Genomic DNA, 54,732 nt, shown 5'->3' with positions numbered 1-54,732 from the left:
ATTGGACATGCCCGGAATGTGGTGTTCATCACGATCGGGACATCAATGCCGCCAAAAACATTCTGCAAGAAGGTTTAAGATTCATCGCCGTGGGGCCCACGGTTTGAGCTTGGTCTATTTCTCCCGGTTGCGGGAGATTACCCAAGAATCCCCTGCCTTTAGGCATGGGGAGTGGTCAAGGTGCCTGGTATTCTTCTCATGTGTATCGCCAGTGGCGCAGTCTACACCGCTGTTCGTGTAAACAACGATATGACAAGTGGTATGATCGACCGGTTTCACTCGATGCCCATCGCGAGATCATCGATATTGACGGGACACGTCATCGCATCCGTCGTGTTCAATGCTTTATCAAGCGGGCTGGTCGTCATTGTTGCATTATTCATGGGATTCCGTCCGGATGCGGGCATCATCGATTGGATCATTGTGATCGGGATTCTGTTGCTGTTTACGCTCGCGATCACATGGATATCGGTATTCTTCGGCCTGTTGGCCAATAGTGTTGAAACTGCGGGAGCTTTTGCCTATCCATTGTTGTTTCTGCTCTTTGTGAGTTCAGCATTCGTGCCAACCGAATCCATGCCCGGGAATCGTCCGTTCATTTGCTGAACACCAGCCTATGACCCCCATGATTGAAACCGTCCGTTCCTTGCTGATGAACGCGTCTGCCGAAAACGGTGCTCTCGTTGCCGTTTTATGGTGGTCAGGTATTCTCATGGCTTTTACCATTGCATCCATTCAAGTTTACAAACGTAAAACAGGATAAATCGGACCCTGTAGATGGCCAGTCGTTTCGGTAATATTACGATTGACGGGTTGGCTTTTTCCGCTAGGCAAAGGTGCCCGGCATGGAGGTGAAATTGATGAAGTTTTTCAAGCGCCTCAAATTTGTGTTTAAGTTTTGGAAGCTTCTGCCCTTCCTGAAGGCTTACTTCTTCTCAAACGAGGTTACGATCGGAAAAAAGCTGTTGCCGGTTGTAGTTGGACTGGTCTATATCCTGCTCCCGATGGATTTTGTACCCGACTTCTTAGCGATTTTCGGATTTACAGATGATATAGTCGTCACTTCGCTCATCCTCCAGCTGATGGTAAAATTTGCACCAAAGTCACTAAAGGATCAGTATAAGGAGTTAAAGGACTAAATTTATACACCTGCAAGAGGGTGGTTCTTGCAGGTTTTTTTCATTTCTTTATCAACCGAATGATCCCACCTTTTCCATAGCGAAACTTCCCGGCAAATTCAAAAGGACTCGAATACCTCGTTTAATAACGGCATTCGAGCGCCGGGACCCGGTTTCTGCCCCGGATACTGCGGCAAAGGGTGTGACCCGCATCCAGGCATGCTGAGCCGGGAGAGGTTAGGTTCTTGACGGTGTCGCCAATGGACGGGTACCCGGGGTCACCGGGGAACGCCGGACCTGTCTCCCGGCACTCGGCTTCCAAAGATCTTAAGTTGGCTTTTATTTTTTCTGAGATCGAGCTTTTGGGATGTGATTCATTGATTCTGTCTTTTCAAAGAGGATGCAATGATTTATGATCAAAAATGACTTTTAATTTCATAAAATCGATGGCTATCTTTATGCTATAGCGTCAAGGGAACTGGCAAAGCTTTTGACTGGGGAGGGATCCAGAGTGAGCGGATCAGAAAAAGAAACAACGGTTGGAGATGTCATTCTTTTGCAGGAAGTTCAGGCGGAAAAGGAGCGGCAGAAAATTGAAGAGGGCATCAACTGGTTAAGGAGGGCGGCCGAAGCCGGAGATACTTGGGCGATGGCAGAATTGGCCCACCAGTTGCTGACGGGGGAAAAGGTGCCGCAAAATCCGGAAGAAGGAGAAAAGTGGTTGAGAAAAGGGGCGGAGGCAGGTGAGTCCTGGTCCATGACAGAGTTGGGCTATCGTTTGCTCACCGGACTTGGCTTGCAAAAAGATCCGGCGGAAGGGGAAAAATGGCTAAGGAAAGCGGCGGAATCACAATACCCTGCAGCCATGAGGATTTTAGGTTATCGTTTGCTGGAAGGAGACGGATTGGCGCAAGATTTGGAGGAAGGGGAAAAATGGATCAGAAAGGCAGCCCAGGTTGGCGAACGAATTGCCATGCGAATCCTGGGTTACCGTTTGTTAGTGGGGCAAGGGCTGAAACAAAACATTGAAGAAGGAGAAAAATGGCTCAAAAAAGCGGCCGAAGAGGGGGAAGTAATTGCTATGAGAGAGTGGGGCAATTACTTGGTCAACGGCCTGAAAAAATCAGTAAAGAAATGAGAAAAATGCAAAGGGATTATCGGCTTTTTACCCTGCGAGAGAGTAATTCTTGCAGGATTTTTTCATTTTTTGATCCACCTGATTGTCCAGACGAAACTTCCCGGTAAAATTCAGAAAGACTCTGACATTAGGCGGAAAATGTCAGAGTCTAAAAAAGCGGAGGTATTTAAGAAGTAACCCGAATATTCCTCAAAGGTGTTTCCGGGATGGAGAAAGCCATGTTTTCTGCGGCAGTTTGGCCATCCGGCTTTTTGGGAGCAGGGTAACGCTTGGGCAGTTTGAAACCACGCTCCTTCATCACCTCACGCAGCCGGTCGGGGTAGTCCGTGATGATTCCGTCAACCCCGTCGTCGATGAGTTTGTGCATGGTGGGCGCGTCATTCACTGTCCACGGAATGATCTTCATCCCGTACTTGTGGGCGTCTTGGACCATGCGCTTGGTCACGTAGGGCGTATAGTTCCCGTCGGTGACTTTGCCGTTTTGCGGGAAACCGTGAACGGGGGAGATGGCATCTGCGCCGAATGAATGGGCCGCCGCTACAGGGTCTCCATGAAAGTCGTCGATGTCGATGCCGCCCAGCCACGGAGAGGCTCCCGGCTGACCCGGCTGGAGAAACTGCGGTCCGTTCGTGAGGGCCACGATCGGCAGGCGCGGCTCAATCTCGCGCATGCGCATCAAGGCGCCCCAGTCGAAACTTTGAATCGACACCCGGTCGAGCATTCCGGCCTTGCGAATCTCCCGGGCAACAATTTGGACGAACTCTTCACGGGGAGCGGTCTCTTCAGGTGCTCCCGCTTCCACTTTGGTCTCGATGTTCAGCCACACCTTGTCTGCGCGATGGCGCTTGACCAGGTCGAACACCTCGCTTAATAACGGCATTCGGGCACCCGGACTCGGTCTCTGCCCCGGATATTGCGGCAATGTCTGTGACCCGCAGTCGAGCATGCGGATCTGGGCGAGGGTGAGGTTCTTGACGTAATCACCGACGTACGGGTACTCGGGATCACCGGGGAACGCCGGACCTGTGTCCCGGCACTTGGCATCTGAAACCTTCCGGTCGTGCGTGACTACAGCCTGATGGTCTTCAGTGATCTGGATATCCAGCTCGAGTGTGCTTACCCCGATCTCGAGTGCGTGAGAGAACGCATCTATCGTTGACTCTACTGTCAGCCCAAGCCCGCCCCGGTGCGCCTGCAGATCAAACCCTTTGGGACCGTAACCTTCTTCAACCGCTTTGGCGTAGGATGCAACGGGCATGCCGGCCACAACCAGCAAAGCCAGCAACACGCTTAACCATCGGGACATCCGAACATCTCCTTTGTTGAAAAAATAATCATACATGGTTAGTGTAATTCAGTACTATTAAGGAGCATTTAACTTCACGTTTTCATTTAGTAATTGGCTTGGTTATTCCACTTAGCACGGAAGCTGTAAATCTACCTTGATCAAGAACTCCAACGCGGAGGGAGCGGTTGCTCTCCATTGGACAAAGTTAAGTAAGCATAGGCAACGATTTTTGCTATTGTGAGACATTTACCGAGAAGATCTATGTTTGAGTATTAAAATTGCTCAATAGAATTGAAATAAAAAGGCAGGGGATATCTTTGAATTGGTATCGACTTATATTCTTTTTCATTGCCGGTTCTTTTGTCCTCTTAGGAGTCATAGATCAGCATACAAGCATAGATATTTCCGGTGCTTATGGGTTTATAGTGTTTATTGTTGTCGTTGCTTTTGTTGTTTTAGAGCTTACAGAGAATGGTGGAACAGAATTTGTGTCTGGCGATGGCGGAAGTTCATATGGCGGAGACAGTGGAGACAGTGGTTGTAGTGATGGAGGAGGCGGTAATGGTGGCGGAGAATAAAATCTCTGAAAGATAGGTCGTAACCATATTCGTTGTGATAAATCTCATAATGTGAATGGATGATGTAATAGATATCCTTCCATTTAAATGGGCGAATCATTCTCCCACCCCTTGATCGGATGCTCCTTTTACCGCCATTAAGATTCTCCCAATCTTTCGTTCCATTTTTCCTTCTGCTTGGCCTGATCTGATTCCTCCGTTTCTCCAAAGTAACAAAACACGTATGGATAACCCAGTAAAGTGTAGAGACGATAATACCTGGCAGAAAGTGGTTCCTGATTCTATTAAATCATTCCATACACATTCCATACAAGTAATTTAAAAAATCGATGAACGCACCACAATGATAGCAGAGAGTTTACTTTCATTCGGTGTACTTAGTCAGCATTAAAAAAATGACGGAAACAATCTGTTATCATAGACTAAAACTTCACGGTTAAATTCAAAAAAGACTCTGACATTATGTAGAGAAAAGTGTCAGAGTCTTTACAGCGGAGGTCTAGTCATCCGGCGGGTCGCCTTGTAAGTTGATGAACGGGTGTGCCATCATACGCCTCCTTTTTCACTTTCAGTTTTCTTAGGGGTCTGGCGGATCGCCTTGTATAATGGGTGTGTTTCGTGCCGATGATACAGCGAATCCGGACAGGGTCGAACAAGTCCTGAATAACAAGGACCTCCTGCGAAAAGGTCGAATTCACCCCATTCATCCATGTTTGCAGAATTGCACATGGATTTTTTTTTGTTTGGCTGCAGGATCATAGACATTCAGCTTTTATATATTAATATATGAATGAAAAATGGAGTGTGAAAAGCATGTATCGCATCTTGATCATCGAAGATGACCTTAACCTTTCGGCGCTGCTCAAATCGTATATAGAAAAATATGAATTTCACCCCGTTGTTGCCGAAGATTTCGTCCATATCATGGATATTTTTCACAACATTCAACCTCATCTGGTACTTCTGGATATCAATTTGCCTAAATTCGACGGGTACTATTGGTGCAGGCAAATTCGTCTCGTTTCCAAATGTCCGATATTGTTCATTTCCGCCCGCTCGGAGAAAATGGATCAGGTGATGGCGCTCGACAACGGGGCGGACGATTTCATCACAAAGCCATTCCACCAAGAGGTAGTGATGGCCAAAATCCGCAGTCACCTGCGAAGAGCGTATGGCGAATTTGCGATGAATGAAAGGATCATCGAGCTGTCAGGACTGAAATTGTATCCGGAAAGATTTGAAATGAAATGGGGAAACAAAAGAGTTCCATTGACGAGGAAAGAAGCGGCGGCGCTTGAAATTTTGCTCAAGCGATTTCCCCGGGTTGTCAGTCGGAACATGTTGCTTGAGAAGCTTTGGGACGACAACACCTTTGTGGATGAGAACACGCTCAACGTTAATATCACCCGTCTGCGCAAGAAGCTGCAGGAACTGGGAATTGAACATGCAATCGAAAGCGTAAGAGGGGAAGGCTATCGCTTTTTGATCACATGGGAGACCGGGGAAACGTGGGAGCGACCATGAAACTGTTTATACGTGACCATCTTTTGATGATTGTTTTGTCGCTCGTTCAACTTATTATAGTTCTGCTCGTCAATTGGCTGGACGGATCCCGAAATTTGCCTACCGTGCTATATTCCGTTTTTCTGGGCGTTTTGCTTCTCACCACTTTTTTGATCTATCGTTTTTGCCTCCTTCGCGACTTTTACCGGAGACTTACTAAACCCCTAGCTTCCCTGGACGATAGCCTTGGGAAAGTGGGGGACGCTCCTCTCGCAGCGGCGTTGGAGCAGCTGCTTCTGGCCCAATACCGTCATTATCAGCAACAATTGAAAACCTACGAAAGGAAAAGGAATGATCATCTGGCTTTTATCAACCAGTGGGTTCATCAGATGAAAACGCCAGTATCCGTGATTGAGCTCATCGTCCAAGAGGAAGACGATTCGCGGTTTGCCATGATTCGTGAAGAATCCGATCGAATCAGCGCCGGGCTTGAGCTGATCTTGCATGCGGCGAGGCTTGAATCATTCGAGCAAGACTTTGCAGTTGAAGCCGTCAAATTAAGGACAGTCGTGGATAAAGTGATTCATGAAAATAAGCGTCTGTTTATAAACAATCATGTCTATCCAGAAGTCTTGGTGGATCCGGAGGTCATCGTTCGGTCGGATGCCAAATGGCTGGCGTTTGTGCTCAACCAATTGGTAACGAATGCAGTCAAGTACTCGGCAGGCAGCAATCAATACGTAACAGTATTATCCGAGCCGCGGGGAAGGGAAATGGTTCTGGAAATTCGCGACAAGGGGATCGGGATCCCGAAATCGGATCTTAAACGGGTATTTCGTCCGTTCTTTACTGGTGAGAATGGGCGCATCCATCGTGAATCGACAGGAATAGGGTTGTATTTGGTGCAGGAAGTATGCAAGCGCCTCGGACATTCCATCGAATTGGAATCGGAAACGGGAGTCGGGACAACCGTTCGCCTGATCTTCTGACCTGCCGCAATGAACCTTACACGAATGTAAGGAAACCGAAAGAAAGATCGATAGAACAATACGCATAAATCCTCTATTCTATTATCAAGATTCAAAATCATCATAAATCAGGGGTGGGGAAGGAGGGAATGGTGCAATGCTTCAATTGAATCGGCTTGGCAAAGTATACGGCGGTAGCATTCTCTGTACGGCACTGAAGGATATCGATCTGACGGTAGATCGTGGGGAATTCCTGGGGATCATGGGGCCGTCCGGGAGCGGAAAGACGACATTGCTCCGTTTGATTGCCGCTTTGGATGTTCCTACTAGCGGAGAGGTGCTCATTGATGGCAGAAACCCGCATTTGTTGCCAAGGAATGAATTAGCCCGTTTCCGGAGGCGAGAGTTGGGACTGGTTCTTCAGGATTTCAACCTGCTGGACACTATGACCGTTGAGGAAAATATCGTGATGCCGCTTGCGCTGGAAGGTGTTCAGTACGGTGAGATGGCGGAAAAAGCGGCAATGGTAGCCGATCAGTTGGGAATCGGAAACATTCTGCACAAGCGGGTGCACGAGATATCCGGCGGGCAGGCACAGCGGGCAGCGATCGCGAGGGCCATTATCCACGGACCGGGAATGCTGTTGTGCGACGAAATTACAGGGAATCTCGACTCCAAGTCGTCGCAGGGCGTGATGGAGGTACTGGAAGCCGTTCATCAGACGGATGGCGCGACCATTTTGCTCGTTACACATGACCCGATGGTTGCCAGTTACTGCCGGCGGGTTGTTTTTATCAAAGACGGTCAATTGTACAACGAAATTATCTGCGGCGAGAATAGGCAGCATTTCTTTCAAAGAATCATGGACACATTGTCGTTGATGGGTGGGAATATCCATGACCGTATGGCATTTCGCCTATCGTAATGTGACGCGCAACCTGCGTATGTATGCCGCTTTTTTGGGGAGCTGCGCTTTTGCGGTCATGGTTTTTTTGTTTATGCCGTGTTCGCTTTCCATCCCATGCTGACAGCCCCCGTGATGGATACCAAAGTGGCTGCTGGGTTCCACTTGGCTGAAACCGTCATCTATCTGTTCTCGGTTCTGTTCATTTGGTTCTCCATGCGCGCTTTTCTGAAATCGCGGGAGCATCAGTTCAAGCTGTTCCTCACGTTCGGAATGACGCCAGGTCAGTTAAAATTGATGATATTTTTGGAACATATGCTGATCGGCTTGATCGGCACGATGACCGGCCTCACCCTTAGTCTGTCCTTTGTCAAGATGGTGCTTCTCATTGCGGAAAATGTGGTGGGGCTTGATTTTCGCCTATACTTTTACTTTCCGATGAAGGCATTGGCTCTCACTTTCGGGGCATTTATTGCGCTTTTCGCCGTGTTGTCGGTATGCGCCGGTTTATTCCTCGACAGAGAACGGTGGATTCTATTTCCGCAACAATGGAATAAACAATCGTCCAAAGAGCCGAACGCGTCAAGACCGCTTGCGGTATCGGCCCCCATTTTCCTTGCAGGCGGATACGGAATGGCGCTGTCGTTACCGGAATCACCCTCAACCTTCATGATCGTTTGTGTGGTTGTAAGCGAGGCGATCGGCACCTATTTCCTGTTCGATCAACTGGGTGTCTGCATCATTCATACTTACAAACGCAACCGGCATTTCTTTTGGCGAAGGACCAATTTATTGCTCCTGTCCGACCTGGCCAATCGCATGAAGGACTGCGCACGTACCTTGTTTATGATTTCTATTTTGTTCATGATCGCCATGACCGCGATCGGTATGATGGCCGGTTATCAGGGGATGATCAAAAATCGTATCTCGCAGGAAAATCCTTTCGCCCTTGTCTATGCTTCGAGTTCAGGGAATATGCGTGAAACGAAAGATGTCGCGGAAATTGAGAGGGCGCTTGAGGAGCATGGGATTCCGTTTCAGAGGCTGCAAGCGACAATCAAGGAGTTGCCGATAGCGAAAAGCAACAATTCGCTCAGAATCATTCCGGCATCCGAGTTTAATGCGATTGCTAGGGCTGCAGGGAATGTTGCGGTGGCACCGACAGGCACCCAAGCGATCCTGGTACCGAATGACGATTCCCAGGGGCCGGTCCAAGGAACAGGCGGCAGTACCTTACGGGTAGGATTATTGGCGCTTCAGGTCACGGGTGTGATGGAAGCGTATTCCTTCCCGGATTTCGATAGTTATTTGGTCGTGTCTGATGATGTATACGCGCTGCTGAACGATTACACAAGGAAAGTGAGCTTTCACTTGTTTGATGTGGATGATTGGAGGCAGACAGAAGGCGTTGCCAGGCAGTTGAAACAGCGATTCGGTCCTACTGGCGAGGGGAAAGTGGATTTTACATTTTTTTCATTAACCTACACGCTCGGGAAGATCCGGCAGGTTTATGGAGGCAGCTTATTTGCTCTGTTTTTTATCGGCGCTGTTTTTTTTGCCGCCTCATGGAGTTTCCTCTATTTTCGGTTGTACACGAACCTTCAGGAGGATCAGCGGAAGTTTGCGGTCATGAATACGATTGGTCTAACCGATCAAGAATTGTCAAAAGTGATTACGTTGCAGCTGATCCTGCTTATTTTCACGCCTTTCTTCGTTGCCCTCGTTCACAGCTCCTTTGCGATGATGATCTTGCAGCATGCGATCCAATACAACCTGATGAAAGAGACGATGGCGGTATTGGGCGCCTTCTTGACGGCTCACGTTTTCTACTTTGCGGCTGTTCGTTCAGCGTATGTGAAGCGGGTGAAACAGTCTATCACTTATCCATAACAGAAGAAAGAGGAGGCAGACAATCTATGAAATCGAATTCGACGATTGAAATGAAATTTTGGGGGATTTGCATGATCATTGCTCCGTTAATCGGATCTATTTCCGTTTTTTTCTGGGAAAACGGGGAATACGGAGTCAACGGGGGGTTACTGACGATCATTTCAAGCGTGTTCTGGATCCCTGCTTTTATGGGGCTGTTCGGTATGCTGAAAAATAAAATGCCTTACTACGCCAACATGGGTCTCTTCATTGCCATCTACGGATGTGTCAGCGGTGCGCTGTTTGGATTTACGGATATATACGACGCCATATTTCACATTTCTCACGATGAGTCCCTGCAAGCTTTTACACAATATCCTCTCCATTTGAGTATGTCCCTTTATTGGGCGGGGCCTCTCTTCCCGCTTAGCCTTGCCATCGTTGCCGTCGTATTGATATGGAAGCGGGAAGTGCCCGTGTGGGCGGGAATCCTTCTGGCAGCGGGTGCACTTTTGTTTCCCGTAAGCCGAATTCCGCGATTGGAGCTCGTTGCGCATGCCACTAATTTGCTGCTTCTTATACCGCTCGTGTGCATAGGATGGACGTTATGGAACAAAAAGCGGTTACCGGGGACCGAATAGGAACTCCATGATTAACAGGAAAATATGCTCATAGATGTATAGGGGAAAAAGTGACTCGAAATGGAGAGCCCAGTTCGTTCTGTACTTTTTCAGCCAGTATCAATCCCCATTCATTATGCTGTGTAACCCATTTCGCATCCATCTTTTTGATGTCCTCGTAATCAATTTCGACTAGCCAATGATGGTATTGCAAGTTCCATTGCCATAGTTCATCAGTTAACTCTTTAGATAAAGGAAACTCATCTAAATCTAAATTAGATCCGCAAACAGCACACCATACCGGATCAGCACAAGATTCAGCCTCGATTTTTATGATTACCACAACAAAACATTTAATCACCCTTGTTGAAGATATTACGAAAGTATTTAGATCATTTATATCTGTTATAAATGAAGTGTATCAATATCTTAGGGAAATGAGTTAAGAAATATGTTTTGCTTTGTTTTCCTGTCCCTTTTCATCCTTATTTTTATTTAGGTATACCTTTTCGTTTACCTTTTCTTTTTGGTACACCTTTAGGTTTACCTTTTCCGAATCATATTTCGAAAGGTGTTGGTTCCTGTTCGTCTTTACTGTCTGAAGAAAAAAGAATACAGACTTTGTCGACAAGCTGAAACCCGCTCCCATCCCCAGGAGCGGGTTCCTTGTTAAAACAGCATCAACTGGTTACTCTCCGGCAATCCGTCTAAACAGCCCATGTTTTTCAATACCTCTACCACCGTGGAGGAGACGCGTGTCCGGGCTTGGAAGTCCTCGATGGACAGGAACTCCCCGTCTTTACGCGCTTCCATCATGTTGATGGCGGCGTTTTCCCCCACTCCGGCGATGGAGGCGAAGGGGAGAATGAGGCTTTTGTCGTCGATCACGAATTGGGTAGCGTGAGAACGGTAGAGATCCACGTTTTTGAAGGTGAAGCCTCTGGCAAAGAACTCCAGCACGGACTCGAGAGCGGTGTAGAGTCCTTTTTCTTTGGCTGAGGCGGCATTGCCTTTTTCCTGGATTTCTTTCATTTTGCGTTTGACGGCTTCCGGGCCTTTGATCACCAGTTCGCAATCAAAGTCGTCCAACAGCCGGTAGAAATGGGCGGCGTAGTATTCCAGCGGACGATGAACCTTAAACCAGGCGATCCGCACCGCCATCATCACATAGGCGGCGGCGTGGGCTTTGGGGAACATATACTTGATCTTGCGGCACGATTCGATGTACCAGTCCGGAACTCCGTGCTGTCTCATCAGTTCCGCTTCTTCTTCGGTGACCCCTTTTCCTTTCCGCACTTTTTCCATGATCTTGAAGGAATCTTTGGGCGGGCAGCCTTTCAGGATCAAATACAGCATGATGTCGTCCCGGCAACAAATACATTCCGACAGGGTGGCCGTCCCGCTGCGGATCAATTCCTGCGCATTGCCCAGCCATACGTCCGTTCCGTGGGAGAGTCCCGAAATCCGCACCAGTTCGGAGAAGGTCTTGGGTTTGGTGTCTTCCAGCATCTGGCGGACAAACTGGGTGCCAAATTCCGGAATGCCCAGCGTGCCCATTTTGACTCCGCCGATTTGTTCGGGCGTGATGCCGAGTGACTCGAGGCCGCTGAAGATTTTAAGCACCTCGGGGTCGTCGAGCGGGATCTCCTGCGGATTGATTCCGGTCAGGTCCTGGAGCATGCGGATCGTGGTCGGGTCCTGGTGTCCCAGAATATCCAGCTTTAACAGTTTTCCGCTGATCGAGCGGTAATCGAAGTGAGTGGTCCGGGTTCCGGATTTCACGTCGTCAGCGGGATGCTGGACAGGGGTAAAATCATAGACATCTTTGTATTGCGGAATGACCATCAGTCCGCCCGGATGCTGCCCGGTGGTCCGCTTCACTCCGGTACAGCCGGCCACCAGCCGTTCGATTTCGGCTTGTCTCAGTTGCAGGTTGTTTTGCTCCGCGTATTTTTTCACAAGGCCGTAGGCGGTTTTTTCCTGCACTTTGGAGATCGTGCCCGCGCGGTAAATGTAGTCCTTTCCGAACAGTTCTTCGGTATAGGCGTGCGCCCGGGGCTGGTATTCCCCGGAGAAGTTCAAGTCGATATCCGGCGTTTTGTCCGCTTCGAAGCCGAGGAAGGTTTCAAACGGAATATCCTGCCCGTCTTTTTTCATGCGCGTTCCGCATTGGGGGCAGTCTTTGTCCGGTAAGTCGAAGCCGGATTCATAGGAGCCGTCCAGGATAAATTCACTGTGTTTGCACTGGGTGCAACGCCAGTGAGGGGGAAGGGGGTTCACTTCCGTAATATCGCTCATGGTCGCCACAAACGAGGAACCGACCGAACCCCGCGAACCGACCAGGTAGCCGTCACGGAGCGACTTGGTCACCAGCCGTTGCGAGATCAGGTAAATCACGGCGAATCCATGCTTGATGATGCTGGTCAATTCCCGGTCGAGCCGTTTCTGCACCACTTCCGGGAGCGGGTCCCCATACCAGTCGTGCGCTTTTTTGTAACAGATCTCCTGCAGCTCTTCTTCGGCTCCTTCAATGATGGGGGTGGCCGTCCCGTCGGGGAACAGTTTGATCTCTTCAATCTGATCGGCGATCATCCTCGGATTGGTGATCACCACTTCCTTCGCTTTCTCTTCTCCCAGATATTGAAATTCGGCCAGCATTTCATCAGTGGTGCGGAAGTGGGCTTTGGGCAACGGGCCGCTGTTTCTGAATCCGCCTCCGGAGTTGGCCACAATGATGTCGCGGTAAATGGCGTCCGTTTCGTCCAGGTAATGGACATTGGCGGTCGCCACCACCGGTTTGCCCAGCTCTTCGCCGATCCGGACGAGCAGGCGGTTGGCTTCTCTCAGGCGGTCCGGACTTTCCACCAATCCTTTTTCCACCAGGTGCATGTTGATGTCGACGGGCTGAATCTCTATGTAGTCATAAAACTCGGCCACCTTTTTGGTTTCTTCCGGTGACTTATTGAGCGCGGTTTCATAGAGTTCGCCTTTTTCGCACCCGGAGCCGATGATGAGCCCCTCCCGATGCTTGATCAGCTCGCTGCGCGGAATCCGCGGCACGCGATGAAAATAGTTGAGATGAGACATTGAGATGAGTTTGTACAGGTTCTTGAGCCCTGTCTGGTTTTTGACCAGTAGGATGACATGAAACGGGCGGAGCCGGCTTAAGTCTCTGTCTTCTCCCATGCGGTCATTCAGTTCGGACAGATTTTTGATGCCTTTTTTGATGGTTTCCTCCAGCATCTTCCACAAGATATGCCCGGTCGCTTCGGCATCGTAGATCGCCCGGTGGTGTTGTTCCAGTTTGACGCCCAGTTTATCCGACAGGGTGTTCAGGCGATGGTTTTTCAAGGTGGGGAACAGAAAACGGGCCAGTTCCAGCGTATCCACCACGGGATTTTGGACCGGATCCCTGCCCAGCCGTTTGACGGCCGCTTGCAGGAAGCCCATATCAAAGCGGGCATTATGCGCGACCAGCGTACATCCTTCGATGAAATCGAGAAAGCGGGTAATGACGTCATCGATTTCCGGGGCGTCTTTTAACATGTCATCGGTGATATGGGTCAGTTCAATGATTTGCTGGGTCAGGGGACGGTGCGGATTGGCAAACTCTGAAAACTTGTCGATGATTTCACCGTTTCTGATCTTCACCGCAGCCAGTTCGATAATCACGTCATGATGGGCGGAAAGCCCTGTCGTTTCCACGTCGAACACCACATAGGTATCATCCGCCAGCACCCGGTCTTCCGGGTTCATCACGATGGGAACGCCGTCGTCGATGATGTTGGCTTCCATTCCGAAGAGAACTTTGATTCCGTGCTTTTTGCCGGCGTCAAACGCTTCCGGGTAGGCCTGGGCCACTCCGTGATCGGTGATGGCCACGGCGGGATGTCCCCATTTGGCTGCCCGTTTGATCAGGTCGCTCACATCAGAGACTCCGTCCATGGCGGACATCGTGGTGTGAAGGTGAAGCTCCACCCGCTTTTCGGGAGCGGTGTCCATGCGCTCGACCGGTTCAATCTCGACCAGGTCGTTGCACATCAAGACCAGGTCCCGGCTGAACGTATCGAATTGCACAGAGCCCCGTACCTTGAGCCAGTCACCGTCTTTGATCAGGGAAAAGACTGCCGCCTGTTCTTTGTCCCGGGCAAACATTTTGCAGGCAATGGAGCTGGTAAAGTCCGTCAGATTGAAAGTGAGCAGTTTGCGGCCGCTTTTCAGTTCGCGCACTTCGCTTTTAAAAACTTTTCCCTGTACGACAATCCTGCGCTCCTCTTCGGTGATCTGCACGATCGGAACGGGCTCTTCCTGAATCGTGTAGCCGATCTTCTTTTCCAGCGGTGTCTCTTCTTCCGGCTCTTCCACTCTCTTGGCCGCTGATTGCGCTTGTTCGGCCAATGCTTGTTCAATCAGGGCTTTTTCTTGTTCCGTCCGCTTTTTCTGAAACTCTTCCACTTGATCCGCGGTTTCCGTGTTTTCTTTACACGTCAAATGAACATTTACGGATACGCCGGTGATTTCCTGGTAGTATTTGCGCACATACCGGTCGATGGAGCGCTGGCGTGCCATGTTCATGACAGCCGGGTTGGGAAACATGATTTCAATCCGCTCACCCTGAACCTTCCATTCCGCCTGGCCAAACCAGGCTGCGGAAGCGGGGGCGACATTTTCCTGGATTTGCTTTTGAATCCAGTATTTTGTTTTCATCAAAACGACTTCATGGTCGATCCTGTCAAAATGGTACCGGACCATGACGTGGATGGGCGCAAAATGCTTTTGCAACCGGGTTAAAAATTCCTGGCTGATTTCCGGAGGGAGAGGTTCCGGAAGTTGTAAATGTATCAGCCAGCTGTTGGTTTTCCGGCTTACCTGGACTTTCAAGATGCGTGCCTGTCGAAAATGCTGTTGCAGCCAATCCTGCGGCAGAGAGGCTGTCTGAAACAGCTTGAGAATCAGCTCGGCAGACATCATCACACCCCCAATCAACAACCTGTGTTGCGCCCCCGATCTGTTGGGCGGTTGAAAACCTGTCACTGAAATGATTCGATGATTGGACTTGCATCCCTGTTTTCTTCTTTTATCGCGGTTGATTTGATCCGGCGAGACGTGCCGGCAAAGAAAATAGACTCGTTTTCCGAGTCGTCGTTCTCGTTGGTCTTCACGAGCATTGGTCCTGTCGCATTCAGAATCATAGCCCCAAGCTTTGCACATGGTTTTCCATCTGGTTTCTCTTATCCATAATACTATAACACTCTTAATCTATGTCTAGTAAATAAATTGGAGCAAACAGATTGTGGCAGCCGACAGACGGAACGGGACTGTTTTTTGGCATGTTTTTTGCTTATTTTTAAAAGAGAAGAGTTTTGTAAGCCCTTTCATCACTCTATGAAAAATGGAGAGAAGGAGAGGAAAGATGAAAGACAAGGTGGTCATCGTAACCGGAGGAAGCAGTGGAATCGGGAAGGCGATCGCGAAAAAGTTTGCCTCTGAGGGGTCGTTGGTCGTGATCACCGGCCGCACACCGGAGCGTCTGGAGCAGGCCAAACAGGAAATGGAACGGTTTGACGGCCAGGTTTTTGCTTTTCAGATGGATGTCCGCGATCCGGCCAAGGCCCAGGCGATGGTAGAAGCGGTCAAAAACCGGTTCGGAAAAATGGACTTTCTCGTCAATAACGCAGCGGGCAACTTTATCTGCCCTGCGGAAGATCTTTCGGTCAACGGCTGGAATGCGGTGATCAACATCGTGCTGAACGGAACCTGGTATTGTTCACAGGCGGTGGGCAAGGAGTGGATTGCCAACGGGCAACCGGGGGGCATTGTCAATATTGTCGCCACTTATGCCTGGACAGCCGGGGCCGGAGTGATTCATTCGGCCTGTGCCAAGGCGGGGGTATTGGCGATGACGCGGACACTGGCGGTGGAGTGGGGATCGAAATACGGAATACGAGTCAATGCCATTGCTCCGGGACCGATCGAGGATACGGGAGGAGCCGAGCGCCTGTGGCCTTCCGAAGAAGCATACCGGAGAACGATCGACAGCATCCCTGCCAGGCGGTTGGGCCGGCCGGAAGAAGTGGCCCATGTGGCGTATTTTCTCTTATCGCCCGGGTCTGAATTTATCAACGGGGATTGCGTGACGATCGACGGCGGACAGTGGCTGAATCGAAGGTCGTTTCGCTAGAGCCGGAGCGGGACGCATGGAAGGAATGTCATAGACAAACAGGAGAGATGGATGTGGATCGGTGATGGTATTCGTTTGATCAATCTTGAATCCACAATCAAAGGGAGCCCAACAAATGTGAATACCTTGTGCGGATTGGATCCATAAGATCCGGAACCCCCGTTCTTCCGGGTTGCCGACTGGGACGTTTCGTTGAGGTTGTGCCGTTGTGGACGGAAGAATGCAAAAGGGTGCTGGACACTGTTTAATGAGAGCCCAAGCGGGGAGAGGGGAGCGAACTGTGATGAATTTTGCCCTCAGTGAAGAACAGGAAGCGGTACGCAAGCTGGTACGAGCCTTCGTTGACCGCGAAATCAATCCGTATATCCAGGAATGGGATGCCAACGGCTATTTTGAGCCCAATATTTTAAAGAGGCTGGCCGAATTGCAATTGATGGGCGTATGCGTCCCCGAAAAGTACGGCGGAGCGGGGATGGACTATAATACGCTGGCCATTGTCTGCGAAGAATTGGAGCGGGGGGATACCGCATTCCGTACGGCCGTATCGGTTCATACGGGACTGAACAGTATGACGCTTCTGCAGTGGGGAAATGAGTTTCAGAAAGAAAAATATCTGACTCCCCAGGCGCGCGGGCAGAAGATCGGAGCTTTCGGGTTGACGGAGCCGAATGCCGGTTCGGATGTGGCCGCCATGGTCACCACGGCGAGGAAAGATGGAGACCATTATATTTTAAACGGCCAGAAGACATGGATTTCGCTTTGTGACCTCGCCGACCATTTCTTGATCTTTGCCAAGACAGACCCGGACAAAAGACATGCCGGAATCAGTTGTTTTATTGTGGAGCGGACATTTCCGGGGGTGTCCACCCGGGCGATCAAAGGAAAGTTGGGAATCCGTGCCGGCAATACAGGTGAAGTTTTCCTGGAGGACGTTCACGTGCCGGCTGAAAACCGATTGGGGGAGGAAGGGGAAGGATTTAAAATCGCCATGTCGGCTTTGGATAACGGGCGTTTTACCGTGGCAGCGGGAGCATGCGGTTTGATCAACGCCTGTTTGGAAGCCAGCGTAAAGTATTGCCATGAGCGCAAAACATTCGGCAAAGAAATCGGCAGACACCAGCTGGTGCAGCAGATGATTGCCAAGATGGCGGTCAATCTGGATATTTCCCGTCTGCTCGTCTTCCGTTCCGGATGGTTAAAAAACCAGGGCAAACGAAATACGCGGGAGACATCCATGGCCAAATGGTTTGCTTGCGATGCTGCCTTTGACGCGGCCAATGATGCGGTTCAGATCCACGGGGCATACGGCTATTCCAATGAATATCCGGTCGAACGGTACTTGCGCAACTCAAAAGCTCCCGTCATTTATGAAGGAACCCGCGAAATTCATACGATCATGCAGGGAGAATATGCGCTTGGATATCGCACCGACAAAAAGCTGAACAAGATGCTCCCATCCTGGCCGTTTGAAGACTAATTCCGGTTTCGACCTGTTCACAGCGTTCCATTCAACTCCGTTCGCTTGATTGGACGGAGTTTTTCTCTTGAATGACAGCATCCATGAACAAACGGATCATTATTTTTTTGAACGACCGCCTCTCCTGGCAGGGGGATGGCAGTTTCAGTCACTTGATAAGTCATCATTGAATGATAAGTCTAAATTGGATGATGTCATGCAGTTGTGACTTAACAGAGTGGATTCAGGCGAGTCGGGCCGGTCCGTTTGTTATGGATGTAGGCGGTTTTCATCTATCTGTAGCTTGATGGCATGAGAGTTGCACGTGAAAAAAGTGTGAATGTTGGAAAAGTAGGACGGGCGTTGTTGAATGGGGGAGGAGAGAGACGATGGATTTCACACTGCCTGAAGAGATGGAGTCGTTGCGGCGGATTGTCAGGGATTTCGTCGGGAACGAGGTGGAGCCGGTTGCTCAGGAAATTGAGGAAAGCGGCGAAATCCCCCGGCGGATCGTTCAGATGGCTAAAGAGATGGGCTTGTTCGGACTCAGCATCCCGGAAGAATACGGCGGGCTGGGACTTTCGATGGTCGGAAAGTGCGCCATTTACGAGGAGCTGGGGAAAACGCACAACGGTTTTACCTCGCTGATCGGTGCGCACACCGGAATCGGCACGGTGGGGATTGTGCAAATGGGCAATAAAGAGCAGAAGCGGCGCTATTTGCCCAAAATGGCAACCGGCGAGTGGATCGGAGCCTTTGCGTTGACCGAACCGAGCGCCGGTTCCCACGCAGCCAACCTGAAAACGACCGCTGTCCGCAAAGGTGACCGTTATCTCATCAACGGTTCCAAACATTACATCACCAACGCGCGGGATGCCCATGTTTTTACCGTCATGGCTGTTACCGATCCGTCCAAGGGCCCGAAAGGGATTACTTCTTTTATTGTCGAGAGAGATTTTCCGGGATTCATCGTCGGAAAGACGGAGAAAAAGATGGGGCTGAACGGCTCCCATTCCTGTGAACTGTTTTTTGAGGATTTGGAGGTTCCCGTCGAAAACCGGCTGGGCGAGGAAGGAGAGGGATATGTCAATGCATTGAAAATCCTGACCAACGGGCGTGCCGGCCTGGCTGCGAGAAATCTGGGGTCCTGCCAATACCTGCTCGACAAATCCATCCAGTATGCGATGGAAAGAGTTCAATTTGACAAACCGATCATTGAACAGCAGGCGGTTCTCCATATGCTGGCCGATATGGCGGTGGAGACGGAAACCCTCCGTTCGTTGACATACCGGGTAGCCTGGATGACCGATCAGGGGATGAATGTGATCAAAGAAGCGGCCATGGTCAAACTGTACGGATCGGAAGTGTACAACCGCGTTGCAGACAAGGCTGTGCAAATCCACGGCGGAATCGGCTATAACGCGGAGTATCCGATTGAGCGGTTTTACCGGGATGCGAGAATTACCAGGATCTACGAAGGCACGTCGGAGATTCAGCGAAATATTATCGGAGCCCAATTGATCAAAGAGTACAGAAAACGATCATGACTTGCCGATCACCTGGAGATGATCGTGGTGAATCTGTGTCGATAAGTGCCAATTTCGGCTCCGGTCTTTTCCTGCTCCCTGGTTTTCGCTCCATCTGCGTTCCCGCTTTTCTCTCCGGTTTCCTTTTGGGATAAATGCTCATCCATTGCCAGAGGAATATTGCGTATTAACAGATAATCCTTTAGAAAAGGGTGTATTGGGGGAGGAGAGCCGGGATGAGCAAAGGAAAAACAGAAGAAGCGAAAGAGACCGTTACGGGGGTCGATATCGGTGTCGCCCTTCTGGATCAGTCCGGAGCTGTCAGATACGCCAATGATACGATTCGCCACTGGTTGGGTCCTACCGATTCGTGGATGAAAGCCGGATTGGAATTGCTGATATCGAAGTCACGTATATCCGACATTCTGAATTCCGGGGAGGCGGTCCACTGGCGGACCACGCTGTCCGGTTTGGATCTGCACGTGAGCGCCCATCCGGACCGCCGTGCCCCGTCCGGACCGGGGATCGTGCTCGTCGCTTATGATATGACTCCGCTGAAGAAGATGCAGGAACGCTTGGCAGAGGCCAAGGCGGCCGGGGATGAACTGGACGCGATTATCCAAAATTCGTATGACGCCATTTACATCGCCGATACGAACGGAATCACGCTGAAGACCAACGACGCCATCGAACGGCTGACGGGAATACCCAAAGAGTATTATATCGGGAAGGATCTTCGCTATCTGGAAAAGCGGGGGATTGTCGAAAAATCCGTTACATTCGAGGTGATCAGACAAAAAAATCCGGTGACGGTCATTCAGGAAAACGCGCTGGGCAGAGTGTTGTTGATCACCGGCAGCCCGGTCTTCAACGAGCAGGGAGAAGTGATCCGGGTTGTGACCAACCTGCGTGATATCTCCGAATTAAACCGGTTGAGGGAGGAATTATTGCAATTACGCAAATTCCATGCGGGAGACGAACCGGTCGTGATCGCCAGCAAGGCGATGGAGCGGGTGATCGAGCTCGCCAACCGGGTTGCCGATACCGATACGACCGTATTGCTGCTCGGCGAATCGGGAGTGGGGAAAGAAGTGGTGGCCCGCATGATCCACCGGAACAGCAAACGGTACGAAAAGGGGGCTTTCATCAAAGTCAATTGCGGGGCCATCCCGCAGGAGCTCCTGGAATCCGAACTGTTCGGGTATGATTCGGGCGCATTTACCGGCGCGAAGAAAAACGGCAAGCCGGGAATGTTTGAGCTGGCGCATGAAGGAACATTATTTCTCGATGAAGTCGGGGAGTTGCCGCTCCACCTGCAGGTGAAATTGCTTCGGGTGCTTCAGGATCAGGAGTTTCACCGCGTGGGGGGAGTGAAGCCGGTCAAGGTGAATGTGAGGATTGTAGCGGCGACCAACCGGGATCTGAAAAAGATGGTGGCAGAAGGCTCGTTTCGGGAGGATCTTTATTACCGGCTCTATGTGGTTCCGATCGAAATCCCGCCTCTGCGGAAACGCCGGGAGGATATTTTGCCGTTGATCCGGTTTTTTCTGGACAAGTTTAACCGGAAATACCAAACGGCCAAGCACTTTACGGAAGACACGCTGAACCTCCTCAAGGAATATTCGTGGCCGGGAAATATCAGGGAATTGTCCAATCTGGTGGAACGGCTGCTGGTCACCACGCCTTCCCACGAGATCCGACCGGAACATTTGCCGCCTTTAACTGGAGGAAATCTGCCAGGGAGGGAAAACTCCATCTCTGAGAAAGAGCGGAGGAAAGGACCGGCAGAACCCGATTTCGGCGTTTTGGAAAAGATCGGGGAGTCGGACGGTCTGCAGGCGGCCTTGGAACAATTGGAACAACGGATTCTCGCAGCCGCTTTTGAGCGGTATGACAGCTCCTATGAAGTGGCAAAGGCGTTAAAAATCAGCCAGTCGACAGCGATCCGGAAAGCATACAAATACGGCATTCGCGGCAAAAAGCGGGAGGGACGGAAAACATACTCCCAACCATAACAGGATGGCGCGAGTGATGCGGTAAAGGAACAGGAGGTGCGTGATGGCAGACGAAAACGATTTGCGGGAGCTTCGCGAATACTTTTCCAATGTGCCGTTTTGGCAGTATACCGGCTGTGTGATTGAGGAAGTCGGTGACGGACATGCGGTGTTGTCTTTAGCCATCGAACGGCATCACTTGAACGGGAATATGACCGTTCACGGCGGCGTTTATGCAACCCTGCTGGACAATGCAATGGGCTTGGCCTCACGGGCCGCGGCCGGACGTTACCAGGCGACGACTCACATGAATGTTCATTTTCTGGCTTCGGCGGACACGGGCAAGATCTATGCCCGCGGCAGGGTGGTGCACCGCACCAAGCGAACGGTCACCACGGAAGCCCGTGTGGAAACCGAAGACGGAACCCTTCTGGCCATGGCAACCGGCACTTTCCGCGTATTTCAGGGCCCCGCTTAAGATGCGGGGCTTTTTCATCTGGCAGCGGGTATATTTTTCGGGCACGTGATTCAAATCTGTTTTTACCGTATTTAGAGGTTGAGAGGGAGATCAAGCAAAGCCATCGTATTTAATAACTGCATAATCTCATTTAAACAATGAAAGAGGGCCATCATGGAGATATTGAACCATCATCGACAGATTTTAGAGGAACTGAAGAAAATCGAGAAGGAAGAACAAGTGCGTATACTTTATGCCTGTGAGTCTGGGAGCCGGGCATGGGGCTTCCCTTCGAAGGATAGTGATTATGATGTCCGGTTTCTCTATGTCCGGCGAATCGAGTGGTATTTATCCATCTTTGAAAAAAGGGACGTGATTGAACGGCCTATTCACGGCATGCTTGACATCAACGGATGGGATTTGCGGAAAGCCTTGAATTTATTCCGAAAATCGAATCCCCCGTTGCTTGAGTGGCTGCAGTCGCCGATCCAATATGATGAGAACTATTCGGTTGCCGGACAGCTCCGGCAACTGTCCTCCTCAGCCTTTTCGCCCAAATCGTGCATGTACCATTATCTCAATATGGCTAAAGGCAATTTCCGTGAGTATCTCCAAGGGGACCTGGTGAAAATCAAGAAATATTTTTATGTGTTGCGCCCCATTCTCGGCTGCATGTGGATTGAAGAGAAAAATACCATGCCACCGATGGAGTTTGCACAATTGGTAGAAGAGTTATTGCCGGCGAATAGCGAATTGAGAAGCGAAATTGCTCAGCTGCTGGAGCGGAAAAAATCCGGAGAAGAACTGGACCTGGAACCAAAGATCGCCGTCATCCACGACTTTATTCATGAGAAGATCGGGCATTTTGAACGGACAGCCAAAATGTTGCCCGTTGCAGATCGCAATCTGGATCGCCAATTGGATGAACTGTTTCGTGCTGCCTTGACTGAGGTATGGGGAGGATAAACTGGACAGGAGTTGATTCAGGAAGGCTATGCGGTCGATCGGAAAGAGGGAACATTCAAAGAATAGACCCGCACAGAATGGTTTCAACATCTCCTATTTTCCGGGAAATAATGACAGGAATCCGGTTTATTTGCTGGAAAATCACCTCATTTATCGAAAAAAGTAAGTAAACATGGAAAGGAGGAAGGCGATCAACAGAGAGGTTTTCTCATGAAGGTGAGAGAAGAACGCTGTTCGCAATGAACCGGTTTTTCCCCTTTGTAGTTCAACTCATTCATTCTATTCAATAGCAGCAGGAGATGATTGGAAGGAGGTGTTTGATTGCCAACTATTTTGGAGACGGAGCGTCTAATTCTCAGACCTTTCGAGCCGAAAGATGCCAAGACGGTTCAGATTTTGGCGGGTGATTGGGAAATAGCGGATAAAATCCCGCCAATTCCCCATCCTTATCCGGATGGTGCGGCAGAATCCTGGATCGAGTATTTAAATAAAAACGACCCGGAAATCGGATTTGCTATTACAAGAAAAACAGGTACCCGGTTGATGGGTTCCATCAGTTTGATCCTGAGTAAAGAGCATCAAAAAGCAGAAGTCGGGTATTGGTTAGGCACTCCGTATTGGGGCAATGGATATATGACGGAAGCATGCAAAAGAATCATTCCATATGGATTTGAGGAATTAAACTTAAATAAATGAACCTCCTCTGTTATGACAAGAAATCCTGCATCCGGCAGAGTGTTGGAAAAGTGCGGTTTCAAAAAAGAAGGGACCTTGTTACAACACATTTTTTGCCAAAGGTAAATTTGAGGATATACATGTTTATGGTTTATTAAGAACCGATTTTGAAAATAAGAAGTGAAGCGGATATTAAGGATTAGCTGATGACAAAAGTCCAAATCAAAATAGATCCGAATGAGCAGCTAAAATGCAAGTCCCCCAAGCAGGGGGACTTTCTTAACTTCTTCTCCTGTCAATTTTCCTCTCAACATTCGCGTTCTCACCACTTATCTCCACGGCAGGATCCCCGTTCGACGCACGATATGCCACCGCTTTGGCGTAGAGATTGATCTTAAAGGCAGATCGGTCGTCCCCCTCCATTTCCACGGTTTACAAGAATAATTCCGGATAAATGAAAAGCTCTAGGAACAAATAATGGTGTGTAATCTGGAAAGTCGTAAAAACTACCATTTACAAATAGGAATTATTACGATATATATCTTATATGAATGATGACATTCAGAACATGACAAAGGAGAGGTCTGTGTGGGAAAAGATAGAATTCCCGTCACTGTGTTGAGCGGGTACCTGGGTGCAGGAAAAACAACGATTTTGAACCATGTTTTAAATAATCGGCAGGGATTGAAGGTAGCAGTTATCGTGAACGATATGAGTGAAATCAATATCGATGCCGATTTGGTCGGGAGAGAAACCAATCTTTCGCGGACGGAAGAAAAGTTAGTGGAAATGTCAAACGGTTGTATTTGCTGTACTTTGCGGGAAGACTTGCTGGTTGAAGTGGAGAGATTAGCCAAAGAGGGGCGCTTCGACTACATATTGATCGAGTCAACCGGAATCAGCGAGCCGGTTCCCGTTGCCCAAACATTCAGCTACATAGATGAGGAACTCGGAATCGATCTGACTTCCCTGTGCAGGCTGGATACGATGGTGACGGTAGTGGATGCCTACCGCTTTTGGCATGACTTTTCCTCCGGTGAATCGCTGTTGGACCGGCAGCAGGCGCTGGGGGAGGAAGATACCCGCGACGTCGTGGATCTGTTAATCGATCAAATTGAATTCTGTGATGTGCTCATCCTGAACAAGTGTGATCTTGTCAGCGAGTCCGAACTGGCGAAGCTGGAAGCCGTGCTGCGCAAATTGCAGCCCTCGGCGAAAATCATCCGAAGTATAAAAGGAAAAATTAACCCGGATGAAATTCTGAACACGGGTCTTTTTGACTTTGAAAAAGCCAGCCAGTCCGCCGGATGGCTGCAAGAGCTGCAAAAAGGGGAACATACTCCGGAAACGGAGGAATACGGGATCTCGTCCTTTGTTTATCGCAGGAGAAGGCCGTTTCATCCCGAGCGTTTAACCCGATGGTTCGAAGAATGGCCGGAAGACGTAGTGCGCGCGAAAGGGATGCTCTGGCTGGCCACACGAAACGACACGGCGCTCAGCTTCAGTCAGGCGGGCCCCTCAATTCAGCTCGGAGTGATGGGACACTGGGTTGCATCCCTGCCAAACGAAGAACAAGCGGAAATTCTGAAAGAACAGCCGGAACTCAAAGAATGGTGGGATGAAACACATGGAGACCGGATGAACGAAATTGTTTTGATCGGGATGGAGATGAACCGGGAGGAGTTGGAGGAAGAATTAGACCGCCTGTTGCTTACAGATGAAGAGATGAACATGGATTGGACTCAATTTGCCGATCCGTTGCCAAAAGCGGCTGAACCGGAAGAGGTCAGATCAGCATAGAAGCATTGCCAGGATGAAATGGAAGAACAGACTGGTTGCCTCTGAAGAAGTGGTGCTCATGGTCAACCTGTGTATGTGATGTCGTTGTATGGAACTTTATCTTGTGTGATGTGTGTTCACTTCCGGCCGCTGTTTGTGAAGGCGGAATCTTGTTGGCAAACAGGTATCCTGTATTTTCCGCGTATTGGGCCCGCTTCAGATGCGGGGCTTTTTTTGACAAGTTGAACGTAGCGCCCAGCCAGAAGCTGACCCAACTCTGACTCATGGCACGGATGGTGTGGTCAGAAAGTTTGTTTCTATTGACTTGTTTGTCGAAAATTCAGTTATAGGAGCAGGCAAGAAGGGGCTTTCCGGAGCATGATGGCAAAATGACTACAATATTTATTTGATAATTTGGATATTTGCTATTAATCACACGGGTGAATTAGTGTAAAATATAAACTACAAGGGTTTCACACATTGGGCAGGATCACGCCCGGTGTGCCGGAACAATCCGCCATGCCCTAACATTCCTCCAGTCATCTCGTCATACAAATAGAAAATAACAGCTCTTTTCAAAAAATCTCCTGAATGACCTCTCCAATGCGGCACAGTTCGTGATTATGAGCCTCACCATGGATCCTCCTCAACCTGTGCAGATTCTCGTTTTGCAGGGGCAAGAAAGTTCAAACGCGATGATTCGTTTGCTTATTCGGCGTCCCGGGGACGCGCGGTGGAATTCATCATTTTTCATCAAGCCGGAAAACGCTTTCTTTCCGGGTTTGCTGCCGGATCCGAGTCTCAACACAACTGACGGGAGGGAGAAAGGAGTGCAAGCGATCCCCGTTTTAAAAGACTTTTTTGATAAGTCGCTCATACCTGTTGGAGAAAAAGATAAACTTACACTGGGAAAATCAAATCACGGAGAAGAAGGATTATATGAATCGGTTACCCACTGGCTGATTGCCTTGATCTGGTGTGAAACCGAAGCGGTAACCGGATGGAAGGTTTCAGTGTATCCCGTTTGTTCAGACAGACCTTTTTGGCTGTTATCTCCCTATTATGAAACCAGCTCTCTGTATGCTTTTGAAATTGCGTTGAAACTATCGGGCATCCTGGAAACCCATTCGCAAAAAGACTTGCTTACCACCCGTTTATTTTACCGGGAGATTAACGAATTCACCGGATCGCAAGTGAAGATTTCCATCAATTATGAACATTTTAAACAGCGGGCATTCCAAAATGATGATCTTGCATAAATGGAGGTAGCTGCATGTTGCATATCGTTGTCTGTATCAAACAAGTCCCTGACAGCAGAGAGATTCGTATTGATCCCAATACGAACACATTGATCCGGCAGGGAGTTCCCAGTATCGTCAATTTTTATGACCTGCATGGGCTGGAGGAAGCGCTGCGCATCAAAGATCAGCATGGAGCCCGGATTACGGTGGTCACCATGGGACCGCCTCCTGCGGAAAAATCGCTGAAGGAATGTATTTCGCTCGGAGCGGATGAAGCCGTTCTCGTCACAGACCGCAAATTTGCCGGTGCGGATACGCTGGCTACTTCCTACGTGCTGGCGAAAACCATTCAAAAGGTGGAACAGGAATGGGGACCGGCAGATATTGTTTTTTGCGGAAAACAGACGCTGGATGGAGATACCGGTCAAGTGGGCCCCGGCATTGCCTGCCGGCTGAATCTGGAGCAGTTGACCTATGTGGGGAAAGTGGTCCGTGTCGATCCCGAAGCGCGGAGGGTGAGGGTTCACAGGTATCTGGAGGACGGCATTGAAGTGGTGGAGACTTCCATGCCGGTCCTCATCACCGCTCTGAAAGAACTGAACGAAGTGAGGAGAGCATCGCTGCCGGGGATGATCCGGGCTGCCAGATATAAGCCGGTTACATGGACGACGGCCGATTTTCCGGACATAGAGGTCAGCAAAATCGGGCTGAAAGGGTCACCCACCATTGTCGCGAAGACCTGGGTGCCGGAGGCCAGAAAAATTGAAGGCGAAATGATCAGCGGTGACACGCCGGAACAGATCGCCGAACAGTTGACGGCAAAACTGTGGGAAAGTGACTTGGCAGAGAAATTGGGCTGGATTTGATAGAAGGAGGCGATCATGATGGCCAGAGAACGAACAAACGATCAAATGCCCGATTGGTCCAATTACCGTGGAGTCCTTGTTTTTGTGGAACAAAGGAACGGCATCGCCAAAAATGTGTCATGGCAACTCCTGGGAGCGGGCAAAAAGCTCGCCGACAAACTGGATGTTTCGCTTATGGCTTTGGTCGTCGGCGATCAGGTGGAACACTTGGCCCGGGAAGCGGTCTATTACGGGGCTGACAAAGTATTTTTGTGTGAAGGGCCTGAGTTAAAGGATTACCGGACCCGTCCGTACAGCCGCATTACTTTAAAGTTGATCGAGGAGATCAAGCCGGAAATCTGTCTGTTCGGCGCGACCGCCACGGGCAGGGATTTGGCGGGAGCGATCGCTACACACTTGCCGACCGGACTGACGGCCGATACCACGGAACTGGATGTGGAGCCTCATCCCTCCCGATTGCTGTTGGCGAGCCGTCCCGCTTTTTCGGAGAAGATGATGGCCACGATTTTGTGTAAACAGTATCGCCCGCAGATGGCTACCGCCCGTGCCGGGGTGTTTCAGGCGCTTCCGCGGGATCCCGGCCGCCAGGGAGAAATAGTGCGGATCGACAACCCGATGAGCGAAGATCAGATTGCCGCCAAGGTCGTAGAGTTTATCGAGCAAAGAGGCGGGGTGAATCTCGAAGACGCGGAGATTATTGTCGCCGGCGGAAGGGGATTGGGCGGTCCGGAACCTTTTAAGATGTTACAGGAACTGGCCGATGCGCTGGGTGGTGTCGTGGGGGCGAGCCGGGCTTGTGTGGATGCGGGTTGGATCAAGCACGAACACCAGGTGGGGCAAACCGGGTGCACAGTAAGACCCAAACTTTACTTTGCGATCGGCATCTCCGGAGCCGTGCAACATACGGTGGGGATGTCAAACTCCGAGGTGATTGTGGCCATTAACAAAGATCCGAACGCTCCGATTTTCCAGATAGCCCATTACGGGATTGTCGGTGATTTATTTACCATTGTGCCCGCGATTACGAGAGAAGTGAAGAAAAGAAGAGCGGCCAAGTTAGATCCGACTGCGGCATTCAGAGCCTGACCTTGCTGAAGGGGTGGGCATCTTGCCAAGTCTTCGGTTCAATCCGGGTGAGTAAAAAACACCGGACAGCGGTTGATCTGTTCCCGGGATTTCATGTTCATGTTTGATCAAACTGATGTTTACCGATCTGATGAGTAAGGGGCGATGCACAGTGAATGAAAAATTTGATGCAGTGGTCGTAGGAGCGGGTCCGGGAGGCACTGCGGCCGCTCTGACGATGGCCAGGGCCGGGTTAAATGTGGTACTGCTTGAACGTGGTGAATTTCCGGGCGCAAAAAATATTTTTGGAGGGGTCCTGTACCGAAAACAGATTGAGGAGCTCGTGCCTGAATTTTGGAAAGAACGCAATTTCCCGATGGAACGGAATATTGTAGAACAGCGGATTTGGGTGATGGGAAAAGAGTCCATGGTCACCTTCAGCCATCGAAACGAAGCCTATAAAGAACCTTACAACTGTTTTACCGGACTCAGAGTAAAATTTGACCAGTGGTTCGCCGACAAGGCGGTTCAGGCTGGAGCACTGCCGGTCTACCAAACGGTTGCTCTCGATGTGATCCGGGACGGAAACAGGGTGGTTGGGGTCAAAACGGACCGCGAAGACGGAGAGCTCTATGCGGATGTGGTTGTGATTGCGGATGGTGTCAACTCCCTCTTGGGCAAATCCATGGGCATCCACAGAGAGTGGCGTCCGGACGAAGTATCCCTGGCTGTCAAAGAAGTGATTGCCCTTCCCAAAGAAAAAATCGAAGATCGCTTCAATGTGGAGGGAAACGAAGGAGTCACGATTGAATTTATGGGTGAAACCTCGCTCGGGATGGCCGGAATGGGCTTTTTATACACGAATAAAGAAACGATCTCCCTGGGTGTGGGAGTCATGGTCAACCACCTCAGGGACAAGCGAATCAAGCCGTACGCGATTCTCGAAGCCATCAAGCAGCATCCCATGATCAAGAAGCTCATCCAGGGAGGCGAAACGCTGGAATACTCCGGACACCTGATTCCAGAAGGCGGCTATCATTCCGTTCCTCCGCTGTCGGGCGACGGCTGGTGTATCGTTGGGGATGCCGCACAATTGGTCAACTTTGTCCACCGTGAAGGAACCAACCTGGCTATGGCTTCAGGCCGGATGGCAGGGGAAACCGTGATCGAAGCCAAAAACAGAGGCGATTTTTCCGCCGCCACCTTGCGGCTGTACGATGAAAAGGTGAAAAATTCGTTTATCATGAAAGATTTGAGAAAATATAAAGGCATGCATAAGTTACTGAAAGAGGAAGATCCGGAGCTGTTGTTTACCAAACTGCCCCGGGCTCTCAATGAAGCGGCATACAATATGTTTTTGGTCGACGGGGTGCCGAAGGCGGATAAGCAAAAGATGGCACTGAAAAAGATTGCGGAGGCGGCCGGCGGAACCGTTAATCTGATGAAGCTGGGAATAAAAGGATGGAGGGCGATGAACGGATGAGTCAAACGATTTCCGATAAGCTTTTTACGATCCGTTTTAAATGCGACAAAGTTTCCCATTTGACGATCAAAGACCGCGATGTCTGTATCCGATGCACGACCAAAGACTGCAACTTTTTCTGTCCGGCCGATGTGTACGAGTGGGACAAAAAACAAAAGCTCACCACGGTTGCCTTTGAAAACTGCATTGAATGCGGCACATGCAGAATCGCTTGCCCGTCGGACAACATCGAATGGGTCTATCCCAAAGGAGGGTACGGCATGTCGTTTAAAATGGGATAATGCCGGCTAAATAACATGATTATAGGGTTTATGCCTGCTACGCCTTTTATTGCGCTTGCGTAATAAGAGGCTTTTTTTCTTCAATCGACTTTCACGCGTATTCTGGATACTCCGTTGTACCCGTAGCCTTTTCGGTTCCACTCCGGCTGCATGGGCTGGACTCGGCCGGCGGAATCCCGCGCCCGGGCCAGGATGACGTATTCTCCTTTCTGTTTCGCTTCCCACTCATAGCTCCAAAACACCCAAGCATACGGATGCCGGGAGTCGCCAAGGAGGGTGGCCGGTTCCCAGGAAACACCGTTGTCGGTGCTCACCTCTACTTCGGAGATCCTGCCTTCTCCCGTCCACGCGATTCCTTTAATCAGGTTGGTCCCTCTGGCCAATATGTCATAATCCTGTGGCTGCCGGATGATCGAGTTGACCTTCATGGTGGTAACGGGGCTTTTTCCATCGTCTGAATCCGGGTGGGGGTAATACATATAATCGGTTGTCTGGAAGGGTCCCTCGAACGACTGGTCGATCACCGAGATTCTGCATAACCACTTGACCGAGGCCATCGCATACCAGCCGGGAACGATTAAACGGAAAGGAAATCCGTGCTTCAGGGGAATGGAAGCGCCATTTAGTTCGTAGGCCACGATCGTATCCGGATGCATGGCCTTATCAACGGGCAGGCTTCTCTGGTAAGCGGTGTGGTTCCCCCGGTCCGCGCCGGTAAACACAATTTCTTTGGCTCCGCTTTGGATTCCGGCCCTCTCTAGCAGAACATGGAGAGGAACCCCTTTCCATATACCCTGGCTAATGGCCCCCTTTTGCCATTGAACGCCATAGACGCGGGGATGGTACATGGTCCGCTTATTTCCGGCACACTCCAACGGGACGGCCAATGTCTTGGACGGCAACTTACACAATTGTTCAAGGTCGAACACCAAGGGGCGTTGGACGATGCCGTCGATTTGAAGGGTAGTTGGAGCTTCGGATGCAGATGGATAGCGGAAGTGATTTCGCTTGTAAAAAAATTCTTCCGGTGTCACCCAATCCTCCACAAAATGAATGGGTGTTTCCTGATTCTCCGGTTCCAGACTGATGGTGAGGGGACAGGGTTTTACCATCGGTTTGTTTTCATCCATCTTTTCAGGCCTCCCAAGACCATTTTTCCTTCAGGACGCTCTTCGCAGACCAAAGACTTTATACTTTCGTCTTCAGATTTTTTAAAAATTCAATACTGTGCTCATCCCGATTGTCCATCGCCTCATCCAGGTAACAGTCGAGTTTATTTTTTAAGAAGCCGGTTTCCTCATGAGTAAGCACCATGTCGGGATCGCCGATTTTGTTCAGGATGGAAGCAATGATGAACCGGTCTTTTTTCTTCGACTTTCCGGCTAATTTCATCAGATTTTTGGCCAGAAAGTATCTCTCTTTCAAGTTGATATAACTCACCGTGATCATCCTTCCTTCAATTGATCGCCATCGTCGAAAACAGCATGAGTGACCAAAGTTGGCTGACCTGAATACGCTGATGCTGAAAGGAGACATCAAATCCTGACTAAATAACTAGAGATTGTCAAGAATTGGTTGTCTCTCGTTACATTGAAAAACATTCAACGGAGGAAGCGATATGGATTTTCTGCAATGTGTTCATCATGTTTTAGCGAAATTAACACAGCCGACACTTCGCGAACTGAAAGAGGCGATTTCTTCGATCGGCTGTACCCGTGAACGAATCCTTCCCCATCTCACTCATGCAGACATCCTTCCATACGGCAGAAATGTCATTTTCCGGTCCGATGTGATGGAGGCGATTGTGATTCATATACCGGGGAAGCAAGAAACACCTGTTCATGATCACGGAAATTCGATTGGTTGTGCATATGTCGTGGAAGGAAGCCTGATCAACCAGTTGTACGTACTTGATAAAGAGAACCAACTCTTCTGCTATGAGCAAAACAGATTCCTGAAAGGCGATTTCTTTTATGCGGTCAAAGGACAGATTCACAAAATGTGCAATCCTTCCGAGGAAAGGCTGATTACTTTTCACGTTTACTCTCCGCCGCTGACAGCCATGAGAACTTACCGATGAAACGGGTTCCATTTCTCAACCCGTATACTTGCCGTATACGGGTCGTTCATCCATTCCTGGACCGGATGAACGACATTGTCTTCACCATTGGCTTCTGTGACGTCGGGATGGAATCCATCACCTGATCCCGAATTTTACCGGCCAGGGAAGCAAACAAAGCACTGCTTCGCTGACGGGGGCGGGGAAGGGAGATCGGAACTTCGAGATCAACGGTTCCGTTTTTCAGCAAAACCACCCGGTCCGCAAGAGCAACCGCCTCTTCCGCGTCATGGGTGACCAGCAGGGCAGTAAATCCCTGTTCCTGCCACAGTTTTTCAATCAATTGCTGCATCTCGATCCGTGTGAACGCATCCAGGGCGCCTAAAGGTTCATCCAGCAATAGCAGGCGGGGGCGGCTGACCAGTGCCCGCGCCAAGGCTGCGCGTTGGCGTTGTCCGCCGGAGAGAATCCCCGGCCACTCCTGCGCGTATTCCGCCAAGCCAACTTGTCGGAGCAGGCGTCCGGCCGATTCTTTCTGACTGTCTCCGGCACCGCCCACACCAAGCGCGACATTGTCAATGACTTTCCGCCAAGGCAACAGGCGGGCATCCTGAAACATCACTCTGGCCGCAGGGTTCAGCCCGGAAATCCGGTGTCCGTCCTGGATAATCGCTCCCCCTGTGGGAGTCTCCAGACCAGCGATCAACCGTAAAAGCGTACTTTTCCCGCATCCTGATCGGCCGACGATCGCGATAAATTCACCCGGTTTCACATCGAGATCCACGCTGCTTAATATAAGGCGATTGCCGAATTTTTTTTGCAATCCTTGTATGAACAGGCGCGTTCCTGAAATATGGCTGTCCACTTGAGACACCTCCTGTACGTGTTTCGCTACATACGCCAGCGCAGGCAACGGTTTTCCAGCAGTTTTGCCAGTATATCGGCTAATTTTCCGAGCAAGGCATACATGAATATACTCAACACAACGACATCCATCTGCATAAATTCCCGGGCATTCATCGCCATATATCCGATCCCGGAATCGGATGAGATCGTTTCCGCCACGATCAGCGTTAACCACATAATCCCCAGCGAGTAGCGGAGACCTACCAGGATGGACGGCATGGCGCCCGGCAGGATGATCTGCCGGAACAGCGGCCAGCCGTTCAGCCCGTAGACTTTCCCCATCTCAATCAAGCCGGGGTCCACTGAGCGGATCCCGTGGAAGGTATTCAGATAAAGAGGGAAAAACACCCCCAGGGCGACCAGAAACAATTTGGCCTCTTCACCGATTCCAAACCAGAGGATGGCCAGCGGAATCAAAGCCAGGTGAGGGATATTTCGCAGCATCTGCACGGTGGTATCCAACAGCTTTTCAGCTGCCGGGATGAGTCCGTTTAAAAAACCCAGTGCCAGACCGATCCCGCCGCCAACCACCAACCCGACCAGCGCCCGGCTGGTGCTCTCACCGATATGTTGGAACAGTTCACCCGACTCTGACAGCCGGAGAGCAGCCTCTATCACGCCGATCGGTTCCGGCAGCGTTTGTCCCGAAATCCAGCCAAGAGTGCTCAAAATCTGCCAGAGAATCACCAGTACAACCGGGATGATCCAGGAAATGAGAGAATCTGCGGTTTTATGGAGAGAAGAGCCCTTAGCCATCCGCAACCACACCTTTCTGCTTGGGAAAATAATCGTTGGCCACCATTTCCCCGAAGGGGCTGTAGAGATGTGGAGATGAATCAGCAGTTTTTTTCGCCACCGGCAACTCAGGAAACAGCAGTTCCGCTGTCCGGTAGGCTTCTTCCAGATGGGGATAGCCCGAGAGAATGAAGGTTTCGATTCCAATAGAAGCATATTCCTTCATTCGTTCAGCTACGGTGCGCGGATCTCCAACCAGAGCCGTACCTGCTCCGCCACGGACCAGACCCACTCCCGCCCACAAATTGGGGCTGATCTGTAAATTGGATTTCTTTCCCCCATGAAGTTGAGACATGCGATGTTGCCCTTCTGAATCGAACCGGGAAAAAATGCGTTGGGCAGCCGCAATCGTTTCGTCGTCAACATAACGGATCAACCGGTCGGCGGCGTCCCAGGCTTCCTGTTCCGTTTCCCGCACGATCACGTGCAACCGGATGCCGAAGCGGAGGGTTCTGCCCTGATCGCCCGCTAATTTGCGTACTTGGTCAATCTTTTTCGCCACTTGTGCCGGGGGCTCGCCCCAGGTCAGGTAAACGTCCGCGTGTCTGGCTGCCACCTTCTGGCCCGCAGGGGAGGAGCCTCCGAAATACAGGGGAGGATACGGGTGTTGCACAGGAGGAAACAGCAGCTTTCCACCTTTTACTTTTAAATGTTGACCGTTGAAATCAACCTCCCGCCCCTGCATTACTTCCCGCCAGATGGTCAGGAACTCGTCGGTCAGCTCATACCGCGTATCGTGGTCGAGATGGACACCGTCCCCGGCCAGCTCCACAGGGTCTCCGCCAGTCACCACGTTGATGAGCAGCCGGCCCCCGGACAGCCGGTCGAAGGTGGCCGCCATTCGCGCTGCGGCAGAAGGGGAGATGAGACCGGGCCGGACGGCGACCAAAAAGCGCATCCGCTTTGTCACCGCTAACAGGGAGGAGGCCACAATCCATGCATCTTCACAGGATCTTCCGGTGGGAAGCAAGGCTCCGCTGAAACCCAGGTGATCCACTGCCTGGGCGAGCTGCCGCAAATACGGGAAGTTGACCGTGCGGCCTCCAGTGGCTGTACCTAAATACCGGCCGTCGCCATGGGTAGGAATAAACCAGAATACTTGCATATTTCCACAACCTTTCCTTTTATCGATGATGAGGCCAGACCGCGTCTTGGACACGGATCTTTTTGGGGATCAAACCGATTCGCAGAAATGTGTCGGCAATCTGCTGTTGTTCGTTGACAATGGAATCGTTTATGGGTTCCAGTCCGTATTTGGACCGTACAATCGCTTTTTTCACCGGTTGGATATCCATTCCGATTTCCTTGGCGAGCAGTTTGGCCGTTTCATCGGGATGATGGTTGAACCAATCAGTTGTTTTTTTCAGCTCATCTAACACGATCTTGACTTCATCCTGACGTTGTTCGGCGAAAGTGCGGTGTGCGAGGATAAATTCACGGTTGGTGGTATACCCTGTGGCATCCGTAATCGTTTTTGTTTCCAACTCCGTCTCCACCGCGGAATAATACGGATCCCATACCACCCACGCATCGACGCTTTTTTTGGCAAATGCCGCCCGGGCATCCGCCGGAGGAAGATAGACCGGCTTGATGTCGGTATACGTTAAGCCGGCTTTTTCCAACGCTTGTACCAACAAATCGTGCACATTGGACCCTTTGTTCAGCGCCACTTTTTTTCCTTTCAAGTCTTTGACGCTCTTGATGGGGGAATCCTTGGGCACGACAATGGCTTCATTCTCGGGTTTGGGAATCCCGGAACCGATATACACCAGGGGCGTTCCTGCCGCTTGCGCAAAGATGGGCGGGGTGTTTCCCGTATGGCCGATATCAATGCTGCCCACATTCATCGCTTCCAACAGCTGCGGCCCTCCGGGAAACGGTGTCCATTTCACTTGGACGCCCCGGGATTCCAAGCGTTTTTCCAGGGTTCCGCGGGCTTTTAAAATGCTTAATGTGCCGAATTTCTGATATCCGATGCGGATCACACGGTCTCCTTTGCCGGATGCTTCCGGGTTGCAACCGGCGGTAAGGGCGGCAAAGAATGTTGCCAAAAGACACATCGCAGTTACACGGATCATCTGTGTTACATTCATCGCATTCACCTCATCGGCCGGATTTGTTTATGCGTTTGGGAAATCTTCGTGCCAACCGGCGTTTTTGGTAAGAGGGAGGATGGCCGGGCCAGTCACCATCGGTCAGCCACAATACCCTCATAAAACAACAAGGCCCCATCACCCTGGGTCAAAACTTCCAGGGACGGGGCCTCCGGTGGTCCGGTCGGCAATGCTGGCCAGTTTTTTCTTATTTTTTGTTCCCTGCAGCGGTACGCGTTTTCGAAAGGGAGGAGGGTTCCATGGAAAAGCGTTGTTTTTCCGTGCGATCAATCTGGACAATATGGGAGTCGTGAACCGTAATCAGGATGGAACCGAATTTCAACCCTTCCAATGCCTTTAAAATGCTGTTGATTTGCTCATCAGGGATGGATCGTGGTTTCATTTGATCCCCGCCTTCTTCTTTACATTTGGAATACGTTCAGAAAGCAAATCATCCAAAGTCGTTTGTTCCAAAAGGTGGGCGACCGTATCGCGAATCAGGGTCCAAAGCGGTTTTAACAAACAGCCTTCCTCCAGCGGACACGGATCGTATGCAGTGACGCTGACACATCCCATCGGCGCAAGAGGACCTTCCAGCTGCCGGATGACTTCTCCGATCACAATCTGTTCAGGAGACTTGCGCAGTTTGTATCCGCCTCGTATTCCCCGCTTGCTTTTCACATAGCCAAGATTTTTGAGCTGTAGAAGAATTTGCTCCAGATAGTTAACCGGAACCAGGGTTTTCTCAGCGATCTCGGCAATGGGCATTACAGTGTTCGGCCGATGCCCCAAGACAATCAAGGCGCGCAGGGCATATTCCCCTCTCGTAGATACTTTCATAATCTTGTCTCCTTTTAACAAATAGGACCGGTCTCAACCTCAACCAACCGATTATTCCGGTACCGAAACCGTTACTTCGCTCTTCAATCCGTTTTTGTGCCTGTAGACCACATAAACAATGCTGACCACCCAGATGATGCCCAGGGCCACATAGACGGTTCCGTGCCACGACGCAGGAATGAATTTAAAGCTGTTCAGCATGGTTTTGGCATTTGTCAGGATAATTAATCCGCCGACCATGACCCCGAGCAGATGGGACGGAATCACTCTTACCAGCCAGGCAGCGATCGGGGCTGCCACGATCCCGCCCAGCATCAACGCGCCTACCCATGTCCAGCTGAAACTCGTCCAGCCCAGGGAAATGATGAAACCAACCGTTGCGGAAATGGCGATCGCACATTCGCTTGTGTCGACCGAACCGATGACCTTTCTCGTTTCGATTCCTTTTCTGCTCAGCAAAATCGGGGTGGTTAAGGGTCCCCATCCACCGCCTCCGGTGGAATCCAGAAACCCGGCCACCAAGCCCAGAGGGGTGAGGAAGCGCTTGGAGATTTTGGCTTCACCGGATACAGTCGGACTTCCGAACAGGAACCGTCCGAGCACGTAAAAACCCAGCAGAAACAAAAAGGCGGCTACATATGGTTTCACCAGATCACCGGGCAGGCTGCTCAAAAAACAAGCTCCGGCAAAGGCACCGATGGACCCCGGGATAATCAATCTTTTTACGATTGTCTTATCCACGTTTCCAAACCGCAAATGAGAGATGCCTGAGGCTGCCGTCGTCACCACCTCTGCCATGTGGACAGAAGCGGAAGCCACGGCCGGGGCGATCCCAAACATCAGCAACAACGAACTGGAGGTTACGCCATAAGCCATTCCCAGCGAGCCGTCGACCAATTGGGCAGCAAAACCTATTATCGCCAAAACAATAAGCTTTTGCATGTTCATCTTCCTCCTTAACCGGAGCAATATTTCGAATCATCCGAGAATTATTTCTGTAGTCGAAAAAACCTGAGAATGTTGAGTTTATTAGTCGGGTTTTAGATATGCTATACCATCGTATGCGGGTAGCCAAAAGTACGTGACAGATCATCAACCATCTCTTCTCAAATTTAATAAAACCAATCAATTTACACGGGTTTTATATGAAAAAAATTCACTATTTAGACTGGTGAATCGGTATAAATGGCAGAAAGATGATGGTGTAACTTTGGTGCGGTTGGTGATATGTAGTTGAAACAGGTTTTATAATAAATCCTAGCGGAATAGTCAACATTACATTCAAATAAATTATTAATCTTCCGCTTGTTAGGATGAATATACTATTAAATAAAACCATTGTCAATACCGAAATGTGCATTTTTGAAAAAATAGACAGACGATTTTTTATGGATAAGTCAGATTGATGTGAAATTTTAATATCTAAATTGAAAATAATATTACATTGTTTTTAAATATTCTGTATAATAAAATTGGCGACGATCGGTCAACAAATGGAAAAGAACGGGTATCCGGCTGGGCAATCGCAAGGTTCTTGCAGCAACAAGCCATCTCCAACTGGGTAAAGGAAAGAGGGAGAGCGATGGAAAAAGCATTGCAGGGTGTTCGTGTGTTGGATTTGACCAGGGTGTTGGCGGGCCCCTACGCATCGATGATTCTGGGAGACCTGGGTGCGGACGTGATTAAAATTGAACATCCGGACGGAGGGGATGATTCAAGGGGATACGGGCCTTTTGTCAATGGAGAAAGCGTTTACTTTATCAGCTTAAATCGTAATAAAAAGAGTCTGTCCCTGAATTTGAAATCGCCGGAAGGAAAGGAAATCTTTTTAAAACTGGTGAAAAAAGCCGATGTCGTCATGGAAAATTTCCGCCCGGGAACGATGGAAAAGCTCGGGCTGGGGTACGGGGAACTGGAAAAAATAAATCCGCGTTTGATCTATGCTGCCAGCTCCGGATTTGGGCACACCGGGCCTTATAGTCAAAAAGCGGCTTATGATCTGATCATCCAGGCAATGGGCGGAATCATGAGCCTGACGGGTGAGCCTGACGGTCCGCCGACGAGAACAGGTGCGTCCATCGCTGACATTACGTCGGGTCTGTTCACGGTGATCGGCATAATGGCCGCACTCCATAAACGGAAAGAAACCGGCCGGGGGCAAAAAGTGGATGTCGCCATGCTGGATTGCCAATTAGCGATTTTGGAAAATGCCATTGCCCGCCTGGCTGTCACCGGGGAATCTCCCAAACCCACCGGGAATCGTCATCCGTCCATTACTCCCTTTGCTGTGTTCAGGGCTGCGGACGGATACCTGGTTGTGGCGGCCGGCAATGATCAGCTCTGGCAGAAGTGGTGCCGCGTGGTCGGCAGGGAAGACCTGGTCGAAGATCCCAGATTTAAAACGAATGCTGACCGAACCGAACACTGGGATGAATTGGAACCGATCATGAGTGAGGTGATCGGGAAGCAAAGGGTGGATGATTGGCTGAATCTCTTCGAGGAAGCCGGAATACCTTCCGGACCGATCAATGATGTCGCCAAAGCAGTGGAACATCCCCAGGTGCTTGCCCGGGACATGGTCGTGTACCAGGATCATCCCGTTGCGGGTCGGATCATGATGCCGGGAATCCCGGTTAAACTTTCCAAGACCCCCGGTTCCATTGAAACCCCCGCTCCGTTGCTGGGGGAACATAATCGGGTGATTTTACGTGAATTAGGATATACCGAAACCGAGATTGAACGATTGAAGGAGAAAGGGGTGATATAACGGCCGGCAATGGTCCCGGCATAAATCTCCCGTTTCATCATAAAAAATGAACGTGTAAATCGCTTCACCAGAGATTGACACGGTTTTTTGGTTTTCATTTGAAAAATGCGCTTAACATCCACAGATGTTTCTCGATCCGGGACTCCATGCCGAGCAGAAGGTTGGAGGTGACTTCATCATCGGCTTTTTGTGCCGGATTCATCCCGTTTTTTAGTTCAGCTGCCAGCGTGTTGTCATCCGAGACCAGCGATTTGAACCATTTGCCGGGCCGTTTCCTGGCCTGTTGCTTAAGGAATGCTCGTGGACGTTAATACAAATGCGAACCTCCCTGTGTTCCAGAGGGGTTCGCATCTTTTTTAATATTTATTTGCCTTGTCCCTCGATCGCCCGCTTTAACGCATTCATATAGCCGGTATGGATCCCTTCATGAACATTGTTAAAAGCGAGTACTTCACTGATCGTCGTCAGTTGAAAGCCGTTGGGGAATTGGATCGGCTGTGGCAGCTTCTCATCCAACCGTTCGGGGATGGTCTCTTTGATTCGCGCTTCCTGTTCCCGCAATTGGGAAAGTAATGTTTCCAACGAAGGGGCGTTTCCGGTCCAGTCTGCCGGCTTGGTTCCCGCCCAGAACAACTCTTTATAGTTCTCGGGAAGCATGTTCAAACCGAAAAAGCGGTCGGTAACCGTTAAAATGTGACCGGTATTCCAGCGGATGGTATTATTGAATCCCGCTGGCTGCTGGTCGGCTGCCGTTTCGGAAACGGTTTCCAGAAGCTGGTACATCCGTCCGCGAAACATCTCAAATTGAGCGATTAAAAAGTGGCTCATCTTCATCCCACCTGTTTCAGAATGGTCATCTATTATGATTGTACACAAGTAAAAATTATGCGGCAAATTCTTTAAATATAAAAAATACCCAATATGGGCAAACTCGTTGGGAAATAAGTCCGGCAAACCAGGGCATCGGATGCGTTCGAACCCTGGTTTGCCGGAGGTTGTCCGTTTCCATCAACAAAGCAATTATTTGACCCTTTTTTTCCAAATGCCCAGCATGACAGCGGTAACCGCGGAACCAATCAGAATCGCCAGCACATATAACAGCGGTTTGTTCACCAGTGGGATGACGAAAATACCTCCATGGGGCGCGGGGAGAGTGATTCCGAACATCATGGCCAAAGCGCCGGCAACAGCCGATCCGGTGATGCAGCCGGCGAGCACCCGGATCGGATCAGCGGCTGCGAAGGGAATGGCTCCTTCGGTAATGAAGGATGCACCCATGACATAGTTGGTCAAACCAGACTTGCGCTCTGCATCGGTAAACTTGCTTTTGAAAAAAGTGGTGGCCAGGGCGATGCCGAGCGGGGGAACCATTCCGCCGGCCATGACTGCCGCATGGGGGGCGAAATTGCCGGCTTCGATGGCGGCGATGCCGAAGGTAAACGCGGCTTTGTTGACCGGACCGCCCATGTCGACCGCCATCATTCCGCCCAGGATTAAACCGAGAATCAGGGCATTGCTGCCGCTCAAATCATTCAACCAGGCAGTCATCGCTTTGTTCAGCGCACCTGCGGGCCCGTTGATGACAGTGATCATCAAAACGCCGGTAATCAGGGTTCCGAGCACCGGATACAGGAGAACCGGTTTGATTCCTTCCAATTGATGGGGAAGAACAGCCAACACTCTCTTTAACCCTACCACGATATAACCGGCCAGGAAACCGGCAATCAGACCGCCAAGGAAACCAGCCCCGGCGGTTGCCGCCAGATAGCCGCCCACGACACCCGGAGCGAAACCGGGACGGTCGGCAATGCTGCTGGCGATAAATCCGGCCAGAATTGGTACGAGGAAGTGGAAAGCGCCGTCGCCGCCGCCAATTTTCATCAACGTTTCGGCGATCGGTCCTTTGGCGTCAATCCCGCCGAAAGCAAAAGCGAGAGCGATTAAAATACCGCCGCCGACGACAAAGGGCAGCATATTGCTGACCCCGTTCATCAAATGCTTGTAAAAGCCAAGCCGTTTCTCTCCGGTGTCAGCTTTTGTGATTTCGCCCGTTCGCTCGTAAACGGGGGCCTCCTGTTTTAAAGCCCGTTCGATCAATTCGGCGGGCTTGCGAATTCCCTCCGAGACGGGCACCTGGATCACCCGTTTTCCATGGAAACGATCCATGTCCACCTGCTTGTCTGCCGCGACGATAATGGCCGTGGCCCGTTCAATTTCCTCCCGGGTCAAGGCGTTTTTCACACCGGTGGAACCATTGGTCTCCACTTTGATCGGGACTCCCATCTCCTTTGCTTTGGCTGTCAGCGCATCGGCTGCCATATACGTGTGAGCAATCCCTGTCGGGCAGGCAGTGACGGCGAGAATCAGCTTTTCATGTCCGGCTTCTTTCCGTTGATCGGTCTGTTCGTCGCCTTCATTTTCTTTCGCGTCCACGAGCGCGATCACTTCATCGGCGGTTTTCGCCCGGCTGAGCTGCTCCCGAAAATGGTTGTCCATCAACATCGCAGACAGGCGCGATAAGGTTTCCAGGTGGGTTTCATTGGCTCCTTCGGGGGCCGCGATCATGAAAAATAAGTGGGCGGGTTTGCCGTCCAAGGAATCAAACTCGATCCCTTCATCGCTTTTCCCAAAGCAGATGGCCGGGGTTTTAACCGCTTTCGTTTTGGCGTGCGGAATGGCAATTCCCTCTCCGATCCCGGTGGAGCCTTGAGCTTCCCTCTTTAAAATGGCTTCTTTAAATTCATCCCGGTTGGATAAGCGGCCAGCGGCATCCAGTTTGTCGATCAATTCATCCATCACTGAATCTTTGCTGGTTGATTGAAGATTCATGATCACGGTATCTTTCTGTAAAAGTTCGGTAATCTTCATGTCGCATCCCCTCAAATCTTTTGAATCTGCACTTGCGGGTATAACGCCTCGATCTCCTCTTTTGTACATAAATCCCGGGAAAAAGCGGTTGCGCTTCCGGCGGCGACTCCGTATTGAAAAGCTTTGAGAAGATCACCTGTTTTGGCATAGGTTCCGATAAACCCTGCAACCAGCGAGTCTCCAGCGCCGACGGAGTTGACCACTTTCCCTTGGGGGACATTCGCTGAGTAGATGCCTTCCCGGCTGAAGAAGAGAGCACCTTTTTCGGCCATCGATACGATGACGTTTCGGACTCCCATTTCCACCAGTCTCATGCCATAGGGAAGGATTTCATTCACTGATTGAAAGGTGACGCCGAACAGTTCCCCCAGCTCGTGATGGTTGGGTTTGATTAAGAACGGTTTGTGCTTGACGACGTGCAGCAGCGCTGTTCCCGCCGCATCGACGACTGCATGGATTCCGCGTCCGCTGCACTTTTTCGTCAGTTCTTCATAGAGATTGACGGGCAGTGAGCGGGGGATGCTGCCGGCAAGAACAATCATTTCCCCTTCCGGAATCGAATCGAGCTTAGCGAGAAACTGCCGGAAATGGTGGCCGGGGATCGTCGGGCCTGAGCCGTTGATCTCCGTTTCTCCGCCGCCGGGTGATTTCAGCTTGATATTAATGCGCGAATCTTCTTCCACCTCAATAAAATCGACGTGAATCCCTTCGCGGATCAGGGAATCCCGGATGAAGCGGCCGGTAAATCCCCCGATGAAGCCCAGGGCGGTGGTTTCCGCCCCGATGCGGTGCAAGACGCGGGAAACATTAATCCCTTTCCCGCCCGGAAACTTCAGCTCCCGGCTCGATCGGTTCAGCCGGTCAAGCTGAAAATCTTCCACTTCGACGGTCAAATCAACGGATGGGTTGAGCGTGACAGTATAGATCATTTTTTTCCTACCTCAAACAAAGATGTTTTCTGTTCGTAGCATTCTCTTGTGTCTTCAGGAACTAGATCTGTAATCAAACAAGCTTCTTCAAGATCAGCGAATTTGGCAAATGAGATTTCGGAAAACTTGCTGTGATCAGCCAAAACATACGTTTGGCCGGATAACTGCATAGCGGATTGTTTTAAGAGTGCTTCTTCGGGATCGGGCGTGGTGTAACCCAGTTCGGGATGAATGCCATTGGCTCCCAAAAAACACCGGTCAAATCGGTAGCGCCGGAGATTTTCCAATGCGACGCTGCCGATCAGCGCTTTCGTGGAAGCTTTCATCTTGCCGCCCAGCACATAAGCTTTCACGTGGTTTGCGACAAGAGCTTCCAAATGATTCACTCCGTTGGTGACCACTGTCACCTGCTTGTCGATGAAGTGGGGAATCATTTCAAATGTCGTACTGCCGGCATCCAGGTAAATGCAATCGCCGTTCTTTACCAAAGAAGCGGCAAAGGCAGCGATCTGTTTTTTTTCTTGAAGGTTTTTGGCTGATTTTTCAACCATGCCCGGTTCCGAGCCCTTGCCTTGCAAGAGTGCGGCCCCGCCGTGAATGCGCTTGAGCAAATGTTTTTTTTCCAGTTGGATCAGATCCCGCCGGACAGTTGATTCCGAGGAATCGGTGGCGGCGACGAGATCCTGTATTTTTACGACTCCCTGTTTTCTCAATAAGTCCAAAATCAGTTGATGTCTCTGCGGAGTAAGGATGGCGACCACCTCACTTTGGTATTATCATAACGAAAACCCTTTCATAAAATCAATCATTTTCTTTCGCTTAACTTCAATTTCCTTCATAATCATTCAGGATCGTGCAACTGCTATTTATGCTCATGCCTGAAAAGTGATAAAATAGAATCAGCCACTCCTTGTACTCGCATGGTTTTCGACCGGCATAAGGAGATGGCTGATGGGGAATGAACAGGTATGATCGAATCCTCTGAAGGAAGGGAAGGATACATATGGCGCTGACTGAATCCACCATGTTCCCGCTGGGCAAGCAAGCTCCTTCTTTTGTCTTGCCGGATGTCGTGTCGGGAAAACAGGTTTCATTGGACGATGTAAAATCAGATGTGGCAACGGTGATCATGTTCATTTGCAACCACTGTCCCTATGTGAAGCATGTACAATCCCAGCTGGTGCAATTGGCCAATGATTATCTGCCCAAAGGAGTCTCCTTTGTTGCCATTAACTCCAATGACGCGGAAAAATATCCGGAGGATTCACCGGAAAAAATGAAGCAAGTGGCTGAAGAGCTTGGTTATCCGTTCCCTTACCTGTTTGATGAATCACAGGAAGTGGCCAAAGCCTATCAAGCCGCGTGTACACCGGATTTCTATATCTTTAATCGGAATCTGGAATGCGTTTATCGCGGGCAATTGGATGATTCCCGCCCCGGAAACGATATACCGGTCACGGGCGAATCCATCCGGGCTGCGCTGGACAGCATCCTCAGCGACGAACCTGTCACAGTAAAGCAAAAACCAAGTATGGGCTGCAATATTAAATGGAAAGAATAGTAGACCACTCTCCGGCTTCCGACAGGGGAAAGGCGTGATCCGGATTGTTCTTCAAAAGAGAAAGGACCACAGAGACCGTGGTCCTTTCTCTTTTGAATGCAGTTTTCTTCAACGTTGAACGGGATGTGGAAAAGATTTTCTTTCCATCTCCTCCGTCCGATTGACGGTGTACTCTGACCCTGATTGGATAATCGTATGCAAACCAGACTGCCGATCCGGTTTCAGGACACAGAAACATAAAACACAGCAACGATTCATTCGGCTGCTGTTTTTATAAACTCAACCGGCAACCACAGCTTCTTTTTTCACGTCTGCCGCAGGCCCGTCCGGTTGGGGTGGATCTGCCTGAGTGGTCTTTGTCGGTTTGTCCTTCCTCACGTCGCGGAGGAAGAAGCTGAGGACCAGTCCCACCAGAGTGACTCCGGTTGCCCAGATAAAGGCGTCATCAATTCCTTGTACTGCCGCCTGCATTTGGGCCTGACCGTACAAATAGGCCGTCAATGTTTTCTCAGCTTCGGCAGCGGGCAGACCGGTAGCGGCCGCATGGGACGCAAAGGTTTGAGCAAATGCCGGGTCCATGATGTTGACTTGTTCACTTAACTTCCCGAGATGAAAAGTCGTCCGTGTACTGAAGATCGTCGTGAAAATGCTGATGCCGATCGACCCGGCGATCTGGCGCAACGTGTTTGACATGGCCGTTCCGTGGCTGTTCTTTTCCCGGGGAAGCTGATTGAGCCCGGCAGTCATGATGGGCATCATCAAAAGCGACATCCCAAACGAACGGATCATGTTTAGCATCAGGATATGGGAGTAGCTGGTTTCCAGCGTTAACTGCGTAAACTCGTAAGTGGTCACCGCTGTAACCAGCAGACCAGCCACAGCCAGAGGGCGGGGGCCCCATTTGTCAAACAGCGAACCGGAAATGGGGGACATAATCCCCATGATCACCGCTCCCGGCAGGATTAAGAGTCCTGATTCAAACGGGGTGAAGCCGCGCAGGTTTTGCAGATAGATGGGCAGCAGAAACATCCCCGCATACATGGCGACGGTAACGATGGCACTGACCACGCTGGACAAAGAAAACATATCGTATTTAAAAACACGGAAGTCCAAGAGAGGTTCCGGGGATTGAATCTGCAGGATGATGAACAGAGCCACCAGCAGAACCCCCAGCACGATGCAAGAGACTACGACCGAGTCAGCCCAGCCTCTGGTTCCCGCTTCGCTCAGTCCGTACAACAGCGTGCCGAAGCCGAGCGTGGAGATGACGGAACCCAACAAATCGAGACGTGTTTTTTTTCGTTGTCCGAGATCCTTTAACACAAAGAATGCGACCAGGGTGACGAAGATTCCGAGCGGCACCATTCCGTTGAAGAGCAGGCGCCAGCTGTGGTGCTCGAGGATCCAGCCGGAAAGAGTCGGCCCGATCGCAGGGGCAAACATCATACCCAGCCCGAAAATTCCCATCCCTTTTCCGCGCATCTGCGGGGGAAAGATGAAGAGGATGATGGTCATCACCAGCGGCATGAGAATGCCTCCCCCAATGGCTTGGACCAGACGGCCGATGAGCAAAACTGCGAATGAGGGAGCAACGCCGCAGATCAGCGATCCGGCGGTGAAGAAGAACATGGCCGCGAGGAACAGGAGCCGGACGCCGAAACGTTCAATCAGATAGGCGGACAGGGGAATCAGGATCCCGTTGATCAGCATGTAGCCCGTTAGCAGCCACTGTGCGGTCGAAGCAGTGATATTCATTTCATTGATAATAGGCGGAATCGCCACATTCAGCAGGGTTTGGTTGAGTATCGCTAGAAACATCCCCAGCATCAAGACAGCTAAAAGAGGAATGTGGCGGGCAATTCCCTGATTGGATGCGTTCGTGCTTTCCGTTGACAACAGGCAGCCCTCCTTTCATTCGTAACATGCACTTTTTATTTGTGAATTTTCACCGTTGCGTTCATGCCCGGCACAATACCTGACGGGTAGTTTTCCATCTCGATTTTTACCGGAATCCGCTGAACCACTTTGGTGTAGTCACCGCTGGCATGAGATTGCGGTAAAAGAGAAAAGACGGAGTTGGTGACCAGTCCGATCTCGGTCACTTTCCCTTTGATTTTCGTTCCGTTCACGGCGTCCACGGTAATATCGGCCTCTTGCCCAACGCTCACATCTTCAATCGAGGTTTCCTCGATGTTCGCGGTAATGTAGAGCTTTTTCATATTCACGATTTGTGCCAGCGGCTGGCCGGGAGAAACCATTTGACCTTCCAGTGCTTTACTTTGCACGATGGTCCCCTCTGACGGGGCCGTTACGTCAACGGTTGCATTCCCTGCCGCCACTTTCCCGAGCACGTACCCCTTGGCGACAACCAGGCCGTTTTTGCCGTTCCAGGCTGTCAATTTCCCGCCCGCTTCCGCCGCAACAGGAACAATATCCCCCATCACTTTGGCATCTTCAGTGGTAATGTAGTTTTGCTGATCGTAATAGTAATAATAGCCTCCGATCCCCAATCCGACGATGACAAGGAAAATCAGTGCATTCAACAATAAAAACTTTCCGGTCTTCATGCAGAATCTCTCCTCTCCACATATCTATCTTACTTATGGATTTTTATGGTTGCGTTCATTCCCAGGGCCAGATATTTCCCTGAAAAATCATCGACCACGATCTTTACCGGCACTCGTTCGATTTCTTTGGAATCACTGGCAGATGCGTTTCCGGACAGGAAGTTCCCGGCGGAGCGCCCGATCTCAGTTACTTTACCGTGAAACGTCTCATCCGGATAAGCATCCAGAAAGATATCCGCTTCTTTGCCTGTGCTGATATCGAGAATTTGCTCTTCGTCGATGTAAGCCAGCACATAAGGATTGGATAAGTCAGCCGCCATGGCGATCGTCTCTCCCTGCCTCACGACTTCTCCGGGCACCGCGTGAGTCTCCAGAATCACTCCCTCAATGGGTGACAGCAGTTCATGCACGACGGGCTTTCCTTTTTCCTGGCCCGGTTTCTTGGAACCCGGTCTCATGGGGAGGCCATTGACGGAAACCTCTTCTTTGCCGAGCAGCGCATGTGCACCGATTTGTTCTCCCACATGCACCGACCACTCGCTCAGTTTACCTGTGGCGGGGGCGGTGATGGGAATGATGTCCGCCTCGACACGGGCATTGTCCGTCGTGAGGTACTGAGAATGTTGATTCCAGGAATAGACGCCACCGCCGACCAAAGCCAGTATACAGGCAAGGGCGGTGACGCTGATCATCAGTCGTTTCATCTTTTTTAACCCCTTGCTTGTGATTCGGTTGAAGTGTTTCCATCAAGACATTGCGTGAACTTTTGAAGCAATTCCGTTAACACCCGGACTTCGTCCGAACTCATGTTGGTCAGATGCCTTTGCAACTGTTGAGATTGACTGATCGGAAAATCCGCCAACAACTCCTCGCATTTTTCGGTCAAACCGACCCGGACGACCCGCCGGTCCTGTTCATCCCGTTGGCGGTAAACATAATCCATCCGCTCCAGCCGGTCTACAATCCCGCTGATGGAACTGGTGGCCGTTTCCAGCTTTTTGCTCAGTTCCACCAACGATTGGGGCCCCTCTTCTGTTAACACTCGCAATAATTTAGCCTGCGAAATGGTCAGGTTATATGTTTTCAATTTTTCCTGCACCACGCGGCGGTAGGCGATCATGCACCGTTGCAGGGATGTAAGCAGCTCAATGATTTGTTTGTCGCTAACCACAAAAAGGTTCACCTCAATAAATGTTTATGAGATTAAATATTTTATATGCGAAACATTACCATCATAATGTTTCACTTTGTTAAATGTCAATAGAATAATATTCCGGCTACAGAAATAAAAAGAGAAACGTATGCATAAAGGTGCTGGAAAGGATCATTTTTTCGTCACCCTGTCTCCATCCGCCGACCTCTTGCCTGCCTATGCCGGACTCTCTCCGAGCGCAGCTCATGCCATGAAATGTTTTATGTGTAACTGGTGATCAGTGAGAAGAAGGGATCTATAACTTTTTAAATATATTGTTATATTAAGTTTATTAAAAGGTTTGTCGGGGAAAAGGTAAGTAGCATGAAACCGATGGGAGGCGAAGAGAATGGTGCTGGAACTGCTCAGAAAAGAGTTGCTGAGTTGGGAAGGGGTAACCGAACACCCTCATCGTTTTGGCGGGGTTGAATTTCGTTACATGAATAAAGAATTGGGCCACTTGCACGGGGAAAAGCTTGCCGATTTGCCATTCCCCAAGTCTGTCAGAGACCAAATCATTGAACAGGGACTGGCCAAACCCCATCATGTTTATCCTGACTCCGGATGGGTCAGTTACTGGATCAAAGGGGCGGAAGACTTCGATACATTATGCAAGTTATTCAGAATGCAGTATGACCGGATCTCCCGAAGGAAAAAAGATCAGTGATGCGACGAATCATCAAAACGGCCGGCTTCCCATTTCGCGTTGCCGGCCGTTTATTTTTTCCGTCTTCAATCAGCGGAATCAGAAAAAGCGAGTCAGTCGTATATTTCCATTTAAAACCGTGAAAAATATGCTTGACTTTATGGTTGTGCTGCTATATACTTAGTTTTGTCGTCAGCGATAACCAAACTAATTAAACATTCATGGGGCATTAGCTCAGCTGGGAGAGCGCTACACTGGCAGTGTAGAGGTCAGCGGTTCGAGCCCGCTATGCTCCACCAACCAAACCCTCGACATGTCGGGGGTTTTCGCGTTTGTAAGGAAATGGAATTGAGGAGAAAATGGCCAAATGATCACATTTTGATCACGCACTTATAGGAATCTATAAGTGCATTAGACGTTATATAAGAAAAAGCCTGTGAATCTCGTCTGATTGTTAAGTGACGGATTCAGAGGCTTTTGGTTTCTGATAACTAAATTTGTTAAATCAGCTAAGCAACTGGTATGATTAATAGTCTTGTTCACTTGATACTAGGTAAACTAAGATTGACTGAAACCTCTCTACAGTAACAGCTTTCAGTTTAACAACTTTCATTGATGCGCATAATATCTTGCGAGTCAATATTTTTTATCCAACTAATAAGAAAATCACTTCAAATCGCGCTGTTCAGAAGTGGTTTTTACAAAAATTGAGTCACCAATAGTTATTGGTTAGCTGTTATTATATGTTTTTGTTTCATTTAGTAATTGTTCTAATAACATTCTTTTTGTCTTCTCGTCGAGGTTTGTGATTTCAGGGAAAGCATTTTTATCACTTGAAGTTTCAGTTGCTTTTTTTTCTGAAGTTTGTTTTTCCTTTACAAAGATGAATAATCCATCCTTTTCATTCTCTAAAAAGAAAGTCTCCCCGTTTTTTTCTGGTAGTAAACCGTTGTCTCTAAGAAAATCCTTACAAGAAATCTGAGTGTGATTTTTTGATAATTTAAAAAGAGCAGCTTTAGGGTATTTTTCGGGAAGAGCAATTGCAATACCCTTTTTATCTTCATAATAACCTAGCACCACATGTGTTAAGTTTCCATGTTTTAAAAGCAGTTCTCTTGTTGTTTTAGGAAATGTAATGCGTCCGTGTTGGTTGGTTGTTATGTAAGGAATGCCTATAGTATTCCGTAGTTTACCGCGTTTTGTGTATATTTTTATTTGCATTTTACGTCCCTCCCTTTTATGTAAATTATAGCATTAGTTTACATTATTTGTAAACTACCGAATTGTTTTGTTAGTCTACAAAAATGCGTTATATGCTCAGCACTACATAACTTTCTGGAGTCTCCATCACTTTTAAATACAAAATGAGAGGGATTGATTCTATAAGTACAGAACTAGTTCAAGCTATTGGCTTGAAATGAAAAGCAATCACACCACCCCGCCATTTTATGATTTGGCAATCAATGATGAGGATGTGGCAACAGTGAGAAAGCAAAACATTGAAAATGGCCTGCCAAGTAAGTTGGCGGGCCATTTTTTTATTTAATATTCTTGTGTCACAGTCATGGGCAAAGAAGTCCTATTGGTCGTAGGGACGTTACAGAAGGCAATCTAACTAAGAACCTTAGATGAATCGTTTATAAACAAATGATTTAATGAGTATTGAGAAACAAGATCGTTGCGATGATACACTAAAATAAATTAACGGGAACTAGCGCTATTGTCACGTATCAGAGAGATACAAACAAAAAAGGTAATCGAACGGAATCGACTACCTATTACTTTTTTTCAGATGTCGTTAGAAGGAGGCTCGTCATCGTCGCCCATTTTTATTAAAGCCTGTTCTTTCGCTCCGTTAAAAACTTTAGTTTGGAAGGATTGGGCGAAAAATACATTAAAGAATTTCATAAACCTCATCCTCGCTTTTCAATCTAAGTATAATTTCCAAGTCAAGCTTCGTTTTTAAACAATCAACGAAATCAGCATCGTCTGTCTTTCCCATCTTAACAAAACAGTATGCCTTTTTCAACAAAGCTGTATACTGTCTGTGCTTGTATCTTTTTTCACAAAGGTCTGCTGCTTCCTGATAAAAAGGAATGGCTTCGGCATACTGTTCTTGAAATGCATAGAGATTGCCCATAGCTATTAACGCCTTGGCACAACTCAGTACGTTGGGTGTTTCCCGTGAAATTTGAATTGCTTTCTCAAGGTGTTCTCTTGCTAGATTCCACTCTTTTTTGCTGTTGTGTAATATCCCGAGCCAAGTATGGGCTTCGACATGTCTTCGAGGGTGCTTGAAATCGCTATCTAAAGTAAGTACCAGATGAAAACGGTCATAAGCTGTATCAAAATCTTTTTGGTACAAATGTATACTTCCTAAAATTGTTAGTAAGTCAAGATAACGATTTCGTCTTCGGACACTTTTGGCAATTTTCAAACCTTCCTCACAAACCTGAATCGCTTCCTCGTTCATTCCCCTGTCTCGAAAAAGACTGGCTCTAAAGGTATAAAGGTCCAGAAGTGCGCCGTTGTTTTTATCTATCTTTGATCTTAGCGGCCAAATTTCATTAAGTATTAAGAAGGCTTCGTCACTACGTGAGGAATTGATTAAGTAAAAAATTTTATTGCTGAATAGGTTGTATTTTATTTGCTCCCGTTCCTTTGATTCATCATACGCTTCTAAACCTTTGTTAATGTATTGGATTGCCTGTTCAAGATCGTTTTGAAAGTAGCTGCAATTACCCATCTTTAACCTCTTCAGTAACTTCTTGAACCAGTTTATCTAATTCACTTTTTTTCATATCTATTTTTTTGAGATAACGATTGAAGTAGTCTTCTCTTACTGACTTTCCGTTCTCAATGTTGCTTAGAGTTCCTTTAGAAATATTCAAATCCTCCATGTCTTCCAACGTCAGATTCTTTTCTTTGATCCTCCTTCTTCTAACCACATACCGAGCGATTTCGTCATCTAAACTAACGTTTTTCATTCAAGCCCTCCTTAAATTTGAAAAAACCTCACGAAATTATGGTATACACAATACGTAGAAATATCAAATGATTTCGCCTTTAAGTACAAAACTTTGAACGATTGATTAAAGAGGTGGAAAAAGCGCATGATTTCGTACTATCGTTTCCTAAATAGCTAGTCTGTTTAAGAACTAAACTTAAACCAAATAAATATTGAGAAAATTTGAACTATGATACTATAATTTAAGCATAGACAGAAATGGATTGCAATTTGCTATTCGACATTGCTTCGTGTTTTAATGAAATTTTTTTATAGGAGGAGGTGGAATTTTTGTGCTGAAACTTCAAATAGAAGGTCAACCAAATCAGGTCAAATCATTTCTGCAAGACATTGGGCAACGTCCTCAGATTGAACTGATTCATCAAGAAGTTCACAACGGTGGAATGACTGGGCAGGTAGATGTAAGCGTATCATGTTACATTAAGTATCTGCCGGATCGGCGGCTCCGGATGTTACAAATTACCACTATGGAAGGAGGAGAAATCCGAATTCCATTACTGGATGTGACCCAGGTGGAGATCGATGAAGGAGTTCAGGTGGTTTTTGGTAAGTATTTTGACATTTTTTCATGAAAAAAAGAGCCAGATAAAAAAGGCTCTCAAAAACAATTTTCGATAACTTCATTATAACACAAAAGGAGTTTGATTGTGTTACGGCTCAGTGTAGAAGGACCGGAAGAAGAAGTGCGGGCATTTCTAAAAGACTTTGCACTTCTTCCGCAACATCGAATTTTAGCTACGTCAGCACAGTATTTGAAGAAGGGTTTGGGGACGAGCGAGATTCAGATGAATTGTAGCTTTGTCTACTACCCTTTAAAAGAAATCAACGAGCCCATTACTGTTATGTTCAGAACAACAAACGGAAAACATTTATGCTTCACACTGCTAAAGGGTAATGTGATTCGGGACGGCAACAGAATTTCTATTAATGGAGAGGCAGCATCGGGGCTCTTGGAATGAGTAATTGCAGTTGTGGGAGGAAATGCTGTGGAACAAAGAGAGATCGTATTAAAGCTTGACATCGAATCGAAACAAATGGTTTGCCGTTTACTCAACAAACACCTGGAAGAATTGCTGAAAAAGGCGGAGGTTCAACATACGTTTGCTCAACTTCTCATTGCACACGAAGTAGACCGGACAAATTATATTCTGGACCAACTAAACTCCCAGTGGACAAAGGTACTTCCCTTTACTCTTTCAAACCAGCAGGAGTCAGGTGGTCTTACACAATGAAACTGGCAATTGAAACACTGTATTTGTCAGATGTGAAATGTAAAGACTGTGGCAGAAAAATCAAAAACAATCACTTTCAAGAATGGAAACCTCAACCGGTACAAAAATTCGTATGTTACAGCGCGAAATGCAACAAGGAAGAAAAATTTTTAATCCGGTATGAGCGTAAAAACACTATCGATGACCATGAGCGTAAACAACAGCTACTGCGCAATGCACCATACAAAACAGTTCCGCTGATTGCAATTGGAACGATTACAGTTAGTAGATTTAAGAAAATCAGTGAATGAAGAAGTCTCTTACGTGGATGGGAGTTGGAGAGTCTCAAGAGAAGTCGCTGGAAAGAAAAAAGGAATTTCCAAAAAAGGTATATCTAAAAACGAACTTTCCCAGGAGTTGCTCATGAGACTGTTTCAAAAGGAAACGAAAAGTCATCTGGAACCTATCAAATATTGGTATGACTGGTCGGAACAAAAGTTGGTTGTGCTCCATTGTCCGAGCGGAAAGACTAAGAAAATCAAAAATCCAAAGAGAATCGAACGTTTTTTGCAAGCGTATGAGGCAACATTAGTAGAATGCAAGGGAGTAACCGAGGATATTGATCGACTACATTTATTCAAAAAAGTGCGGGTTCACAAATAAATATGGAGAGCTTGTTGTATAGTTAGCCTCTAAATGTGGCTGAACCGTGCGACAAGCTCCCAAATGAAATTTTTAATAATTAAAGGGCTTATGTTGGACAGAATGAATGGAGGGTTAAAATGGAGGCTCAGAAAAACAATAAAAGCATTTCTGTATTGAAGGAAACAAAAGATGACGAAAAAAGGGTCATTTTAATGCCTGATCAAGTGAAACTGTTTGTTCAAGCTGGTTATCAAGTATACGTTGAAACTGGTGCAGGAAATGGATCAGGTTTTTCTGATGATGAATATCGAGAAGCTGGTGCGGAGATCGTTTCAACTTCGGAAGCCTGGTTGGCAAGTCCGTTCGTCGTAAAATTTAAGTCACCTGGCCCCCATGAGTATCATTTTTTGCATCAGAAAATGCATATAGGAGCGTTTTTTCACGCGGAAGGAAACCCCGAGTTGACAAAAGTGCTTTGCGATTCCGGAGTAACAGCTTATGCTTTTGAGTTTTTTCGGACAACAGATGGCTTTTTTCCGATGTCTTTTGCGGATAGTGAGATTGCAGGTAAGATCTTAATGCCCCCCATAAGTCCAGACAATTATGCAACTTTTTGAGTTAGCATTTGTCTAAATTCTCTTGGAGACCTGTAATTCAAAGCGGAGTGAG

56 protein-coding genes, 1 tRNA gene and 1 pseudogene are annotated in these 54,732 nt (G+C 49.1%); 34 read left to right on the top strand and 24 right to left on the bottom strand.

Features of this window, described 5'->3' with window-relative positions:
- The 4 genes from BMW55_RS17870 to BMW55_RS17855 form a co-directional block, all read left to right on the top strand.
- Nucleotides 1-107: zinc ribbon domain-containing protein (locus BMW55_RS17870; RefSeq protein WP_139179542.1), on the top strand; the 107-nt coding region annotated here is incomplete at its 5' end.
- A gap of 73 nt (nucleotides 108-180) precedes the next feature.
- Nucleotides 181-606, top strand: a complete 426-nt coding sequence (locus BMW55_RS17865; RefSeq protein WP_211663688.1) for an ABC transporter permease — start codon at nucleotides 181-183, stop codon at nucleotides 604-606.
- Nucleotides 607-860: 254 nt separating this feature from the next.
- Nucleotides 861-1,139, top strand: a complete 279-nt coding sequence (locus BMW55_RS17860; RefSeq protein WP_089973013.1) for a YkvA family protein — start codon at nucleotides 861-863, stop codon at nucleotides 1,137-1,139.
- Between the two features lie 490 nt (nucleotides 1,140-1,629).
- Complete coding sequence (locus BMW55_RS17855; protein WP_089973010.1) at nucleotides 1,630-2,256, top strand: tetratricopeptide repeat protein; 627 nt, start codon at nucleotides 1,630-1,632, stop codon at nucleotides 2,254-2,256.
- Nucleotides 2,257-2,422: 166 nt separating this feature from the next.
- Here the strand turns inward: BMW55_RS17855 and BMW55_RS17850 are convergent, their stop codons facing one another.
- Nucleotides 2,423-3,562 carry a glycerophosphodiester phosphodiesterase gene (locus BMW55_RS17850; RefSeq protein WP_089973007.1) on the bottom strand — a complete coding sequence of 380 codons (1,140 nt, stop codon included), beginning with the start codon at nucleotides 3,560-3,562 and terminating at the stop codon, nucleotides 2,423-2,425.
- A 299-nt stretch (nucleotides 3,563-3,861) separates the two neighbouring features.
- On the opposite strand from BMW55_RS17850, the gene BMW55_RS19095 reads away from it, so the two are divergent.
- The 6 genes from BMW55_RS19095 (at nucleotide 3,862) to BMW55_RS17825 (ending at nucleotide 10,007) form a co-directional block, all read left to right on the top strand.
- Complete coding sequence (locus BMW55_RS19095; protein ID WP_139179541.1) at nucleotides 3,862-4,122, top strand: hypothetical protein; 261 nt, start codon at nucleotides 3,862-3,864, stop codon at nucleotides 4,120-4,122.
- 813 nt (nucleotides 4,123-4,935) lie between these two features.
- Complete coding sequence (locus BMW55_RS17845; RefSeq protein WP_089973005.1) at nucleotides 4,936-5,646, top strand: response regulator transcription factor; 711 nt, start codon at nucleotides 4,936-4,938, stop codon at nucleotides 5,644-5,646.
- Nucleotides 5,643-6,614: a sensor histidine kinase gene (locus tag BMW55_RS17840; RefSeq protein WP_089973029.1), complete on the top strand. Its 972-nt coding sequence runs from the start codon at nucleotides 5,643-5,645 to the stop codon at nucleotides 6,612-6,614. Before BMW55_RS17845 ends, BMW55_RS17840 begins: the two co-directional genes overlap by 4 nt.
- A 136-nt stretch (nucleotides 6,615-6,750) precedes the next feature.
- Nucleotides 6,751-7,518, top strand: a complete 768-nt coding sequence (locus tag BMW55_RS17835; protein ID WP_089973003.1) for an ABC transporter ATP-binding protein — start codon at nucleotides 6,751-6,753, stop codon at nucleotides 7,516-7,518.
- A 114-nt stretch (nucleotides 7,519-7,632) separates the two neighbouring features.
- Complete coding sequence (locus tag BMW55_RS17830; protein WP_170840015.1) at nucleotides 7,633-9,387, top strand: FtsX-like permease family protein; 1,755 nt, start codon at nucleotides 7,633-7,635, stop codon at nucleotides 9,385-9,387.
- 26 nt (nucleotides 9,388-9,413) lie between these two features.
- Entirely contained in the window at nucleotides 9,414-10,007 is a 594-nt protein-coding gene (locus BMW55_RS17825; protein WP_089972998.1) for a hypothetical protein, read from the top strand.
- Between the two features lie 28 nt (nucleotides 10,008-10,035).
- Here BMW55_RS17825 and BMW55_RS17820 read toward each other — a convergent pair whose 3' ends face one another.
- Both BMW55_RS17820 and BMW55_RS17810 read right to left on the bottom strand, forming a co-directional pair.
- The gene (locus tag BMW55_RS17820; protein WP_089972996.1) at nucleotides 10,036-10,329 is read right to left on the bottom strand and encodes a hypothetical protein; all 294 of its coding nucleotides are present in this window, start codon (nucleotides 10,327-10,329) and stop codon (nucleotides 10,036-10,038) included.
- A gap of 326 nt (nucleotides 10,330-10,655) precedes the next feature.
- On the bottom strand, nucleotides 10,656-14,954 hold the full coding sequence (locus BMW55_RS17810) for a PolC-type DNA polymerase III (protein WP_089973026.1): 4,299 nt from the start codon (nucleotides 14,952-14,954) through the stop codon (nucleotides 10,656-10,658).
- Between the two features lie 445 nt (nucleotides 14,955-15,399).
- Here BMW55_RS17810 and fadH point away from each other — a divergent pair, with 445 nt between their 5' ends.
- The 13 genes from fadH (at nucleotide 15,400) to BMW55_RS17745 (ending at nucleotide 29,956) form a co-directional block, all read left to right on the top strand.
- Nucleotides 15,400-16,167: a 2,4-dienoyl-CoA reductase gene (gene fadH / locus BMW55_RS17805; protein ID WP_089972991.1), complete on the top strand. Its 768-nt coding sequence runs from the start codon at nucleotides 15,400-15,402 to the stop codon at nucleotides 16,165-16,167.
- Nucleotides 16,168-16,450: 283 nt separating this feature from the next.
- Nucleotides 16,451-17,644 carry an acyl-CoA dehydrogenase family protein gene (locus tag BMW55_RS17800; RefSeq protein ID WP_089972988.1) on the top strand — a complete coding sequence of 398 codons (1,194 nt, stop codon included), beginning with the start codon at nucleotides 16,451-16,453 and terminating at the stop codon, nucleotides 17,642-17,644.
- A 368-nt stretch (nucleotides 17,645-18,012) separates the two neighbouring features.
- Entirely contained in the window at nucleotides 18,013-19,170 is a 1,158-nt protein-coding gene (locus BMW55_RS17795) for an acyl-CoA dehydrogenase family protein (protein WP_089972986.1), read from the top strand.
- Nucleotides 19,171-19,385: 215 nt separating this feature from the next.
- Nucleotides 19,386-21,164 carry a sigma 54-interacting transcriptional regulator gene (locus BMW55_RS17790; RefSeq protein ID WP_089972983.1) on the top strand — a complete coding sequence of 593 codons (1,779 nt, stop codon included), beginning with the start codon at nucleotides 19,386-19,388 and terminating at the stop codon, nucleotides 21,162-21,164.
- A 43-nt stretch (nucleotides 21,165-21,207) separates the two neighbouring features.
- Nucleotides 21,208-21,621 carry a PaaI family thioesterase gene (locus BMW55_RS17785; protein ID WP_089972980.1) on the top strand — a complete coding sequence of 138 codons (414 nt, stop codon included), beginning with the start codon at nucleotides 21,208-21,210 and terminating at the stop codon, nucleotides 21,619-21,621.
- A gap of 153 nt (nucleotides 21,622-21,774) precedes the next feature.
- Nucleotides 21,775-22,566 carry a nucleotidyltransferase domain-containing protein gene (locus tag BMW55_RS17780; RefSeq protein ID WP_089972978.1) on the top strand — a complete coding sequence of 264 codons (792 nt, stop codon included), beginning with the start codon at nucleotides 21,775-21,777 and terminating at the stop codon, nucleotides 22,564-22,566.
- 321 nt (nucleotides 22,567-22,887) lie between these two features.
- Nucleotides 22,888-23,262 (top strand): GNAT family N-acetyltransferase, encoded by a 375-nt coding sequence (locus tag BMW55_RS17775; RefSeq protein ID WP_089972975.1) that lies wholly within the window; start codon nucleotides 22,888-22,890, stop codon nucleotides 23,260-23,262.
- Nucleotides 23,263-23,829: 567 nt separating this feature from the next.
- The gene (locus BMW55_RS17770) at nucleotides 23,830-25,041 is read left to right on the top strand and encodes a GTP-binding protein (RefSeq protein ID WP_089972972.1); all 1,212 of its coding nucleotides are present in this window, start codon (nucleotides 23,830-23,832) and stop codon (nucleotides 25,039-25,041) included.
- An 809-nt stretch (nucleotides 25,042-25,850) separates the two neighbouring features.
- Nucleotides 25,851-26,279, top strand: a complete 429-nt coding sequence (locus BMW55_RS17765) for a hypothetical protein (RefSeq protein WP_139179540.1) — start codon at nucleotides 25,851-25,853, stop codon at nucleotides 26,277-26,279.
- A 14-nt stretch (nucleotides 26,280-26,293) separates the two neighbouring features.
- Entirely contained in the window at nucleotides 26,294-27,127 is an 834-nt protein-coding gene (locus tag BMW55_RS17760; RefSeq protein WP_089972967.1) for an electron transfer flavoprotein subunit beta/FixA family protein, read from the top strand.
- Nucleotides 27,128-27,145: 18 nt separating this feature from the next.
- Nucleotides 27,146-28,213 carry an electron transfer flavoprotein subunit alpha/FixB family protein gene (locus BMW55_RS17755; protein ID WP_089972964.1) on the top strand — a complete coding sequence of 356 codons (1,068 nt, stop codon included), beginning with the start codon at nucleotides 27,146-27,148 and terminating at the stop codon, nucleotides 28,211-28,213.
- A 151-nt stretch (nucleotides 28,214-28,364) separates the two neighbouring features.
- On the top strand, nucleotides 28,365-29,675 hold the full coding sequence (locus BMW55_RS17750) for an FAD-dependent oxidoreductase (protein WP_089972962.1): 1,311 nt from the start codon (nucleotides 28,365-28,367) through the stop codon (nucleotides 29,673-29,675).
- Nucleotides 29,672-29,956, top strand: a complete 285-nt coding sequence (locus BMW55_RS17745; protein WP_089972959.1) for a ferredoxin family protein — start codon at nucleotides 29,672-29,674, stop codon at nucleotides 29,954-29,956. The genes BMW55_RS17750 and BMW55_RS17745 overlap by 4 nt, the downstream gene beginning before the upstream one ends.
- Nucleotides 29,957-30,036: 80 nt before the next feature.
- On the opposite strand, the gene BMW55_RS17740 is transcribed toward BMW55_RS17745, so the two are convergent.
- Nucleotides 30,037-31,086 (bottom strand): sulfite oxidase, encoded by a 1,050-nt coding sequence (locus tag BMW55_RS17740; protein ID WP_089972956.1) that lies wholly within the window; start codon nucleotides 31,084-31,086, stop codon nucleotides 30,037-30,039.
- A gap of 58 nt (nucleotides 31,087-31,144) precedes the next feature.
- Nucleotides 31,145-31,396 (bottom strand): hypothetical protein, encoded by a 252-nt coding sequence (locus BMW55_RS17735; RefSeq protein ID WP_139179539.1) that lies wholly within the window; start codon nucleotides 31,394-31,396, stop codon nucleotides 31,145-31,147.
- 178 nt (nucleotides 31,397-31,574) lie between these two features.
- Here BMW55_RS17735 and BMW55_RS17730 point away from each other — a divergent pair, with 178 nt between their 5' ends.
- A complete protein-coding gene (locus tag BMW55_RS17730) occupies nucleotides 31,575-32,036 on the top strand; it encodes a cysteine dioxygenase (RefSeq protein ID WP_089972951.1) in 462 nt (153 codons plus the stop codon).
- Between the two features lie 46 nt (nucleotides 32,037-32,082).
- Here the strand turns inward: BMW55_RS17730 and BMW55_RS17725 are convergent, their stop codons facing one another.
- The 7 genes from BMW55_RS17725 to BMW55_RS17695 form a co-directional block, all read right to left on the bottom strand.
- Nucleotides 32,083-32,880: an ATP-binding cassette domain-containing protein gene (locus BMW55_RS17725; protein ID WP_089972949.1), complete on the bottom strand. Its 798-nt coding sequence runs from the start codon at nucleotides 32,878-32,880 to the stop codon at nucleotides 32,083-32,085.
- A gap of 26 nt (nucleotides 32,881-32,906) precedes the next feature.
- The gene (gene ssuC / locus BMW55_RS17720; RefSeq protein ID WP_089972946.1) at nucleotides 32,907-33,677 is read right to left on the bottom strand and encodes an aliphatic sulfonate ABC transporter permease SsuC; all 771 of its coding nucleotides are present in this window, start codon (nucleotides 33,675-33,677) and stop codon (nucleotides 32,907-32,909) included.
- The gene (ssuD, locus tag BMW55_RS17715) at nucleotides 33,670-34,821 is read right to left on the bottom strand and encodes an FMNH2-dependent alkanesulfonate monooxygenase (protein ID WP_089972943.1); all 1,152 of its coding nucleotides are present in this window, start codon (nucleotides 34,819-34,821) and stop codon (nucleotides 33,670-33,672) included. The genes ssuC and ssuD overlap by 8 nt, the downstream gene beginning before the upstream one ends.
- A gap of 19 nt (nucleotides 34,822-34,840) precedes the next feature.
- Nucleotides 34,841-35,809 (bottom strand): sulfonate ABC transporter substrate-binding protein, encoded by a 969-nt coding sequence (locus BMW55_RS17710; RefSeq protein WP_244527622.1) that lies wholly within the window; start codon nucleotides 35,807-35,809, stop codon nucleotides 34,841-34,843.
- Between the two features lie 208 nt (nucleotides 35,810-36,017).
- A complete protein-coding gene (locus BMW55_RS17705) occupies nucleotides 36,018-36,212 on the bottom strand; it encodes a YezD family protein (RefSeq protein ID WP_089972940.1) in 195 nt (64 codons plus the stop codon).
- Entirely contained in the window at nucleotides 36,209-36,649 is a 441-nt protein-coding gene (locus tag BMW55_RS17700; RefSeq protein ID WP_089972937.1) for an RrF2 family transcriptional regulator, read from the bottom strand. The genes BMW55_RS17705 and BMW55_RS17700 overlap by 4 nt, the downstream gene beginning before the upstream one ends.
- A gap of 51 nt (nucleotides 36,650-36,700) precedes the next feature.
- Complete coding sequence (locus tag BMW55_RS17695) at nucleotides 36,701-37,591, bottom strand: sulfite exporter TauE/SafE family protein (RefSeq protein ID WP_089972931.1); 891 nt, start codon at nucleotides 37,589-37,591, stop codon at nucleotides 36,701-36,703.
- Nucleotides 37,592-38,231: 640 nt separating this feature from the next.
- Here BMW55_RS17695 and BMW55_RS17690 point away from each other — a divergent pair.
- Nucleotides 38,232-39,416: a CaiB/BaiF CoA transferase family protein gene (locus tag BMW55_RS17690; protein WP_089972927.1), complete on the top strand. Its 1,185-nt coding sequence runs from the start codon at nucleotides 38,232-38,234 to the stop codon at nucleotides 39,414-39,416.
- 94 nt (nucleotides 39,417-39,510) lie between these two features.
- On the opposite strand, the pseudogene BMW55_RS20010 reads toward BMW55_RS17690, so the two are convergent.
- The 5 genes and pseudogenes from BMW55_RS20010 to BMW55_RS17670 form a co-directional block, all read right to left on the bottom strand.
- Nucleotides 39,511-39,666 (bottom strand): annotated as a pseudogene (locus BMW55_RS20010) (DNA starvation/stationary phase protection protein); the annotation flags it as partial.
- A gap of 113 nt (nucleotides 39,667-39,779) precedes the next feature.
- The gene (locus BMW55_RS17685) at nucleotides 39,780-40,244 is read right to left on the bottom strand and encodes a DinB family protein (RefSeq protein WP_170840014.1); all 465 of its coding nucleotides are present in this window, start codon (nucleotides 40,242-40,244) and stop codon (nucleotides 39,780-39,782) included.
- A gap of 192 nt (nucleotides 40,245-40,436) precedes the next feature.
- Nucleotides 40,437-42,284 carry a PTS fructose transporter subunit IIABC gene (locus BMW55_RS17680; RefSeq protein ID WP_089972921.1) on the bottom strand — a complete coding sequence of 616 codons (1,848 nt, stop codon included), beginning with the start codon at nucleotides 42,282-42,284 and terminating at the stop codon, nucleotides 40,437-40,439.
- Nucleotides 42,285-42,295: 11 nt separating this feature from the next.
- Nucleotides 42,296-43,213, bottom strand: coding sequence for a 1-phosphofructokinase (gene pfkB, locus BMW55_RS17675; RefSeq protein WP_089972917.1), 918 nt, complete (start codon nucleotides 43,211-43,213; stop codon nucleotides 42,296-42,298).
- Complete coding sequence (locus tag BMW55_RS17670) at nucleotides 43,210-43,965, bottom strand: DeoR/GlpR family DNA-binding transcription regulator (protein ID WP_089973020.1); 756 nt, start codon at nucleotides 43,963-43,965, stop codon at nucleotides 43,210-43,212. The genes pfkB and BMW55_RS17670 overlap by 4 nt, the downstream gene beginning before the upstream one ends.
- A gap of 251 nt (nucleotides 43,966-44,216) precedes the next feature.
- Between BMW55_RS17670 and BMW55_RS17665 the strand changes: the two genes are divergently transcribed.
- Nucleotides 44,217-44,774: a thioredoxin family protein gene (locus tag BMW55_RS17665; protein ID WP_089972913.1), complete on the top strand. Its 558-nt coding sequence runs from the start codon at nucleotides 44,217-44,219 to the stop codon at nucleotides 44,772-44,774.
- Between the two features lie 279 nt (nucleotides 44,775-45,053).
- Here BMW55_RS17665 and BMW55_RS17660 read toward each other — a convergent pair whose 3' ends face one another.
- From BMW55_RS17660 to BMW55_RS17645, 4 genes are read right to left on the bottom strand one after another with little or no spacing between them, the layout of a single operon-like run.
- Nucleotides 45,054-46,673: a DHA2 family efflux MFS transporter permease subunit gene (locus BMW55_RS17660; RefSeq protein ID WP_425283882.1), complete on the bottom strand. Its 1,620-nt coding sequence runs from the start codon at nucleotides 46,671-46,673 to the stop codon at nucleotides 45,054-45,056.
- Between the two features lie 32 nt (nucleotides 46,674-46,705).
- The gene (locus BMW55_RS17655; RefSeq protein ID WP_089972910.1) at nucleotides 46,706-47,341 is read right to left on the bottom strand and encodes a biotin/lipoyl-containing protein; all 636 of its coding nucleotides are present in this window, start codon (nucleotides 47,339-47,341) and stop codon (nucleotides 46,706-46,708) included.
- Between the two features lie 29 nt (nucleotides 47,342-47,370).
- Nucleotides 47,371-48,045: an HlyD family secretion protein gene (locus tag BMW55_RS17650; protein WP_089972906.1), complete on the bottom strand. Its 675-nt coding sequence runs from the start codon at nucleotides 48,043-48,045 to the stop codon at nucleotides 47,371-47,373.
- 5 nt (nucleotides 48,046-48,050) lie between these two features.
- Nucleotides 48,051-48,512 carry a MarR family winged helix-turn-helix transcriptional regulator gene (locus BMW55_RS17645; RefSeq protein WP_089972903.1) on the bottom strand — a complete coding sequence of 154 codons (462 nt, stop codon included), beginning with the start codon at nucleotides 48,510-48,512 and terminating at the stop codon, nucleotides 48,051-48,053.
- A 370-nt stretch (nucleotides 48,513-48,882) separates the two neighbouring features.
- On the opposite strand from BMW55_RS17645, the gene BMW55_RS17640 reads away from it, so the two are divergent.
- Together BMW55_RS17640 and BMW55_RS17635 are read left to right on the top strand one after the other, a co-directional pair.
- Nucleotides 48,883-49,200: a luciferase domain-containing protein gene (locus BMW55_RS17640; RefSeq protein ID WP_089972894.1), complete on the top strand. Its 318-nt coding sequence runs from the start codon at nucleotides 48,883-48,885 to the stop codon at nucleotides 49,198-49,200.
- Between the two features lie 202 nt (nucleotides 49,201-49,402).
- Nucleotides 49,403-49,478: transfer RNA gene (locus BMW55_RS17635), tRNA-Ala, on the top strand.
- Nucleotides 49,479-49,908: 430 nt separating this feature from the next.
- Here BMW55_RS17635 and BMW55_RS17630 read toward each other — a convergent pair.
- The 3 genes from BMW55_RS17630 to BMW55_RS17620 all read right to left on the bottom strand — a co-directional run bounded on the left by BMW55_RS17630 (nucleotide 49,909) and on the right by BMW55_RS17620 (nucleotide 52,166).
- The gene (locus BMW55_RS17630) at nucleotides 49,909-50,400 is read right to left on the bottom strand and encodes a hypothetical protein (protein ID WP_089972890.1); all 492 of its coding nucleotides are present in this window, start codon (nucleotides 50,398-50,400) and stop codon (nucleotides 49,909-49,911) included.
- 673 nt (nucleotides 50,401-51,073) lie between these two features.
- A complete protein-coding gene (locus BMW55_RS17625; RefSeq protein ID WP_089972887.1) occupies nucleotides 51,074-51,925 on the bottom strand; it encodes a tetratricopeptide repeat protein in 852 nt (283 codons plus the stop codon).
- Complete coding sequence (locus tag BMW55_RS17620) at nucleotides 51,918-52,166, bottom strand: helix-turn-helix domain-containing protein (protein ID WP_089972884.1); 249 nt, start codon at nucleotides 52,164-52,166, stop codon at nucleotides 51,918-51,920. Before BMW55_RS17620 ends, BMW55_RS17625 begins: the two co-directional genes overlap by 8 nt.
- Nucleotides 52,167-52,479: 313 nt before the next feature.
- Here BMW55_RS17620 and BMW55_RS17615 point away from each other — a divergent pair, with 313 nt between their 5' ends.
- The 6 genes from BMW55_RS17615 (at nucleotide 52,480) to BMW55_RS17590 (ending at nucleotide 54,680) form a co-directional block, all read left to right on the top strand.
- The gene (locus BMW55_RS17615) at nucleotides 52,480-52,779 is read left to right on the top strand and encodes a hypothetical protein (RefSeq protein WP_089972881.1); all 300 of its coding nucleotides are present in this window, start codon (nucleotides 52,480-52,482) and stop codon (nucleotides 52,777-52,779) included.
- A 75-nt stretch (nucleotides 52,780-52,854) separates the two neighbouring features.
- Entirely contained in the window at nucleotides 52,855-53,166 is a 312-nt protein-coding gene (locus tag BMW55_RS17610; RefSeq protein ID WP_089972878.1) for a hypothetical protein, read from the top strand.
- Nucleotides 53,167-53,193: 27 nt separating this feature from the next.
- On the top strand, nucleotides 53,194-53,439 hold the full coding sequence (locus tag BMW55_RS17605; protein WP_089972875.1) for a hypothetical protein: 246 nt from the start codon (nucleotides 53,194-53,196) through the stop codon (nucleotides 53,437-53,439).
- A complete protein-coding gene (locus tag BMW55_RS17600) occupies nucleotides 53,436-53,729 on the top strand; it encodes a hypothetical protein (RefSeq protein WP_089972872.1) in 294 nt (97 codons plus the stop codon). Before BMW55_RS17605 ends, BMW55_RS17600 begins: the two co-directional genes overlap by 4 nt.
- A 13-nt stretch (nucleotides 53,730-53,742) precedes the next feature.
- Entirely contained in the window at nucleotides 53,743-54,081 is a 339-nt protein-coding gene (locus BMW55_RS17595) for a hypothetical protein (protein WP_089972870.1), read from the top strand.
- Nucleotides 54,082-54,200: 119 nt separating this feature from the next.
- A complete protein-coding gene (locus BMW55_RS17590; RefSeq protein WP_089972867.1) occupies nucleotides 54,201-54,680 on the top strand; it encodes a Rossmann-fold NAD(P)-binding domain-containing protein in 480 nt (159 codons plus the stop codon).
- Nucleotides 54,681-54,732 lie beyond the last annotated feature (52 nt).

The sequence above is a fragment of the Lihuaxuella thermophila genome (assembly GCF_900110165.1).
GTDB lineage: Bacteria > Bacillota > Bacilli > Thermoactinomycetales > Thermoactinomycetaceae > Lihuaxuella > Lihuaxuella thermophila.
Note: the sequence above shows the minus strand (reverse complement) of the source record. Positions and strands in the feature narration are given on the sequence as shown.

Coding starts and splice junctions, on each gene's coding strand:
- BMW55_RS17665 (WP_089972913.1), top strand. CDS start 44,217: ATGGCGCTGACTGAATCCACCATGTTCCCGCTGGGCAAGCAAGCTCCT.
- BMW55_RS17845 (WP_089973005.1), top strand. CDS start 4,936: ATGTATCGCATCTTGATCATCGAAGATGACCTTAACCTTTCGGCGCTG.
- ssuC (WP_089972946.1), bottom strand. CDS start 33,677: ATGGCTAAGGGCTCTTCTCTCCATAAAACCGCAGATTCTCTCATTTCC.
- BMW55_RS17790 (WP_089972983.1), top strand. CDS start 19,386: ATGAGCAAAGGAAAAACAGAAGAAGCGAAAGAGACCGTTACGGGGGTC.
- BMW55_RS17655 (WP_089972910.1), bottom strand. CDS start 47,341: ATGAAGACCGGAAAGTTTTTATTGTTGAATGCACTGATTTTCCTTGTC.
- BMW55_RS17685 (WP_170840014.1), bottom strand. CDS start 40,244: ATGAGCCACTTTTTAATCGCTCAATTTGAGATGTTTCGCGGACGGATG.
- BMW55_RS17795 (WP_089972986.1), top strand. CDS start 18,013: ATGGATTTCACACTGCCTGAAGAGATGGAGTCGTTGCGGCGGATTGTC.
- BMW55_RS17830 (WP_170840015.1), top strand. CDS start 7,633: ATGGATACCAAAGTGGCTGCTGGGTTCCACTTGGCTGAAACCGTCATC.
- BMW55_RS17625 (WP_089972887.1), bottom strand. CDS start 51,925: ATGGGTAATTGCAGCTACTTTCAAAACGATCTTGAACAGGCAATCCAA.
- BMW55_RS17695 (WP_089972931.1), bottom strand. CDS start 37,591: ATGCAAAAGCTTATTGTTTTGGCGATAATAGGTTTTGCTGCCCAATTG.
- BMW55_RS17705 (WP_089972940.1), bottom strand. CDS start 36,212: ATGAAACCACGATCCATCCCTGATGAGCAAATCAACAGCATTTTAAAG.
- BMW55_RS17780 (WP_089972978.1), top strand. CDS start 21,775: ATGGAGATATTGAACCATCATCGACAGATTTTAGAGGAACTGAAGAAA.
- BMW55_RS17650 (WP_089972906.1), bottom strand. CDS start 48,045: ATGAAACGACTGATGATCAGCGTCACCGCCCTTGCCTGTATACTGGCT.
- BMW55_RS17590 (WP_089972867.1), top strand. CDS start 54,201: ATGGAGGCTCAGAAAAACAATAAAAGCATTTCTGTATTGAAGGAAACA.
- BMW55_RS17840 (WP_089973029.1), top strand. CDS start 5,643: ATGAAACTGTTTATACGTGACCATCTTTTGATGATTGTTTTGTCGCTC.
- BMW55_RS17810 (WP_089973026.1), bottom strand. CDS start 14,954: ATGTCTGCCGAGCTGATTCTCAAGCTGTTTCAGACAGCCTCTCTGCCG.
- fadH (WP_089972991.1), top strand. CDS start 15,400: ATGAAAGACAAGGTGGTCATCGTAACCGGAGGAAGCAGTGGAATCGGG.
- BMW55_RS17600 (WP_089972872.1), top strand. CDS start 53,436: ATGAAACTGGCAATTGAAACACTGTATTTGTCAGATGTGAAATGTAAA.
- BMW55_RS17700 (WP_089972937.1), bottom strand. CDS start 36,649: ATGAAAGTATCTACGAGAGGGGAATATGCCCTGCGCGCCTTGATTGTC.
- BMW55_RS17760 (WP_089972967.1), top strand. CDS start 26,294: ATGTTGCATATCGTTGTCTGTATCAAACAAGTCCCTGACAGCAGAGAG.
- BMW55_RS17745 (WP_089972959.1), top strand. CDS start 29,672: ATGAGTCAAACGATTTCCGATAAGCTTTTTACGATCCGTTTTAAATGC.
- BMW55_RS17740 (WP_089972956.1), bottom strand. CDS start 31,086: ATGGATGAAAACAAACCGATGGTAAAACCCTGTCCCCTCACCATCAGT.
- BMW55_RS17835 (WP_089973003.1), top strand. CDS start 6,751: ATGCTTCAATTGAATCGGCTTGGCAAAGTATACGGCGGTAGCATTCTC.
- BMW55_RS17850 (WP_089973007.1), bottom strand. CDS start 3,562: ATGTCCCGATGGTTAAGCGTGTTGCTGGCTTTGCTGGTTGTGGCCGGC.
- BMW55_RS17620 (WP_089972884.1), bottom strand. CDS start 52,166: ATGAAAAACGTTAGTTTAGATGACGAAATCGCTCGGTATGTGGTTAGA.
- ssuD (WP_089972943.1), bottom strand. CDS start 34,821: ATGCAAGTATTCTGGTTTATTCCTACCCATGGCGACGGCCGGTATTTA.
- BMW55_RS17710 (WP_244527622.1), bottom strand. CDS start 35,809: ATGAATGTAACACAGATGATCCGTGTAACTGCGATGTGTCTTTTGGCA.
- BMW55_RS17690 (WP_089972927.1), top strand. CDS start 38,232: ATGGAAAAAGCATTGCAGGGTGTTCGTGTGTTGGATTTGACCAGGGTG.
- BMW55_RS17785 (WP_089972980.1), top strand. CDS start 21,208: ATGGCAGACGAAAACGATTTGCGGGAGCTTCGCGAATACTTTTCCAAT.
- BMW55_RS17680 (WP_089972921.1), bottom strand. CDS start 42,284: ATGAAGATTACCGAACTTTTACAGAAAGATACCGTGATCATGAATCTT.
- BMW55_RS17755 (WP_089972964.1), top strand. CDS start 27,146: ATGGCCAGAGAACGAACAAACGATCAAATGCCCGATTGGTCCAATTAC.
- BMW55_RS17640 (WP_089972894.1), top strand. CDS start 48,883: ATGGTGCTGGAACTGCTCAGAAAAGAGTTGCTGAGTTGGGAAGGGGTA.
- BMW55_RS17825 (WP_089972998.1), top strand. CDS start 9,414: ATGAAATCGAATTCGACGATTGAAATGAAATTTTGGGGGATTTGCATG.
- BMW55_RS17730 (WP_089972951.1), top strand. CDS start 31,575: ATGGATTTTCTGCAATGTGTTCATCATGTTTTAGCGAAATTAACACAG.
- pfkB (WP_089972917.1), bottom strand. CDS start 43,213: ATGATCTATACTGTCACGCTCAACCCATCCGTTGATTTGACCGTCGAA.
- BMW55_RS17630 (WP_089972890.1), bottom strand. CDS start 50,400: ATGCAAATAAAAATATACACAAAACGCGGTAAACTACGGAATACTATA.
- BMW55_RS17860 (WP_089973013.1), top strand. CDS start 861: ATGAAGTTTTTCAAGCGCCTCAAATTTGTGTTTAAGTTTTGGAAGCTT.
- BMW55_RS17800 (WP_089972988.1), top strand. CDS start 16,451: ATGAATTTTGCCCTCAGTGAAGAACAGGAAGCGGTACGCAAGCTGGTA.